Raw genomic sequence first — 57,671 nt, forward strand, 5'->3', positions numbered from 1 at the left:
ATGTTTTGATTATCTTCAAATGCAATTCGTTCAATGGCAATTGTTTTATCAATGGGTTCTTTATTTACACTTGCTTTTTCAATGATTATTGGAATGATAGCATTTAAAATTATTGTTAATGCTAAGTTTTTTACAAAAAATATAAAATTATTTGCTTTGGATACAAGTTTTTCAAAAGAAGGAAATTTTTTATTAACTTATAAAATTAGTAAAATAAAAAATAAAATTCAAAAATTAAATAGTAAAGATTTAAATAATAAAGTTAAACCTTTAGAAGAAAAACTTTTATCTTTAAATAATAAATTAGAAATTATTAAAGATAAAAAGTTAAAAAAACTTGAACTAAAAAATAATAAGATTCAACAAAAACTTACTTTAAAAATTGAGAAACTTAATAAAAAAATTTCAATATTAGATTCAGAAAAAAATGCAAATAAAATTCAAAAATTAAATTTTAGAATTAATGAAATAAATTATTTATTAACTGATCAAACACAAGAAATAATAGAAGCTGAAAGCATAATTGTTACTTCAAAACAAGAAAAAGTAAAAGTGAAAACAGTTGAAAAAAATATTTATCATGGTTTAAAAACTATTTCAATATTTGGAATAATTATGATTTTATTATCAGTTGGGATTTCATTTATATTTGGTATGAACTTTGATTATACTTTTGGTGGACGTACAGATTATACTTTTTGAGGGGAAACTGTAGATAATTTTTATAATGAAATGGATACATTTGCAGAGGATGAAGATGCAATAAATCAAAACCCTGATTTAAAACCTCTTTATGACTATGCAAATGTATTAATTGATGAAGTAAATAATTTGCCAATTGGTACAAGTGATACAGATAAAACTTTAAAAAGAACTGAATCTGTTTATAAATTTATTGATTTATCATTTTCAAATGATATATATTTAAACTATTTTGCAACAGCTTCAAATGTTAAATCATATCAAAAACATAAATTTTCTGTTTCATTTGGAGAAAACTATAATTTTAGTTCTTCTGCAAATCAATCATCAAATATTGCAAATTGAATTACATTAACAGTTTATACAACTGATAATAATCAATCAGCATTTGTAAAAAGATATTTTACAACCTTTGGTGTAAGTAAAGATACAGAAATAACTTCTGTTAATGGTTTTATTTCAAAAAGAATTAGACCAGCAACAATGCAATGAGCACTAATTGAAATTGGATATTCATTATTGGCAATTATTCTTGCTTTAATTATTTATATTTTAATTAGATTTAAATGAACATACTATATTGCAATGGTTGTTGCAATCGTTTTGGCACCAACAATAACAGCAGCAATCATAATTACATTACAAATTCCATTAGGAAATTCTGCAATTATTGGAATTGTTGCAACAATTGTATTTGCTTCAGTCTCTGCATTTGTAATTTTTGGAAAAGCAAGAAGTTTTATTTCTTCAAGAAATGAAAAATCATTAATTAATTTCTTTAAAAAAGAAATTGAAATATTAAATGATATTAAATTAGCTAAAAAAAGAATTAAGGATGAATTATTTTTTGCAAGATCAGATTTAAAATTATTATTTAAATCAAATGATTTTGATCTTGCAGAAAAAAGAAAAAAAATTCTTGATTTTAGAGAATTAAGACATCAAAAGAAATTAGAGTATAAAAATATTAAAAAAGAAAATAAAATAAAAATTAATAGAGTATCAAAAGAAAATAACTATCTATCTGAAGTTTTAGTAGAAACTTTTAGATTTGGAGTTAAAAGATCAATTTTATTATCAGTCTTTTATATAAGTATTGCATTATTAATTTCATTTGCTATTGCACCAATTATTTCTTTTGGTATTACAACAGCAGTTGGAGTTTTAATTGCAAACTTAGTAATTTTATTTGTAGCATTACCAATTTGAATTGTTTTTGAACAAATCAGAATTAGAAATCATTTAGCAAGAAAACGTTTTATAAATAGTTTAAAAGTAACAAATGAAGAACAAATCATTGAAGGAATAAATGATTAAAATTATTGAGGTAACTATATGGATTTAAAAAAATTTATTTGAGATGTAAAGGACTTTCCTATTAGTGGGGTTGTATTTAAAGATATAACACCACTTTTAAATGATAAAAATGCATTTAAATATGCTGTTAATAAATTAGTCGAATATGTAAAAACCAAAAAAGCACAAGTTATTGTTGCACCCGAAGCAAGAGGTTTCTTATTTGCAAGTGCAGTTGCTTATGCTGCAAATTGTAGATTTGTTTTGGTAAGAAAGCCTGGGAAATTACCAAGAGAAGTTTATGATGTTGAATATGAACTTGAATATGGAAAAGGACATATACAAATGCATATTGGTGATTTAAAAGAAAATGATCAAGTTGTTATTGTTGATGATGTATTGGCAACTGGGGGAACAATGAAAGCTATTGTTAAATTAGTTGAAGATTCAAAGGCAAATATTAATGGAATTGTTTTCGTAGCAGACCTTTCTTTTCTACATGACAGTGAGTTATTTGCAAAATATGATCCAAGTAGCTTAGTTACATACTAATATAAGAATTAAATTAAGCATCTATTATAAAAATTAATTTATAAGTAAAAACAAAAATTACTTATAATTATTTATAATAGATGTTTTTATTTTTTTAAAATGATAATGTTATATAATAGTATTAACTATTTTCTTAAATAAAAGGAGGATTTTTTATGCATAATCAGGAAAAAAATGATTTTCTTTTTGTTGAATGTCGTGATGTTGAAGTTCTTATAAATGAAATGAAAAAATATATTAAAAATAAAAAAATTATTGAAGAAGTTAAAAGAGCTTATTATTATGCTGAAGATAAACACAGAAATCAAAAAAGGAAAAGTGGAGATCCATTTATTATTCACCCACTTTCAACAGCATATTATTTAGCACAATGAAGAATGGGGCCAAAAACAATTATTGCAGGTCTTTTGCATGATGTAATTGAAGATTCACCAGTAACATTTTCAGAAATTGATGAACTTTGAGGAAATGAAGTTGCCGATATTGTTGAAGCAGTTACAAAAGTAAGTTATTTCACTAAAGAAAACCGAGAACAAATGAAAGCAAATTATTTAAGAAAGTTATTTTTATCAATGATTCGTGATATTAGAGTAATTATTGTTAAAATTGCAGATAGAATGCATAATTTATTAACTTTAGGTTTTATGACTCTTGAAAAACAAAAAATAATTGCAAAAGAAACATTAGAAATTTATTCAACAATTGCTCATAGAATTGGTATGAAATCTGCAAAAAATATCTTAGAGGATTATAGTTTTGAATTTTTAGATCCAACAGAGTATCAAAAAATTAAAAATTTATTAGAAGAAGATAAAGAATCAAGAAATGAAATAATTTATGACATGATTGAAGATATTAATAAAAGACTGAAAAATGAAGGATTAGCAAATAGTACATCAGTTTTTGGTAGATGTAAAACTATTTATTCAATTTACAGAAAAATATCACAATTTGGAAAATCATTTACAGATATAAATGATATCTTAGCAATAAGAATAATTACTTCCAGAGTAGAGGATTGTTATCGTGTTTTGGGATGAATTCACCAGATGTATACACCGCTTTCTGGAAGGTTTAAAGATTATATTGCAACTCCAAAAAATAATTTATATCAATCTTTACACACAACACTTGCAAATAAGGATGGTGTAATTTTTGAAGTACAAATTAGAACAAAAGAAATGGATGATGTTGCTGAACATGGTGCTGCTGCTCATTGAAAATATAAAGAAGGTGAGCATAATGTTGATATTGCAGAAAAACAAAAAGAAATTGATGAAAAAGTAGATATGTTCACAAGGTTAATGAATCTTGAAAAATTAGCATCAGAAGGTGTAGAAGTTGAATATGAAGAAAATCAACTTTTGGATTTTGAAAATGAAGTAGAAGAAACTTTTAAATCAGATTATCTTGCACCATTAATATATATATTAACTCCTGATGGAAATGTTGTAACACTTCCATTTGGTTCTACTGTTATAGATTTTGCATATAAAATTCATACAGAAGTTGGGAATAAAACAATTGGTGCAAAAATAAATGGAGTTTTCTCACCATATAATACAACTTTAAATTCAGGAGAAATGGTTGAGGTTCAAACTTCAAAAGAAGCAGTACCAAATGAAAAATGATTAAGATTTGCAAGAACTAGTGTTGCAAAAAAAGCGATTGAGCAATACTTATCTGAAGTAAGAAAAAAAGAACTTGAAAAGGAAAAAATTACAAATCAAAAAATTATACGAAATACAAAAAGAGAAATTGATAGATATATAATTGCAAATAATCTTAAGTGACAAGTAAAATCAATTGATGAAATTCAATTAAAGTTAAAAGTTTTAGATTATAAAAATGTTGATGAATTTTTATTATCAGTAGGAAATGGAGATTTTTCAATTCCTGAGGCTGTTGATGTTGTTTATGTTTCAAAAGAAGAATTAAAAGATATTGAAGTTATCAATGATATGAAAACTAGAAAATATAAATCAGTAAAAGGAAGAGATGATTTAAAAATAAATGGTATAGATAAAGTTAATTGTACATTAGCACAATGTTGTTTTCCAATTCCAACTGAGCCAGTAACTAGTTTTATGTCAAAAACTAAAGGTATTCAAGTTCATAGAAGTGAATGTTCAAATATATTAAATATTAGAAAAGTTAAAAACTTATTAAAAACAGAATGAATTGTCAAAAAAATTAAAAATAAAACTTATAATACAAAATTAAGAATAACAACATATGATAGACCAGGATTATTTTTAGATATTGTAACTGTTTTTGCTTCACAAAGAATAAATATTGTAGAAACAAAATTAATTTCAAATGAAGAAGATTATAGTGGTAAGGGAAGTATAATAGTTAGTATAACAAATTCAGAACAATTAAATTATGTTTTAAAAAATTTAAGTGAAATACCAGGAGTCATAAAAGTATCAAGAGCAACAACTTCTGGAGATGATTTTAATTAATTTACAATTATTTTACACCCATTGTTTAAGGCAAATATTATTTTAATTTTAAGTATGATATAATAATTAATATATTTGGGGGTTTTTATGAAAAAAGAGATGGTCAATCTATCTATTTTAGAATTTGTTGAAGCTAATTTAGATTTTAATATTGCTTCAAATAGAAAAGAATCAGAATATGATTTTAATTTTACTAGATGAAAAACAATGATTTTTTCAAGTCAAAAGTTAAAATTTATTTTAAAATATGTTCAGTCTGTTTTTCAATGATTAAGTAAAGTTGTAAATGTTCAAAACTTTACAGTTTCAATTGATACAACAACAGTAGATAGATTTAATTTATCAGTTTATGAATTCGAAACACATATTTTTAATTGTTCATTATTTACAAATTTTTATCTAATTCCAGAAGGTGATTGGTCTTCAAAAATTTTTGAAATGCATTTTTCCAAATATGATTTAATAAATGGCGATTTAATTATAAAAGAAGAAACAAACTTTTGAAAAGGTGAAGATGGTTTTGAAAAGTTTGTCAATATTCTTTATTTAATTATAAAAGAACCATATAAATTTGAAAAAAACTTACCAGTACAATGACAAATTGACTTTAAAGATAAAAAATTGTCAAGTTCTCAAATTAGAATGCAACTTGCATCATTGGTTCAAACAGGAATTCGTCCAGAGGATCCATATTTGACAATTGAACAAGCAATGAAAATTGAACAAGGTGCAAATCCTGAAACCATTGCACAAGAGCAAAAAGAGGTAAATTTATCAAAAGAAGTTATTAATCCAATTTGAGATGAAGCAATAGAACAAGAAAATAAATATAATGATTTGAATTTTGCAATGGCAAAATCTAGAGGTTTAATCCCTTTTGAAAATAAGAAAAGAAATAAAAAAAATAAATAATTTTATAAAAAGTAAAAAATATTTTTAAATTATTAGAAAATATTTTTTTTAAAGTATAATAAATTTACTTATTATTTAAAACTATATAATACTAACTAATTATAGGAGAGAAATTAGATGAAAAATTATTAACTTTATTGGCTAGTGCTACTTTAATAACAAGTACTAGTGTAACAGTTATTGCTTGTGGAGATAATGACCTGAGTAACCCAGAACCAGAAAAACCAGAATCTGGTTTTCAAGAATTAATTAACGATTTTAAAAAAGATCTTACTACAATTAAAGATGAGTATTGAAGAGAAAAAACAGATAATTTCTTTTCATTAGTTGAATTTAATGAAGAAATATTTTATTTCTTAACAAAAGAAAAATAACAACTTTAGTTGATAAAAATCAAAACCAACCCGTTACAAGTATTAACGAAGATGATAAATTTCTATTAAAAACTGATATTGAAAAAATAATTAAAATCGATGAGTTGAAAGAAAAAATAAATTCATCAATTGATAAGGAAAAATATGGAATTTTAATTAATGGAAATAATTTTTTTTCAGGAATAGATTTAAATTGATCAACATTAGAAATTAATTATTCTAATGATAATTTAGAAAATCAAAAAGCAGGAGAAAACTTCATTTCTTATGTAAAAGTTGATTTAAATTTACAGTTTAAATATAAAGATGAAAATCAAGAGGAAAAAAATTTAGATATAAATCAAAATTTTGTTTATATACTTACATCAAATCAAGCATTAATCGACGCAATTAAAGATTTAGAAAAAAATGTAAGTAGAAGTTTCTTTTTATCCGGAAGTGAATTTAGTTTTCTGGATAAAGAGGACTTTCAAATTGATTTAAATGAAACTTAAGAGTCAATATTTGGAGAAGATTTAAATTTTAAAAAAATTTATGAAAGTGAAGAATTTAGAGAATCAATTTTAGAGTTTATGTAGACTAAATATTTTTCAAGTTTTTCAAATTTACCATTAAAATTTAAAAACACTAACACATTTAGTGAAATTATTTTGCAAAAAACATTAGTTCAAAATGAGAAAAAATTGAAAAATGCTCTTGAAAATTATCAAGATGAATTATTATTTAATTCTATTTTTAACAAAATTACAGAAAATGATGAAGCTTTAATATTTGAGAAAAGTAATAAAAATATTAATTCTCCAATTTATAAAGAGATTAGTTCATCATTTATGAACGTTAATAATGAGTATGAAAAACAATTTGCAAGTGAAATAACTAATTTTGAAGCTTTGACAGGTGATAAACTTGATGATTCAGTAAAAGCAGTTGTAAATAATTCAATTAAATATTATGAAGTAAAATTAAAAAATCTTTCAATAAAAATTGGAACAGCTTATGAAAATCCAATTAATAATTTATCATTTTTTTCATCGTTGCAGTTACAAATGATGAAACTGCAGAAAATAGAGAAAATATTACAAAATCTAATTTATTTGGAGCAATGTATTACAACGTAATTTCAGGAATTAAATCATATCAAAATATTTTTGGAATTCTTGATAGTAATGAAAGCGAAGGAATACCAATCGCTAGTTTTACAGGTATGTCAGCAAACTCAGAAAATGAATTAGAAAATCTTTGAAATATGTTTAAAGATCCATGACCTAATAATACTGCAGAATTACTTAATGAAAACTTATCTTTAACATATGAAGGTTTAAACAAAAGTAGAAAAAGATTACTAAATGAAGGATTTCAAACTAAATTTAAATGAGGTTTATATAATGGAGGGCTTTCTGAAGAAGCACATAAAAATGTTATTTACATGATATCAAAAAAAGGATTAGAAGTTCTAGAATTACAAGATCCTCCTGGTCCTGTACTTCCTTCAATTGGTTTTTCACTTAACTTTATAGATATTAATTTTGAAATTAATAATAATGATTTAATAACAAAAAATACAACAATAATTAAAAGAGTTAATATTTAATTTTGTTAGTATAAATTTTTAAATAAGAATAAACAACCTTAAAGAGACTAAAGTTTTGTAAAAGGTTTTTTTTAGAAAAATAGAGGAAAAGTAATTAAAATAACAATTAAAAAGTATATAAAGGGCAAAAAGTTAAAAATATAGTAAAAGATTTAAATTTAAAATTTAGTTCTCAATTACTAAAATGGTGCAATCCTTTTTGTATAAAGATGAAAGAAAATTAGACTATTTTGAAAATAACATGAAAGTTAAAAAAAAGAGTACTTACTTTCATATACAAGATTAGAAGTTGCAAATTTCTTACATACCAATAAAAATGTTATGTTTTAAATATACCAAAACATTCATATTATAATGAATTAACTTATTTATAAAAAAAATTGTTACCTCTATTTATCTAATATTAATTAAAAAAATATTATTAGTTCAAAATGAATTATCTATTTTAAATAAAAATAAAATAATATTTAAAAATATGAAAAAATCGAAGTTCAATTTTATTGATTCTAATTAAGAATTAAACTTTAATTTAAACAGCAATATTTTTTAACCCTTTTTTTAAAGTATAGTAATTAATACTTATTCATTAAAAATATTAAACGTTCTATAAGGAGTATTAACATGAAAAAATTGTTATGTTTTTTAGGAAGTTTTACTATATTGACAAGCACATCAATTAGTGTTATTGCTTGTAATTCAGATTTAAAAGATTTAGATGAAAATAATCAATTTGATTTTCAAAAATTAGTAGAAGATTTTTTAAAAGATCTTACTACAATTAAAAATAAATTTTGAAATGAAAAAAATGATAGTTTTTTTGCTTTAACTGAATTTAATGAGCAAGAGTTTGCTTTTTTGGAAAAAGAAAATATAATAAAATTAGTTAATCAAAATAATAATAAACCTGTTGACAATTTAAGTGAATCGGATAAAACTTTGCTAATTCAAGATATCAAAAAGTTACTTTCGGAAGATGAATTAAAAAGTAAATTTGATTCCTTATTAAATAAGGAAAAATATTCGCTTTTAATTAGTAATTCAAATTATTTTTTGAGTTTTGATTTTGATTGAAGCACATTAGAAATTAATTATACAACTCAACAATTAGCAAATAAAAATTTTGAAAAAAATGAATCGTTTATTTCCTATGTAAAAATTGATACAATATTGCATTTTAAATATTATGATAATAATTTTGAGCAAAAATTTTTTGACTTAAATCAAAAATTTGTTTTTACATTGACAACAGATGGATCATTTATGGAATCAATAAAGAATTTTGAAAAAAATATCAAATATAATTATTTTTTAAGTGGTCAAAAATATAGTTTTCTGGATAAAGATAATTTTGGAATTGAACTAGATAAAAATTCTGATGATATATTTGATAAAAAAATAAATTTTAGAAATGTTTATGAAAATCAAGAATTTAAAAATAACATAATTAATTTTATTAAAAAAAAATATTTCCAAAATTTTGAAAATATTCCTTTAATTTTTAAAGAGAGTAATATTTTTGGAGAATTCATTTTATTAGAAGAATTTTAAACTTATCAAGATTCTATTTATGAAGTTCCAATTGAAATGGAGTCTGAAAAATTATATGATTCTATTTTTAATAGAATCACTTAAGAAGACTCAAAAATGATTTTTAATACTAATTCATCACAAATTAACTTATTTATATATAATGAATTAAATTCAATATATATAAAAAATTATGAAGTTTATACTGAAAAATTAAATAAACTTGTTATTGAATTACAAGAAGCTTCAAATATTTTTTTATCTGAAGCTGCAAAAGATTTTTTATAAAATTCAATTAAAATTAGTGAAGTTAAATTAAATAATCTTTCAATTAAAATTGGTTCTTTATATGAACACCCACTAAATAATTTGTCTTTTTATACGTCAATTGCAGTTACAAATGATGAAACAGAGGATAGTAGAGAAAATCCTGTTAGGTCTAATTTGTTTGGAGCAGTGTATTATAATACAATAACAGGAATTAAATCATTTCAAGATGTTTTTGGAATAGTGGATAGAAAAAAGAATGAAACATTCTCACCATTAGCAATTTTTACTGGTAAAACTAATGATTTCTCTGAAAACTTATGAAATAATATTTTTTTTGAATTATCTAATGCTGAAATAAATAAGTGATTGTCTTTAAATAAAGAAGAATGAATAAAGCCTAAAGAAATATTATTAGATAATGAAAGACAAAGTAAATTTTCATGAAATATTTTAAATAAAGTTGATTCTTTTTGAAATGAAAATAGAGCGGTTTATTGAAAACAAGATTCAACAGGAATTAGAATAAAACAAAGTTTTGAGCAAATAGAAAGTCAAGTAATATCTATAGAATTTAATTTTATTAAAATAAAATTTAAAATAGTAGATGTTTTTTGAAAACAAGAAGAAAAATTGATTTTTCAAAGAAAAATATAAAATATAAAAAATAAATTTCCTTTACACAACTCAATTCCTTTTATGATTTTATTACTATTTAATATTAAGTTCTTTAGCTTTTGGAATTATTACTAGTTTTACTAACTCTCAAGCTTCTGTTATTAAGTACTTTAATTTTTATGTTTTATTTTATATATCTTGCTTATTATTTATTTTAATTCTAAGAATGGTTCAATTCTTTTTTCATAATAAAATTAAAGATAAAACCATTTTTATTGCACTATCAAATCAAGTCTCAAGATTAAAATTATTTATAAGTATTTGAGTATTAATGTTAATTGTAGCAATTTCAAATTTCGTTATAACATTCTTGTTAATTAATTCTTTAAATTTTTTATCATCTAGTTTTATATTTAATGAACTTCTTTTTAAAATAACATTGACTTTTTTAATTTATGTGTTTTATCTAGTATATTTTTAGTAAATTTCATAATATTTTTAATTTTTGTTTTTTCTTTACAAACTACAACAGTAATTTGTACTTTATTATTATCTGTTTCTTTTATTGCAAATTTACCAATGAGTTTTCAACAAGCAAATGAAAAAAAATTAACTATTAATTTTAAAAAAAATGGAAGTGAAATTCAAATAAGACTTCCTGAACTTTATGATTCGTTTTATTTGCAAAAATATGTAAATGAGGAAAAAATGAAATATAAAAATATTTCAAAATGAATTAATGATATTTTTATTGAAAATCAATATTATTTAAATGATTTTTCTTCCGATAATTCATTTATTCACAACGAAAGAATTGATGCAGTTTTAAAAGAATTGGGTGCTATAAATACTTCTTCAAAAGTAATTAAAGCAAATAACTTAGAAATTAGAACTTTAACCTCAATAAATTCAAATATTCCAGTTAAATGATCAAAGGGCGATAAAGTAGATGTTGAATTAACTCTTAACAATACATTTATTTCTATTGAGCAACTTGAACAAAAAATTTTAAATGAATTAAATGAAGTTAAAAAGCAAATATTACAAGATCTATATGATTTTGCACTTTATATTAGAAAAGAATTTTTTGATTTTCAAAAAGAAAAAACTGATTTATTTGATAAATATATATTTTTAATAAATGAAAATAATGAAAGTAAAATGATAAATACATCAAAAGATTATTCCGAAATTACTTTTAAAAAAGAATATTTAAAATCAATTTATAATTATAGATTAGATGGAAGTTATAATGGTGATTACTTTACATTTACAGATAATAGTGTAACTAATTTAGTAAGAAACGACTTGAATTTTGAATTAATGATAGTAGCTCTAATACTTGAACAATATTTTATTAAATATACTAGCAATTATTTAAATGCTATAAATAACTCAGTTTCTATTTCTTCAGGAGACTTTGAAAATATATAAATTCAAGAAATAGTTTAAATATACTTTCATATATAAACTTATATAGTGGTATGTGATCTGCATATACACTATACTCTGGTTTTTCATATGAAGATTTCTGATTTTTATCTTCATCTGATTCTAAAATTGCTTTTGATGAACAAAAAAACATGTTTCTTGGCTATACAGAATTTTCTTTTAAAATTGATGATGGCAACAAAATTATTGGAGATTCCTACAATAATTATATTAATCCATTAATTTATGTTTTTATACTCATAATTTTTTCAATGATAATATTTATTTTTGAAATTATAAAATTTCAGAAAAAAGATTTAAGCTAAAGGGGGTGTATTAAAATTAATAATAAAAAAAAATGAATTAAATTATATAATTGAAGTTAAAAATTTTAATAAAAAATTTAAAAAGAATTTAGTTGGTAAATTTTCTTTCAAAATAAGAAAAGGCGAAATTACAGCTTTGCTTGGTGTTAGTGGTAGTGGAAAGTCAGTTTTAATTAATTCTATTGTAGGATGTTATAAAAAGTATTCAGAAGATATTAAAATAAATAAAAAATCCATTAAAAGTCAAGGTGGTTATAAACAAAATATAAATATTGGATTTTATACTCAAATTGATTTTTTCTTCAAACTCTTACTTTAAATAAATATTTAATGAATATGTCATTAATAATGGGAATTAGAAAAAAAGAAGTAAAAGCGAAAATTAAATATTGAATTGATTTTTTTGAATTAACAAATTCAAAAGATAAAAAAATTAGTAATTTTTCATGAGGAATGAAAAATAGAGTAAATCTAATTTTAGGCCTTTTAAAAGAACCAGAAATTTTAATACTTGATGAACCTGGTGCAAACTTGGATTCATATTGAAGAAATAAAATTAAAAATTTATTAATTCAATATAAAAATGAAGGTAAAACAATAATTTCAACTTCACATAATATTGATGAAGTTAGTGAAATTATAGATAATTTCTTAGTTATTGAAAATGGGAAATTATTATTTGATGGATCAACAACAGATTTAAATATTTATTCTAAATATAAGATATTTACTACTGAAAAATATGATGTTGACGAATTTAGAAAATTTTTAGAAAATAAGTCAATTAAATCTTTTAAATTCGATGAGCAAGAAAACTCTATTACAATTGCAATTGATTATTACAGAGAATTAAATTATATATTTCTATATTTAATTAAAAATAACTTACCTTTTAGCAATTTATTAAAATTACCAATAAATATGAAATCAATAAATAAAGTCCTAGAAAGTAAAGTAAAACCTGGTTATAAAGAAAATAAATAGAATTTTATTAACCAAAATATTAAAACATAATTATAAAAAACCTTAAAAATATTTTTAAGGTTTTTTACGTTATATAAAAATATTTTATATAACGTAAAAAAATGTTATATAATTAAAATAGATTTACAAATTTCAAATTTATTTGTATTATCTGATTAGTAAAGGTGAAAATAATATGAAAAAATTATTAAATTTATTGGCAACAACAAGTTTAGTTGCAAGCACATCATTAACAGTAATAGCATGTGGGAATAATTCAAATTCAAATGAAACTGTTCCAGATCCAAATGAAAAAGAACCAGAACCAGAAGTGGTATATGAAGACGTTTTAAGGGATTTTGAAAGTGATTTAACTTCATTTAAAGATACTTATTGAAATTCAAAAAAATCTAATTTTTTTGCATCAACAACAGGTTCAGAATCTAAACAATTTTTTATTGAAGAAGATATTAAAAAAATTGTTGATAAAGCAAAAGAACCTGGAGCTGAGACTAATATATATGATATATTAACTACTCCACAAAAAGGTGCATTAAAAACAGATATTGAAAATACATTAGCAGCTTCTGAATTAACATCTTATTTTAGTAATAATATCGATAAAGAGAAATATTCAATTTTATTAGATGGTAGTGATCTTGGTCCAACTTTGGATTATGATTGAAATACGCTTACAATGGACTATACAAATGATGCTCTTGGTGGTGAAACATCAAACTTTATTTCTTATACTTCAGTAGATGTAAAATTTGTTTTTAATTATAAAGATAAAATTGGAGAAACACAAAAATTTGAAATAACTCAAAAATACATTTTTACATTGACATCTGATAATTACTTAATTCAAGCAATTCAAGAGATGGAAAATAAAATTCAGACTGATTATTTTTTAGCAAATGAAAAATATAGTATTTTAGATAATTCAAATTTTGATTTAAAAGACGAAAACTTAGGAAATATTTTTGGAACATCAAATGATGATATGAAAACTGCATTTGAAAAAACTTATTCAAGTGATGATTTTAAAAATAATATTACTTCATTTATTACAACAAATTACTTTGAAAATTTACAAAATATTCCATTGGAATTTGCTCCTGGTTCACTTATCTTCCAAAGTTATAGTGAAACAGATTATTTAAAAACAGATACTTCTTATAACAAACAACTAAGCACACCTGCAGGATTAAATATTTATAATAATATTTTTAATAATATGAAAACAGAAGGAAGCACTACTTTAATGGGTGCAACTGTAAATAATGTAAATAATATAATTCATGCGGATTTAAGAAGTAATTATACAAATTATTTAAGTAGCTTTAATACTAAAATTAATAATTTTGTAGAAACTTTAAAAAATAGCAGTGAAATAGTACCAACAGAAACTTTTAGTGAAAACTTAAGTAATTCATTTTCATATGGAATAGTGAAATTAAAAGGATTAGAAATTATTTCAGGAGATTATCACCACCCAATTAATGAATTATCAATTTACACTTCATTAGCAGTTAAAAAAGATGAAACAAAAGAAAATAGAGAGGCAGCTACTGTATCTAATATTTTTGCTGCAATGTATTATAATACAATTGCTGGAATTAAAAAATTTCAAGAAATTTTTGGAATAGTTGATAGAACTGATACTGGAGAAGTATCCCCACTAGTTAGATTTACAGGTACAAGACAAGGAACAGAGTATGATTCAAATCAAAATATTTGGTCTCAAGGATTTACAGCTGATAATAATCAATATTTGAATAAATTAAAACAAAGTATGAGTTTAACTACTACAAACTTAAAAAAATTTAGAGATTATATACTTAATGAAAGTAATCAAAGAATATTTAATTGAGCTCTTTATAAAGAAAATTTTTCAACAACATCAAATATTGGTCTCTCAAAAAATACAAAAGGTATTTATATAAAATATAAATATTATAATGGTGAACCGTCATTAAATATTCATTTTGAACAAAATTTTGTTAACTATTACTTTAATGTAGCTGAAATTTGAACTTCAAGTGGAACAGTTGTAATAGAAACAATGCCCACAGTATAATTCGATAATTTAAATGAACAAAAAATTATTCTTATATAAATCAATTCCATTTAGAGTTTTGCTACTTTTTAATATCAAAAATATATTTCATGAATTAGTATTTTTAATATTGAATACATTATTAATTTTTAGCTCATTAGTCTTTGGAATTATTTCAAGATTTTTTGATACACAAGTTTCACTATTAGTTGCATTTAATTTTTATATATTATTTTTTATATCTTGTTTATTATTTATTTTAATTTTGAGAATGGTTCAATTCTTTTTTCATAATAAAATTGAAGATAAAACTACTTTTATTACACTTTCTAACCAAGTATCTAGAACAAAGTTATTTCTTAGTACTTGATTTTTAATGGTTATAGTTTGTATATTTAATTTCTTATTATCTTTTATATTTATAAATTTTTTAAACTTTTCATTAAATAAATTTAAATTAAATGAATTGCTATTAAATATTACTTTAGTATTTTTGATTTATGGAAGTATTTGCAGTATTTTATTAGTAAACTTTATAATATTTTTGATTTTTGTATTTTCTTTGCAAACAACAACAGTAATTTGTACTTTATTATTGTCACTAAATTTTCTTGCAAATTTGCCAACAAGTTTTCAAACTGCAAATGAAAAAGATATGACAATATATATTGAAAAAAATAGTACACCAATTGCAATTAAATTAACAGATATTCAGGATGCATTTTCATTACAAAAATATGTAAATGAAGGAAAAATTAAATATAGTCACTTATCAAAATGAATTAATGATAAGTTTCTTGAAGCTGAATATTATGAAAATAATTTTACTACAAATGAACAAAACAATAGAATTAGATTGGAAAATGTTTGACAACCATTAGGTATAATCAAGTCTAATCCAGATCTAATTGAAAGAAAAAATTTAAAACTTTATACAGTTCCTTCTACAGATTCAGCAATTGATACTTCTATTTGAAAAGCCGGAGATACTATCGATATTGATTTGCAATTAGACTATTCATTTGTAAATATTGATGAATTAAATAGAATGGCAAATGAGGAAAGTGACTTAGAAATAAAATTAATATTAGAAGATTTATTTAATTTTGCAAATTACATAAAAAAACAATTTGCATCTGATCTTCAAATTGAAAAATATAATTTATTTTCAGATTTTATTTTTGTAAATTCAAATAGTAAAATTATAAATAAGAGCAAAAACAATGTGACAATTCCAATTAAAAAAGATTATTTAAAAACAATTTTTGAATTTTATTTAAAAGGAAATTATTCTAGTGGATATTTAACATTAGATCCAACTACAGCAAGGCAATTTGTTACAAATGATTTAAATTTTGAATTACTGTTTATAACTAGAATATTGGAGAATTACTTTATAAAATATACAAGTCATTATTTAAATACAGTAAATTATAAATTACTATTAAATTCTGGAGATTGAACTAAATATGAAGAATCAAGAAAAAAATTAAATCTTTTTTCATATTTTAATGTTTTTAATGGTTTATGAACAAACTATACATTTAATTCAGGATTTTCATATGAGGATTTCTGATTTTTACCAAGTTCAGAATCAAAAATTAATTTTGCTGAACAAAAAAATTTATTTTTAGGATATTCTGACTTTACCCTTAAAAGAAATGAATATGATAAAATTGATCAATATTCATATAATAACTATATTAAGCCATACTATTATTTGATCGCTTTGTTAATTTTTTCATTAATTACTTTTATATTTGTAATATACAAATTTCAAAAAATAGATTTAAAATAAAAGTTAGGTGATGAATATGAGTACAATTATTGAGGTAAGTAAATATAATAAAAAGTTTAAAAAAAATTCAGTTGGAGAATTTTCTTTTATGATTAAAAAGGGAGAAATTACAGCTTTGCTTGGTGTTAGTGGTAGTGGAAAGTCAGTTTTAATTAATTCAATAGTTAGTTGTTATAAAAAATTCTCAGGTAATATTAAAATTAATGAAAAATCAATTAAAAAAGCTGGGGGCTTTAAGCAAAATATGCTTGTAGGTTTTTATACTCAGATTGATTTTTCATTACAAAGTTTTTCGCTTATTCAATTTCTTTTAAATATGTCTATGATAATGGGTTTGAAGAAGAAAGATGCGAAGGAAAGAATAAATTATTGAATTGATTTTTTTGAACTAACTGATTCTGCAACAAAAAAAGTTAAAAATTTTTCATGGGGAATGAAAAATAGAGTTAATTTAATTTTAGGTTTTTTAAAAGAACCAGAAATTTTAATACTTGATGAACCTGGAGCAAACTTAGATTCATATTGAAGAAATAAAATTAAAAATTTGTTAATTCAATATAAAAGTCAGGGTAAAACAATTATTATTACATCTCACAATATTGATGAAATTAGTGAAATTATTGATAATTATTTAGTTATTGAAAATGGTAAATTACTATTTGAAGGAACTACAAAACAATTAAATATTTATACTAAATATAAAATTTATGTAAAAGAAGAATACGAAGTAGAAAATTTTAGAGAGTTTTTAAATCAAAGAAATATTAAATCATTTAAATATGATAACATTGAAAATTCGTTAACTATTGCAATTGCAAATTATAAAGAGTTAAATTATATATTCTTATATTTAATTAAAAATAATTTACCAATGAAAAATTTAGTAAAATTGCCAACAAATATGGAATCAATTCATAAAGCTTTAGAGGATAGTGCTGCAAAGGAAAAAAATAATAAATAATTTATAATTATTTATTTAAAAATACAATTTTTATTAAATTACTATATAATAAATAAAGCGTTATTAAAACGCCTCTTTTGATGTAAGTTTTTTTACCTTATAAGAGTTTTAGAAAGGTGGAAATACTATGGCATTTGAAAATAATAGAGATAGAGACAGAAGTAGAGATAGAAATAGATCTGGTTTTTCAGGTAATAGAAGTCAAGGTTCACAAAATAATGGTAGAATCGAAAACTTTGAGAAACCTTTAATTCAATTATTAAAAGAAATTAATGAAAAGCTAGATATTTTAATTGAAAAAAAATAATAAAATAACTTATAAACTTTAAAATTATGTTTATAAGTTATTTTTTTTATTATTTTTTGGTTGTTTTTGGTTGTTTTTTATCATTTTTGGTTTATTATAATAATGAGGTGAAAAAATGCTACGTGAAGAAAGATTGAAATTAATTTTGGATTTTGTCAATGAAAGAGGATATTGTACAAATGAATTAATTTCAAAAGAACTTGCTATCCCATTCACCACTCTAAGAAGAGATTTGACAGATTTACATGACGATTCAAAATTAAAAAGAGTTCATGGTGGTGCAAAATCTATTAGAGAAAAATCTATTTTAGAGGCTAAATTAGATGAAAAACTTGTCTTAAATATAGAAGCAAAAAAAATAATTGCTAAAAAAGCATTTGATTGTATTAAACCATTCGAAACAATTTTTTTGGATGCAGGTTCAAGTACATATTTTTTAGCAGAATTAATTAAACCAGATTACAATAATAAAGTTTATACAAATTCAGTTATTAATGCCCAAGTTTTGGCAAATAACTCAATTTGCAATATTTATCTATTACCTGGTAAATTAAAATTATCTACTGGTGCAATATGTGGGGTTGAAACTATTCAAGCTCTTTCAAAATATAATTTTGATCTTGCATTTCTTGGAATTAACGCTGTAGATAATACATTTAATTTCTATACAACAGATGAAGATGAGGCTGAAGTAAAAAAAATGGCTATTGAATATTCACAATTTGCTTTTGGTTTAGCAGATAATTCAAAAATGAATTCTAAATCATTTGTAAAATTTAGTGATAAATCACAAATAGCACTTATAAATGAAGAGGTTTAAAAATGATTTATACATTAACATTAAACCCAGCAGTAGATCACATTATTTTAACTGATAAAAAAATTGAACTTTGCATTACCAATTATTACCATGATGAATATAAAGTAGTTGGTGGTAAAGGGATTAATGCTGGGATTATTTTAAAAAATCTCGATACTGAAATAATGGTTATTGGAATTTTGGGAGAACAAAATAAAGAAATTTTTACTAATAAATTTAGTGAAATAAATTTAAATAATAAATTTTTCTTAAATAATGGTTTGACAAGGGTTAACTATAAAATTAAAAATTTAAATTCAAAACAAGAAACAGAATTAAATGGTCTTGGTTTTGAAACACAAGATGAAGTTCTAAAAGAATTAATTTCTTTTTTAGAAGATAATCTTAAAAAAGAAGATATTGTTCTTTTAACAGGAAGTGTGGCAAGAGGAATATCAAAAAATATATATCAAAAAATAGGCCAAATTGTAAATGATAAGCAAGCAATCCTAATATGTGATGCAACTAATGAATTATTATTAAATGTTTTAAAAGAAAAACCATTTTTAATAAAACCTAACTTAGAAGAAATTTGTTCAACTCTGAATTTAGAATATAAAGAAAATATTAGTTTTGATGAAATTAAAAAATTAATTATTGAATTGCAAAAATTGGGAGCACAAAATATTCTTTTAAGTATGGGTTCAAATGGAAGTATTTATTTTGATTCAAAAAATAATATTTATAAAGTTGGAATTGCAAAAGGTAATCTTGTAAATTCAGTTGGAGCTGGAGATAGTATGCTGGCAGGTTTTATATATGGTTTATATAAAAAATTAAATATAGAAAAGACACTACAATATGCAGCAGCAAGTGGAGCTGCAACAGCATTTACTGAATGACTTGCTTCAAAAGAACAAATTGAAAATTTAGTAGAAAAAATAAGCATTGAAAAAATATAGGAGGTTCTAATGGAACTAAAAGATTTATTTAGTAAACAAATTAGTTTCTTTGAAGAAGATTTAAATTCAAAAGATGAAGTAATTGAATTTTTATCAAAAAAACTTCAAGAACAAAAATTTGTAAAATCTGCAGAAGACTTTAAAGCAGCAGTATATAAACGTGAATCTGAAGGTTCAACAGGTGTTGGAGACGGAATAGGTATTCCACATGTGTTAAACAAAACAGTTTTAAAATCAGCAATTGCTTTTGTAAAATTAAAAAATAAAATTGATTGACAATCACTTGATGATCAACCAGTTGACTTAGTTTTTATGATTATGACAAATGGAGTTGATAGTGATGAACATTTAACTGCTTTAGCTGAATTATCTGGTTTTTTAATGAAATCAGAAATTCAAACAAAATTAAGAAATGCAAAATCAATTAAAGATATTGAAACTGCATTTACTAAAAAAGAAGTTAAAGAAGTTAAAACTTCAAAAAATGGACATTTTGATGTTATTGGTATAACAGCTTGTCCTACAGGAATTGCACATACTTATATGGCAGCAGAAAAATTAGAAGAGTATGCAAAGTCATTAAATATGAGTGTAAAAATTGAAACTCAAGGTAGACGTGGAACTGAAAATAAACTTACTGATGAAGATATAAAAAATGCTAAAGTAATTATTTTAGCACATGATAAAGCACTTCAAGGTATGTCAAGATTCAATGGTGTTGAAGTAATTGATACACATACAAAAGAGGCAATTTTTAAAGGAAAAGAATTAATTTCGGGGTTTTCAAGAAATCCTGATAAAAAAGTTATTAATGTAGCAGATGATGGAAGTTCATCAAATGATGAATTTTCATTAAGAAAATTCTTAGACTTTAAAGGTAATTTATTAGCTGGAGTATCAAGAATGTTACCATTTGTTGTTGCTGGGGGAATCATATTGGGAATTGCATTCCTAATAGACTTTATAGCAGGAACTCCTGGTGGTAAAGATTTTGGTACAGTAAATGAAGCAGCTGGATGATTTGCTGCAATTGGTAAAACAGCAATGTCAATTATGGTACCAGTGTTAGCTGGATATATTGCATATACAATTGTAGGACCACAAGGATTAATGCCAGGATTTGTTGCTGGACTACTTGCTGATGGAAGTGGTTTTGCATATGGTGGAGTTGGTTCTTGAAGTGGACTATGAATAAAATTATTCCCAAATCAAGATATTCCAATGGTTTCTGGATTTATTGGAGGAATGGTTGGTGCATATGTTGCTGCCTTAATTATATTTGGATTGATGAAATTATTTAGTAAATTTACTAAATCATTCCATGGTGTTCGTGATATTGTTTTAGTACCAGTGTTATCACTATTATTAACAGCTTTAGCAATGTTTGTATTAAACATTCCTTTAGGATATACAATGTGAGGAATAAAAGAAGGTTTATTATTCCTAACAAAAACAAAAGAACTATTACCATTATTAGGAATGATTATTGCTCTAATGATGTGTGTTGATATGGGTGGTCCAATTAACAAAATTGCCTATACTTTAGGAACTTTAAGTGTTGGGGGAGGATTAGGAGATGATCCTAAACTAACAATTATTATGGCAGCTTCAATGGCTGGGGGAATGATTCCACCATTGGGAATTGCTTTATGTAATGTATTATTTTCAAAAGTTTGAACTTCAAAAGAACGTGATGCAGCAAAAGCCAACTGATTAATGGGAGCATTCTTTATTACAGAAGGTGCAATTCCATTTATGATTACTGATGCAAAAAGAATTTCAATTTCAGCATTAATTTCTGGAGCAATTACTGGTGTATTAGTTGGGCTATTTGGAATTACTTTAGGAGCTCCACATGGTGGGGTTGCAGTATTTCCATTACTTGAATTTACAGCATTTGATGTAGCTTCAGGAACAGCATTAGCTAAAGGACTTGGAGTAAGTTTATATATACTATCAATTATTATTGGTACTGTTATAATGGCTTTAATTTTAGGATTCTGAAAAACAGCAGATGTTAAAAAAGGAAAATTAGTTTTAGCTTCTTCAAATGGTGTTAAAGAAAATATTGAATTTAAAATTAAAAAAATTAATGAAAATAAAAACATTTCAAATGCAAAAAAAAAAAAAAATTATCAGTTTTAAATAATAAATTAGAAAAATATAAAAACTTTGAACTTGAATTAAATCAAAAACAAAATGCTTATCAACAAAAAATAGCAGAACATGCTAAAAGAAAAGCAACTTATTCTAAGTAAAAAATATAAAAAAATCTTATAATTATAAGATTTTTTTATATTTTTATGAAATTTTATAAAAAAATATTATATAATTATGCTAATTAATAGGAGGCTTAGTATGAATTTTACAAATTTTTTATGAAATACTTTTGAAATTCATTGTAAGCAAATTCGAAAACTTTAGCACTTAATACTCTATTTTCTGTTATTGAGTATTTTTTGTGCTTTTTTATCTAAAATAATTTTTTTAATAATAAAATATTATTTTTCTTTTTAACAGAAATAGAAATTAAAAGGAAATTTTAAATATGTCATCGAGAGTAAAATCGTTAACAAAATTCACGATTATCTTTATGAGTTTTGTTACAATTTTTGGTTTTAGAAACATTGTTAATAATCAAAATCAATTTGGTTTATTAGCGTGTATTTTATTTTTAATTGGGGGAGCAATTTATGCACTACCAATGGTGTTTATTTCTTCTGAATTAGGAAGTGTTAAAAAATTAAAAGATCAGGAAGCTGGTCTTGGTAGTTTTTGTGTATTTACATTAGGGCAAAAAAATGGTTTTATTGCAGCCTGAGCAAGCTATTTTGGAAATTTATTTTTCTTTGCAACTCTTGCACCATTTACTGTAATTGCACTTAGTTTTTTCTTTTATGGTGCAAATGGATTTGATAAAATGGCTGAAATATTTTCAGAACAAGGATTATCTGAAAATAATGCAACAAGAGCGAGTGCTTGTATTTTATCACTTTGTGCAATATTAATATTTTGAGGGGCTTCATTTGTATCAAAAAAAGGTCCAAAATGAATTGGAAAATTAACAACAATTGGGGGAGCTGCTAGTTTAATTTTGGGTTTAGGTTTTATAGTAATTGCATTAGTATTTACTTTACCTGTGCTTGGAGTACAATCTGACTTTAATTCTCAACAATTAGATCCATTAAATGATCCATCAATGTTTGATGGAGATTGATGAAGTTTTATTTCAGCTGTACCTTGATTAATTTTTGCATATGTTGGAATTGAAACAATGTGTGTTTTTATAAAAGATACAAAAGGTGGAGCAAAAACTTTTAAAGTTGCTACATTTATAGGAATGATTATTGTAATAGCGTTAATGGTTTTGGGAAGTTTATTACTAAGTTTAACTATTTCTCAAAATGCTATTAATAAATGAGGAATTTCTAATGCTTATTATTTAGTTTTTCCAAAATTAATGGGTCTTGAAATTGATTCAACAGCAGGAAAAGTGATTATTCATATAGTTGGTTTAGTTACAGCATTTAATGGATTAGGTTCATTATTCTTTTGAATAGCTGGACCTTCAAAAGTATTTTTTTCAGAAATACCCCCAAAAGCAATGGGAAAATGAATTGCAAAAACAGATAATAATGGTATGCCAGTAAATGCTTTATTTATACAAGCAGTTATTGTTTCAATTATTTTAATGATTGTTGGTGCAACAACAACAGGAACTCTTGGTCAAGGATCAAGTGTATTTTTAGAAAAAATAATGCAAGCAACAACTTCAACAGCAATTATTCAAATGCTATATTTATTTGTTGGTTATATTAAAATGAGAATAAAAGATAATGATGTTGAAAGAGATTATATTTGATTAAAAAATCATAGGAATATAGTTATAGCTATTTCTTCGGTTACTGTCATTTTACTTGGTGTTGCATTTATTTTTGGAACCATTCCAAGTCCAGAAAAATGAAAAACTGATTGATTAAATGCTTTAATTGATTTCTTATTTATATTTGGTGGGTTTATCTTCTTTATGGCTTTTGGATATATTATTTGATGAATTAACATTGAAAGACCATTGAAAAAAATAAATAAATCAGAAAATTTAGAAGTAAAAACTAAAAAAGTAGTAAAAGAAAATGAATAGATGTCAATGAGCAGAAGGCAATGAAATTTTAAAGCAATATCATGATATTGAATGAGGAGTTTGTGTATATGATGATGTTAAGTTATTTGAAATTTTAAATTTAGAGTGTATGCAAGCTGGTTTGAGTTGATTGATAGTTTTAAAAAAAAGAAATTCATATAAAATTGCTTTTGATCATTGAAATTATAAATTAATTGAAAAATATGATGAAAATAAGATTTCATTATTAATGAATAATGTTGAAATAATTAGAAGTTTAAATAAAATTAAAGCTATAATAATGAATGCAAAAGCATTCATAGAAATTCAAAATGAATTTGAAACATTTAGTAATTACATTTGACAATTTGTAAATAATAAACAAATTGTCAATAATTACGAAACAATAAATCAAGTTCCTGCATATAGTGATTTATCAAATAAAATTAGTTTAGATTTAAAAAAGAGAGGTTTTAAATATACAGGAAAAACTAGAATTTATTCTTTTTTACAAGCTTGTGGAATAATTAATGATCATATTGATAAATGTGATTTTAAAATAAAATAGAAAAAAGGATTTTGTCTTTTTTTTATTTTTACTAATTACTTTTTTCAAAGTCTACTTTAAAAAAAGTGTAAAATAATAAGGTTGGAGGTTTAAAAAATGATTCAAAAACCAAGAGGAACAGAGGATTTAATTGATTTAAAAGCAAAAGAATTTTTTGCATTAGAAATGATTATCAGAAATATTGTTGATTTATTTAATTTTAATGAAATTAAAACTCCAATTTTTGAGAGTTCGGATTTATTTAAAAGAGGAGTTGGAGAACAAACAGATATTGTTTCAAAAGAAATGTATTCTTTTTTAGATAAAAAAAACAGGGAGTTAACCTTACGTCCTGAAGGAACAGCACCAATTGTAAGAGCAGTAATAGAAAATAAATTATATATAAATGAAAATTTACCGTTAAAATTTTTTTATTTTGGTTCAATGTTTAGATATGAAAGACCACAAAATGGAAGAACCAGACAATTTAATCAATTTGGAGTTGAAGCATTTGGTCCAAAATCTGCTGAAATGGATAATGAAATTATTTGTTTAGCATCAACAATTTTAAATACTATTGGAATTGAAAAATATACAATTCACTTAAATTATTTAGTTAATGGAGAAGAAAGAAAAAAATACATTGAAGATTTAAAAAAATATTTAGCAACAAAAAAATTATGTGATGATTGTAATAGAAAATTAAATACAAACCCGTTACGAATTTTGGATTGTAAAATTGATTCACCAAATTTTAAAGATGTAATTGATATGAAAGACTATTTATCAAGCGATGATAAAAATTATTTTGAAGAATTAATTTTCAATTTAAAAAATATAGGAATCAATCCTGTTATTGATAAAATGCTTGTTAGAGGATTGGATTACTATACAGGATTTGTTTTTGAAATAAAAGATGCAAATAATTTAACTTTGTTGGGGGGAGGAAGATATGATAATCTTGTTAACCAATTGGGTGAAATAGATTTACCAGCAGTTGGTTTTGGATTTGGTCTTGAAAGAATTTTACTTTCTTTAAGCGATATAAATGCTTCTCTTTCTCAACCTACATATTTAGATGTATATATAATTGGTTTATCAAAAAAGGCAAAACAATTTTCAAGTATTCTGTTACTAATGATAAGAACAGCAGGTTTAAAAGCAGATTTTGATTTTATGAACAGAAGTATGAAATCTGCTTTTAAACAATCTGAGAAATTAAATTCAAAAAATATAATTATAATTGGAGATAACGAATTAAAAGAAAATGTTGTTATTATTAAAAAACAAGAAACTAAAAAAGAACAAAAAGTAACTTTTGAAAAAATTGTAGAAACTTTAATGAAAGGATAAAAAATATGAAAAGAACACATACATGTGGGCAATTAACTTTAAAAAATGTAAATCAAAATGTTATTCTTCAGGGTTGAGTTGCAAAAATTAGAAAAATGGGAGCAATGACTTTTGTTGATTTAAGAGATAGATATGGAATAACGCAACTTGTTCTTGATGATTCAATAAATTTAGAAAATATTAAAAGTGAATATGTAATTGAAGTAACTGGAATTGTAATTGAAAGAAAATCAAAGAATTTGGAAATTTCAACAGGAGAAATAGAAATTAAAGTTAGTGAAATTAACCTAATTAATAAATCAGAATTAACTCCTTTTGAAATTAAAAATAATATTGATTCACAAGAAGAAACAAGATTAACTTATAGATATTTAGATTTAAGAAGACCTGAGATTCAACAAAAAATAATTACAAGAAGCAAAATGAATCATGTAATTAGAAACTTTTTTATTGAAAATGATTTTATTGAAATAGAAACTCCAATATTTGGTAAATCAACTCCAGAAGGTGCTAGAGACTTTTTAGTTCCTTCAAGGTTAAATGAAAATAAATTTTATGCTTTACCTCAATCACCTCAACTTTATAAGCAATTATTTATGATTTCAGGATTTGATAGATATTTTCAAATTGTTAAATGTTTTAGAGATGAAGATTTAAGAATTGATAGACAACCTGAATTTACACAAATAGATATGGAAATGGCTTTTGCAGACAAAGAAGATGTTATGCAAATAATGGAAGATTTAATAAAAAAAGTAATTTTAGAAATTAAAAGAATAGAAATAAAGGATTCAATTCAAAGAATAACTTGAAAAGAATCAATTGATAAATATGGAAATGATAAACCAGATTTAAGATTTAATTTAGAAATTGAAACATTAAACCATTTATTTAAAAATACACAAATACCTTTATTTTCAAATTTAGAAAATAAAGCAATAAGAGCAATTTGTGTTAATTCTACTTTAAATAAAAAAGAATTAGAAGAATTAACACAAACTGCTTTTCAAAATAGTGTAAATATTTTAGGATTTGCAAAATATGATTTAAATGATTGAACAGGTTCAATTGGATCAAAATTAAGTGAATCAGAAAAAAAAGATTTAATTAAACATTTTTCAATAACTAATAATTCAACAATTTTATTTGTTGTAGAAGAATATTTTAAAGCAAGTCAAGCAATGGGAGCAATTAGAAATCATGTTGCAAAACTAGAAAATTTAATAAATAATGATGAAATGAAGTTACTTTGAGTAGTTGATTTTCCTTTATTTGAATTTTCAGAAGAAGAGAATAGATTTGTAGCAGCACACCATCCCTTTACAATGCCTTCAAAATCTTCATTACAAAATTTTGAAGAAGAAAAAGCTTCTGCATTAGCAGAAGCATATGATTTAGTTTTAAATGGTTTTGAAATTGGGGGAGGAAGTCAAAGAATAACAGATCCCATTATACAACAGAAAATGTTTGATGCAATTGGCTTAACTCAATCACAAGTTGAACAAAATTTTGGTTGATTTATAAATGCATATAAATATGGTGCTCCAAATCATGCAGGGTGTGCTTTGGGATTGGATAGAATTTGTATGATATTAACTTCAAGTAATAATATACGTGAAGTTATTGCCTTTCCAAAAAATTCATCAGGAGTTGATTCAATGACAAATGCACCTGATATTGTAACTCAAGAACAATTGGATGAATTATCAATTAAGTTAAAATAGTTTAAAGGAAATTTATTTCCTTTTTTGTTTTTGATTTTTTCCATATATTGGCATGAATGATGAAAATATGAATTGATTTTTTAGTTTTCACAATAATACAGATAATCCTCATATTCACTTAGCTTTTTTTGAAAAGAAAGCAACATATCCTAAAAAATATAGTAAGACTGAATTTAATTATCGCTATAAATATAATTTAGATAAAGGAACACAAGCTGAAATTAACAAAAATGGTTCTATAAATTTAGAATATGATAGAAAAAGTGATTTTAAATTAAATTTGGAAAAAGAAATTAAATTAAATTCTTTAAATTTAAAAATTAATAATGAAATTAGAGATAATCTTATTTTTCATTTTAAAGATAATATTAATTGACATGCAATGAAACAAAATATTAATTCTTGAAATACAGATCAATTAATATATAATGAAATTCGAAATAATTATCATGATATTGTTGATAAAATACTTGATTTTAATCAAAAAATAAAAATGAAAACAAATAAATTTCAAAATCGTCTTTTTTATAATTCCAAAGATAACAGTAAATCATTTAAAACAATGATTGATAAGTTAACTAATTTTTTAATAGAACAAAGTCCTGAATTAAAATATGTTTTTGATGAATATATTACCGAAATTAATCAATATCAAGAAGGATTAAATCAAATTAATGAAACTAATAGCGAAGATTATGTTCATAATGCACTATATGGAAATGACGGACTCTATTCAAGACTAGGAAATCATATATTAAAAACAATTTATAAACTAAAAAGTGCAGAAGAAAATTTGTCTTTATTTTCAGACCAGTTAGATAAACAAAAAATGTCAATTATTGAAAAATTACTTTATATGATTAAGGGATTTTTATATAAAGAATATCATTTAACTAAAAAAATGAGAGAAAGAACATGAATGATTGTCAATCAAAGAGAGAAAAAACGAAAGGAATAATAATATGGTTCAACAAATAATTAGTGTAATATACTATTGAAAATACAAGAAATAATTTAGCTAAATCAGTACTTACAAATTATAATTTAACAGCAGATGGAGACGTATTATTCTCAAAAATTGGTGCAACACCAATGATTGGAGTAAATGATACAGTTTGAGGTGTATTTACACTTGAAGATGCAAAAGAATTATATAACTATGCACATTCTGTAGGTCTTGCTTATTTATCAATGTGATCAATGAACGATGATAGAGGTAAAGATATTTACAGTGGTAAACCAATTAATAAATCATTATTAACTCATGGTTTAGGTTATTTAAGAGAGTATGACTTTGCAAGAGCATTTAATGGTCAATGAGATGATGGAGTTAAAAATCCAGAAAAATCAAATTAATTTATAATAAAATAAAAAGTAAAATTAAATATTGAAGTTAAACAATATTTTAATAAACTTATTTTATATTTCTATTTTTTAACTACTATAATGAACTTTCTAAAGATTTCTTGGATTAATTATTACAATCTAAAAAAGAAAATTTATTAATTCTCATTCAAAAACATTAAAAAGTAATTTTTTATTAAAGCTAATTTTAAAATAATTTTAACAATGTTTTATAAAGTACTGTTTTTTTTTACTTTAATTAAAGATATGAAAAAAATATTCATAATCTTTTAATATTTTCTTAAAAAATGTTAAAAAAGGCAGTATTTTTTTCAACATTTTTTAAGAATTTTATCTTTAAAAGCCAATATTTATTTCTTCTAAAAATAAACATTGGCTTTTTAAAAATAATCAAATTTAAAAAGACATTAATATCTATTTTTAATGAAAAAAAATTTTACAAAAAAAATTAAAAAACTAATACATATATTTGCTATTTTTTTAAATAAAAAAACACCATAAATAGTGTTTTTAATAAGATAAAAATAATTTAAAAAATATAAAATGTAAAAATAAATTTTGTATGTTTTTTTAGTTTTAGTACTATAATGAAAAAACTTAAATGTAAGTTTAAGTGGGATGGTGGGTGGGGAACTAATTTAATTTTTTAAATAAAATTAGTTAAATTTTATGTACTATGAAGTTTACATGTTTGTATATTTTTATTACTATTCCTTTAAAACAATACTATGTAAAGTTTATATATAATATTTATTTCAAATAATTTCACCAAATTCCTTATTTTTTTATAATTTGTATTCAGCTTAATAAAAAGTTTATATTTTCTATTTACTATTTTTAAAATAATTTTACGTGCTAATTTTTTGTTAACTTTTTATTTTTTTTCAAAGTTGAATAAAATTTAAATAAAATTTCTCTTATTTCAGGTGAGCATTATTTAAAAAATAATAACTCTAAATATTTAGTCCTATTTATGAGTTAAACTTTTATTTTTTAACAAAATTCTACTTTTAATAGAATTTTGTTTTTTTTTATTTTTAGTAGATACTTTCAAAAAATATTGATCCAAAATTTGAAAATGATAATGCAAATATTATTAATTCTATTGTACTTACACTTATGCCTATAAATTCATCTTCTGTAATTTTATTTTTTTTCTTTAAAATTTTTGCATATTTTAATATATTTCTACAAACGATATCAATTCTGAGAATAAAATTTTTTGGTATAAATACTCTTTCAAACAGTATTTTTATATAGTCATCTTCTTTTAAAATATTAAATATTTCTTTTTTATAAATTTCGAAATTTTTAAAAATAATACTATTAAGTAATAGAAGTGCGTACTCTTTTTTATTTGAAATTTCTTTTTTTTGAATGTCATTCAAAAAAGAACAAATAAACTCAATAAAATTAGTTCAACCCAATAATGAAACATAATCTCCGATTAATTTATAAAATTTTCTTAAAATTTTAATATTTGATTTTATTAAGTTAATTTTTTGATTATAAAAATGAATTCAATTATCAATTTCTTTAAATAATTGATTATATTGATCATAATTTACAGGAAAATTTATTTTAAAATCTTCAGGGTTTTTTTTAAATTTAATTAATCAATTTTTTAATTTTTTAATTAATTTATTAACATTTTTATTTCAGAAAGGATTAATATTTTTCAAGTTTTGAATATCTTCTTTTGAAATATTAAAAGACTTATAATTTCTTATCATTTTATCAATCTTTCTATGAAAAACTATTTTTATTATATATGATAAATATAGAAAAAAGGTAGTTAAAATGCTAGGTAAATATGATTTTAATGATAACGATATTAAAAAAATAATGAAATTCTTTGAACCATCATTACATACAATTAAAGTTTTATTAGAAGAAACTAAAATTGATTTACAAAAATTTAATCTTTTAAATGATAACTTTTTAAAAATTTATCATAATTTTGAAAATTTAGTTTTCTTTGATAACTTTTTAGAATTTAAGGATAGTTTCATTTATTTTTATGAATATATATTAAATACTTTAATTATTAAAAATAAAACAGAAATTATTGATCGACATATTGTAATGCCAAATATTGTTCAATTATTAGAAATAGTGCTATTAGTAGATTATTTAATTAAAAAGTCTTTTGAAAATGTAAGAAATAATAATAATGTACTTGATATTAAAGAAATAAAAATAATAATTTTAGAAAAAATTAATACTTATTATTTTCAATTAACTGAACTTAATAAAAATTATTCACAAATGTTTTGTCAACAAATAAAAGATTTACTTCTATTTTTAGAAAAAAAAGATGATTTTAAAATATGAGAACAATCTTGTGAATTAATGCTTGCACTACTTGAGGATATTAGTTTATTAAATGAGAAAATTCATGATATCTTTGAAGAAGGATCCAATATATATTGAAAAGTTTTTAATTATTTGAATAAAATTTTTATATTATCTAGTTTTTCTATTTTTCTAGAATAAAATTAATTTATAAAATATAGTTTTTGGCAAAAGTTTAATGGTAGATGGTTGTTGATTTTTAAAAAAATAAAATAAAATCTAACAAAATTTAATAATAAAAAAACTATGATATTATTAAGAAATGAGGAGTATTTGAAGGAGAAATAAGGTATGGAAAGTTTTTTAATTACTTTAGGAGCATTCTTTATGGTTTTACCTTTTTTTATTTGATCGGGAATGGCATTTTACTCAAGAAAAAATAGAAAACCTATTAATAATTTTACAAAAATAGTACTTCTATTAATTATTATTGGTTTTATTCTTGGAATTTGTTGCATTGTTATGGTAGTATTTTTATTTTAGAAAAGTGAGATTTATAATATGAAATATGATTTAAAAGATAAGGCTATTATTAGTGATGAAAATGAAATAAAAAATTTAAATAGTGAATTTGAAAAATTAAATGAAAAATTTAGAGAAAAAAACATGCTTCATTAACAGAAGAAATGCATAGAACAATTAGTACTAATCTTAAAGCAGTTTTAAATTATAATGTAGAAACTGTTTTTAATAAATTTTTACAATTAGCAGCAAAAGACATTAATAGAAATTTAACAAATGATGATTTAATTGAAGATGCGTATTTTTATTCAAAAAGGGGTGGAAAACAAATATTATTGTTAAGTGAATTAACAAAAAATGAGTCTATTACAATTGAATGATTTGCAAATGATCATAAATTTACAAGAAAAGTAGAATTTAGAAAAAAAGGAATTGAAAAGACAAAAATTAAATTTTTTGATTCTGCAAAAGGTATGGAAGCTGTTTGGGGATTTATGAGTAATTATAGAAAAGCCACTTATCAATTAGAAGTAAAAAAAACATTTAATATTCAAATTCTACAAATACGTATAAATCTTGAAGAAGATGAAAACAAAAAACAAAAATTTATAGGTCGCGTAAAATTTTTGGGGGGTAAGAAAAACAAGTAAATATGGTATTGAACTGCTGAAAAGCAGTTTTTATTTTGATTGGTTATAAAAATGAACATGGAGATGATAGATTATTTGCAAATCCGCAATTAAAATTTTAAATAAGCTAAGTGCTTAAATATTTACCCTTAAACAAAAAACAGTCATGACAAAATAAAACTTTAGATTTTAAAAATGTAGTAAAATTAACATTTATATTTTGTTATGAAAAAATCAAAAAAAAAAAAAAAACTGATGATTATAATCAGCGATTATTATCTAAAATTAACAAATTTATAAATTATATAAAAATAAAATCAATAGTCTCTATATTTTAAATTAACTCTATATCAATATAATCTAAGTTTATAATCTAGGACTATAAAGTTATCTATATTTTCCCCAGGGAAAACTCAAAATAGAAGGGATTTTCAAACTGATGGGAAAAAATCAAAAAGTATGACTTTTAAATGCATGATTTCATGGATGAAACGCTAATAAAACAGCATTTGCAATTAAAAGTCCATATAATACGAAGGGCTTAATTTGAATTCATAAAAATTATTATTTATCAAGCAAATATAAAGGTAGATTTGGAATAGAATTTAATATTCTAAATTACAAAACAAGCAAGCCGCATTATTATCAAGAAGTAATCTATACTTTGAATTCTAAAATTGTGAATCAAATTTCGGGTGAACAAATTGCAGAATGATTTGAAAATTACAATTCAAAAAATTCTGAAGAGTATAGATCATTGGTAAAAACTTTAAATGGAGAAAAAATATATGACTAAAAGTAATGTTAATATTGATCATGATTTAGAATATAAAAATTTTGAAAAATTGTATCCATATTTTATAAATAAAAACCTAAGCAATTTAAAAATTAAAGGTATTTATATTTATGGAATTTCAGGAGTTGGAAAGACTATGTTTTTGAATAAACTAAAAAAAATTTCAACAAAATCAATTGAATGAATAAATATGGTTGATTGGATTAAATCTCATCAACAAGCTTGAGGAAATTTAGGTTATGAAGGAATTCATGTGATTTCAGCAAATAGAGCTGCAATAAAAGAAATTTTATTTATAGATGATTTAGGAGCAGAATTTTTTCATCCATCAACAATGCATTATATTTATGAATTATTTGAAAAAAGATTTTCATATAAAAAACAAGTTCCAAATATAATTACTATTTTTACTTCAAATTATTCGCTATTACAATTAGAACAAAAATATACTAAACAACTTGGTAAAACAGACACAGAACGAATTATTTCAAGAATTAAAAGTTTAGTTGATTGTGAAATATTGTTTGAAGGAATAGATAAAAGATCAACTTCGACTATTAATACTAAATTTATTAATGAGATAGAATTTTAATTTTCCATGGGAAAATGAATAAAATAATATTTTTAGTAGGGGTCGGGGGAACTGGTGGATTATTAGCAGGAAAACTTGCAAAATTTTTAGCACAAGAAGATAAAATTTATCTAATTGATGGTGATAAAGTAGAATATAAAAATGTTGTACGTCAACCTTTTCAAATTCATGATATAGATGCTTTTAAAGCTGAAAGTTTGGCAAGAAAGATTAACAGCATAAGTCAATTTAAAAATTGTTATTCAGTCAATAAATTTTTAAATAAAGAAGATTCACTCTTTAAAATAGTAAAGTCAGTTCAAGAACAAACAAATAGTTTAGTAATTATAAGTTGTGTTGATAATCATAAAACAAGACTTTTAATTGAAAAATCTATTCAATTATTAAAAGAATTTTTAAAAAAAATGGATTATTCCTATGTAGGTTATCCTAAACCATCTGATTTATTTTATATTGACTCAGCTAATGAAGATGATTATGGAGATATTTTAATAAATGAGTTCAGAAGTAAAATTTATAAATTAAAAATTGAGAAAACTGATGAGTTATTACTAACAGAAGACTCATGTGAAAACTTAATAAATGATGGAGTCATTCAACAATTTGCTACAAATGATCAAGCAAGTAATTTAATTTTAAGATTTTTATTTGATATTGAATATTTTAAGAATAAAAAATGTCATATTAAGTTTGATAAATATAACTCTAAAATTGATATTTTGAAAGGAATTAACAAATAATGGAAATACATCATCTAGAATATTTTTTTCAAGGTTTAGAAATTATAAATAATGTTAATCTTGATAGAATTAAAACTTTAAGACGAGAAATTTTGACAAGCAATATTTATTTGTTACCTTATCAAAGAAACAGATTAATTAAAAGAATAGTGTGTTTTAATGAAATATTTCCAAAAAATGAGGATCGCTTTCATTTACATGAAACAATTTTATTAAATTTTTATAATTATCAATTTGAACCAAGATTTTTATTTAAAAATACTTTTGTTAGTTCAACACATCTTCAAAAATTACCTAAATATAAAAAAAGATATATATTAGAAAAATTTAAAAATACAAAAAATATTGTAATTCATAATATTGATAATGAAGTATATTTTGAGATTAATTATGTTTTAGAAATAACTAATAATAAAGATTTACTTTTTTTAAAGGAACTAGCAGTTAAATCAAAGGAAATTTTATTTTTAATCAATGAAGCTAAAAATATTAGAAGAACTTAATTTATTATCTGAGAATCCTTTAAAAAGTAAAAAAATTGATAAAAAAGAATATGATGTTTTTCTTGAAAAAAATAAAGAAAAACAATATTTGTCAGATCAAATTAAAAAAATAAGAAGTATTTCTAAAACTTGATATATATATGAAAAAATTAGTTCAGACTTAATGAGCTGATCAAAAGATGAAGTTGATTTTGCATGAATTATAGAAATAAAAGAATTGATTTCGAAAAATGGTGCTTTATTGAAAATAAAACCTATAGATTTTTATAAATTTTGAGAAGAAAAAAATAATATTGAGAAAAAATTGAAAATTACAAAAACACCAGAAAAAGAAATAAAATGTTCGAACTTAAAATTTGAAAGGACTGATAACTATGAAATCCTTTTCTAAACTAAAATTAAATTTTGATAAAAATGATAAAGGTTTTTGCCAAGTGGAAATTATTAATAAAAGTGGAATTAGTAAATCTGGTTGAATTAAATTCAATGAATTTCTAAATTGATTGTTCTTAAATACTAAAAATAATGAGAGTAATATAGGCTCAATAGATTTTTCCAAAAATCTATTGACTACTAAAACTAATGGAAAAATAACATCATATTATTTTTTGTATAATCCCTCAATTAGAGATATTTACGCCTATCAAAAGGGAAAGTATTCTCATAAATCAATTTTTTTACCACCATTAATAACTGAAGTTCAAATATCGAATGAAAATATTAATTTTTGAAATATTAAATTATTTGCATTTAATGGGGAATTAAATGCAAATACAAAATTTTATGCATTAAAATTACCTCATTTTTATAATGATGGAAGTTTATGCTTAGGGAATTTAACAAACTTAAAAAAAGTACAAACTATAAGTCAATTTGATAATTTACTAAACTATATTTTTTCAACAAAATTTAGTCATTAATGAACAAAAGAAAATGAAGAATTTACAAAACCCTTACATTACAATAATGGATTTGAAGGCTTGAAAAATTATACATTTATAAAAACTAAATTATTTTTTGAATAATTTTCCCCAGGGAAAATATAGATAACAAATAGAGGAGAAAACTATGAGTATTTTTAATCAAGAAGAAAATAATAAAAAAATAACATGACCTGAATTTAAGTTTAAAACAGGTAAACAAATCGAAGAAAAAATTGAACAAAAGTTAAAGAAAACAACTACAACTGATGAGCAAGTTTCTTCAATTGAAATGATTTCAACGCAAGAAAGCAAAGATAAAGTTTTAAAAGAAAATAAAGTAGAAAAAACTAAAATTGATGAAATTTTAAATATTCCAGCGGGAAGTATATTGAGAATTGATGGTGAAGAATATCAAATTCATATATCAATATCACCAGGTCAAGAAGTTACAAAAGATTATATTCATAAAAAAGTAATTGATCCAAATGGATTAATTAATAAATGGGAATATAAGAATGCAAGTCTTTCATATGATAAAGAGGATAATATTTTCTATTATGTAATTGAATCACCGAAGAAAGGATAAATTAATATGTTTAAAACAGAATTAATTGAAATTGCTAGAATACAACCTAATCCTTCTCAACCAAGAAAAACAATTAATAGAGATTCGATTATTGAATTAGCAAATTCTATTTTAAAAGTAGGTTTACTTCAACCAATTATAGTTAATATTAATACCAAAAATGAGGTAAGTTTAATTGCTGGGCAAAGAAGGTTAGAAGCTTATAAATATTTAAATAAAAAACATATTGAATGTATTTTAGTTCCAGGAGATGCCAGTCAGAAAGATTTTAAACAAGCATCCATAATAGAAAACGTTCAAAGAGAAGAAATGACTAATTATGATACTGCATTACCCTTAAAAGAACTTAGAAATGACGGTATGAATTTAGAAGAAATTTCAAGTCAATTGGGTAAATCAATAAGTTGAGTTTCAAAAATGTTATCGGTTTTAGAATTAAATAATGATGTTCAACAACAAGTTATAGATGGTAGTTTAGACATTTCAAAAGCAGTAATTATAGCTAGTCAACATGATTTATCCGATCAAGAAAAAACAATTTTAGCTAATGATGTAGTAGAAAATAAAATTACTAAAAAAACATTGGAAGATAAGGTTAAAAAAATCAAAAATTATATAGACCCTGAAATTATTCAAATGCAAAATCATATTCAACAGAAATTAGGAACTAAAATTGAAATTAAAGAAAAAAAACTAATAATGCATTATTTAGGAATTGAAGATTTGAACAAAATTCTTGAAGTTTTAAATTTGAATTATAAGGATTAGAAGTAATAATGAATAAAAAAGAAGGTGAAACTTATGGGATACAATTTGCTATCAAGAGAGCATTATTTGTGATTAGTAAATATTTCAAAAAATAATAATTATGATGATATACATGAAGCAATGAAAATTATAAAGTATCAAAAAAAAGAAGCTGAAACATTGAAAGAAAAATGGATTAATACATCAAAATTAAGTAGAAACCAATATTGAATATTATCTAGTTTATTGGAAAAATATAAATATAATGACATATTAAATGCTTTAACAAATATCTTTAGTAAATAAAGAAACTCAAAAATAATTAATAACATACTTTTTAAAGATATGTTATTATATTTATAAGGTAAATAGAGCACTAGTTTTGTAGCTAGACTCTATTTTTTTATATTTTGTGTAACTAGTTATAAGGCTAGTTTTTTATTTACCTGATATTTATTTTCTCATTAGAGATGAAAGGAAAACAACAATGAATTCAGTAAATTTAATAGGAAGAATAACAAAAGATCCTGAACTAAGAAAATCTTCAGGAGGTAAAGACTATGTAGCCTTTACTGTTGCAGTAAATGAATTTTCAGGAGGGAATCAATTTACACAATTTGTTCCATGTTTTGCTTGGGAAAAAACAGCAGAAAATATGGCAAAATATGTAAAAAAAGGTGCACAAATTGCAGTTGAAGGAAATTTAAATGTTAGACAAGATAACAACAATGGACAATTTTCTACAGTTATTTCTGTTAGAGCGAATAGAATCCAATTTTTAGCATCAAGACATAATGATGAGAATCAACCACATGATTATGAATTAGTTGAAGAAGATACTTGAACTAATGATGATTCTATTTTATGAGAGGACTAATTATGAAAAAACATTGGTTAAAATTTGTACAAAATGTCTTTTAAAAATTAAAGAAAATCAAAGAATTAATTCATTTAAAAATATTGATATTTTTGGGAATGACATTTATGAATATGTTCATGAAAGTTGTACTAGCATTATTGACTAAAAAACATTTAAAAAAGGAGGATTAACAAATGATCAACAAAATTATTAATAAAACTTTTATTAAACTTAATAAAAAAGCAAAACTTAAATTATTAAATGCTCATGGAAATTATAGAAAAACTTTAAAACATAAAGTACAAAATCAAAAGATGCATAAGATAAATTTTAAGGTAAAGAAAAATATTCAAAAGAGTTATGGTATTGCACGTCAAAACTGAACTTTCTTTTAACTATAAAAACTATTTAAATAAGTTAATTGTTAATATTTCTATGATTCTAAAAACAATTATATAAAAAATAACCTGAGAGGTTATTCTAAATCAGTTAAGTTTAAATTTATAATTTTTTCTCTATCTTGGAATACCGCCAGATTTGAATTATTTTTTCCACTAAATGTTCATATAGTTTCAATAGTTTGGTCTTCGTTTGTCTTATTAAATAATATCTGTGTAATTTTAAGAGTATCCTCATCAAAAATTGGTTCTAATTCTTTAAATTTTTGTAATACTTTTTTCTTAATATCTTTTTTTACTCTATTTAATAAATTTTCTTTTTCTGTAAACATTTTCTTTTTCCTTTATTTATTTAATTATACCTTATTAAGAAAGAAAGAGAGATAAGATGACTAAACTAGTTATATTGGAATCGCCAGGAAAAATTAAAAAAGTAAATCAATTTTTAAATGAAATTGATAAAAACAATAATTATATTGTAAAGGCTTCTGTAGGACACGTTAGAGAACTATCACAAGAGAATGAATACAATATGGGATTAAAACTTAACTCAATGGAACCTATTTTTAAAGTTTCTCTTGATAAAAAAACTATTGTAAATCAATTGATTGAATACTCTAAAAAAGCAGAACAAATAATAATTGCTACAGATCCTGATAGAGAAGGAGAGGCAATCGCTTGACATTTATATCAATTATTAAAACCATATAATCAAAATTTTAAAAGAATGAAACTTAATGCAATTACAAAAGAATGTGTACAAAAAGAAATTTTAAATTTGGGATCTATTGATCAAAACTATGTTAAAAGTGCATTAACAAGACAAATCATTGATAGAATAGTTGGCTTTAGAATTTCTCCTGTTTTGCAAAAAACTATTGGGGCAGCAAGTGCTGGTAGAGTTCAAAGTGCTGTTTTAAGAATTTTATGTGATAGACAAAATGAAATTGATAATTTTAGTAAAAAACAATATTTTTATTTGCAAGATGAAGTAATTGATCAATTAATATTTAAGAATTGCATTTATAATGAACATAATAAATTAGTTATTAATAAAATATATGATAAATCAAAGATATTAGAACTAAAAAATAATTTAGATATTAAATTTTTAATCCAAGATATAAAAGAAACTAAATTTGAAGAAAATCATTATAAACCTTTTTCAACAGCTGACATGTTAAAAGCTTCAAAATCTAAATTAAAGTTAAAAGCAAATGTAACAACGAATATAGCTCAGAGTTTGTATGAAAAGGGATTAATTACGTATATTAGAACAGATTCAAATAATTTGGATAAAGAAACAAAAAATAGTTTAATTAATTTTATAATTTCCTATTATGGAGAAAATAAATTAGGAAAATTAATTAAAACTCAGATAAAGGAAACCGATCAAGAAGGACATCCAGCAATTACTCCAACTCATTTTGAATGATTGCCAGGAGAAATTGAAAAATATTGTACTGAATCATTATCTAAAAATGAAAAGTTGTTATATTGATTAATATGGCAAAATACAATTAATTCAATTTATCAAAAACCATCTGGAATAAGAAAAGAAATATTTTTAGAAAATAGGAAAAATTTATTTTATACTACAATTAAAAGCTATAATGTTCTTGGATATTATGAAATTGATGAATCATTAAACGTGGAAGAAAATATTAAATTTAATTATTCAAAGAATAGTTTTATTAATGTAAATAATATAAAAATCGTTGAAGATTATGATAAACCACCAAGTAAATTAAATGAGATAACTTTGATTGAACAATTACAAAAACTAGAAATTGGCAGACCAAGTACATATAAAAATGCTATTGAAATAAATGTCTTAAGAGGTTATGTTGATGTAGAAAAAAATAAATCAGAATCAATGACTGTAAATGATTTAGGATTAAAGGTTAATGATTTTTTAGTAAAAAACTTTATTGATGTAATAAATTTAGACTTTACAAAAAATATGGAAAAGGATCTAGATTTAATTGCAACAGGCCAAATAAGTGATTTTAAGGGCTATTTAAAAACGTTTTATACTAAATTAGATAAAATAACTTCGGATTATAATTATGATGGAATGAAGTGCTTAAAATGTAATAAAGGCTATATGATTGAACGTTCGTATATAGATAAAAAAACTAAGAATACAAGAAAATTTTTAGGATGTAGTAATTATCCTGAGTGTAAAAATGCAGAATTTTAAAATACCTTTATTATAGGTATTTTTTTGTTATTATTAAATTATTAGTAAGGACAAATTGGTATGAGTTGATTAGATGTTTTACAATATATAATTTCTCCAATAATTGGTGGATTAATCGGTTTTTTAAGTACTTATTTTATTTTTTTGATAACCAAAAAATCTGAAAATAACTGAAAAGAAACTTTAAAACTAAATTTAGAGTCAAGACATAATAATGAACATTTACTAAAACTGTATTTTCAAAAATATTTTATTAACTTTGTAAATGAATGTACAATAAATCAAAATCATTTTTGAAAAAAAATAAATAAACTTTATATTAAATTATATAATTTGCAAATGGAAATATGGAATTTAAATCCTGAATATATTTATAAGGAATTTAAAATTCATTTACTTCTAGAACTTAGACCAAATTTTGTAGAATCATATAATTTATTTGAATATTCTATAAATAAAACCCAAAATTATAAATTGACACCTTCGATTTTTATTAAACAATTAGAAGTATTTAACTTAGAGTATAGTTTTGGAATTAGAAATGAAAATACAAATACTTATATAAAATATCCTGATTTATTTCATCTCAGCGCTATAAAGATTTTACAAAATAAAAATTGGAAATCTCCGAAAATTCTTATGAAATCAACTAAAAAGTATTTAACTAAAATAAATAAATTATTAAAGAACAATAAAGATATAAAACAAAACTATATAAAAATATGCATTGAATTTAAAAGTCCAATATAAATTATTGTGTTATTATATTTATAAGGTAAATAGAGCACTAGTTTTGTAACTAGCGACTCTATTTTTATATTTTGTGTAACTAGCTGCAAGGCTAGTTTTTTATTTGCCAAGATAATTTTCCCTGGGGAAATAGAAAGGTAAAAATATGAGTAAGTTTGAAAAATTAAAAAAAGTTATTTTAGATATGTGAGATGAAGATGAACTTAAGGAATATGAAGAACTTTGTCAAGATATTGAAAATGAAGTAGTTTTTTCATATGAAGAAAATGAAAGACACACTCAATTAGAAGAAAAATATTCAATTTTAAGCATTTTAAAATCAGAAATAAAAAGCATCGAAAATAAATTAGAAATGGAAATATAACATGATCAAAGATGCACCAGGAGTAATTTTTAAGGTTTTAAAATATAATAAATCAACAAATAGTAATCAATCTAAGAAGTCACGTGATCATTATTATAAAAATGGAAGTTATTTAGATTATATTTTAAGACCTGATGCAATTTTCAATTTGGATTTAACAGACGAAGAAGTAACTAAACTATATAATTTGAGAAATGGTAATAATTCTCAAAAAAATGAATATCGAAAAATATTAAAAGGAATTAATTCAAAATTTAAGTCAACGGGATTATACGGAAAAAACGGAATTATGAATGAAGATCAAGTAAAAGATTTAAGAAAAAACATGAAAAAATTAGATGATAATCAAATCATTTGAGATACTATAATTTCATTTTCAGAAAAATTTATCAAGAACAATAGTTTATACACTCCTGAAAAGATTGAAAAAGCTTTAAGTAAAGAAATTCCAAAATTTTTAAAAAATAATGGAATGAATCCAGAAAAAATGGAATGATTTTATACAATGCATACAAATACTGATAATAATCATATCCATTTAGGTTTTTATGAAAAGGAACCAACAGATTTTGATTGAATACGAGATAAGGATAAAAATCAAGTTTTAAATAAATATGGTAAGCCAATTGGTAAAAGAATTTATAAACGAACTGGAGTATTAAAAAGTAAAGCAGAGTTTAGAGCAGGAATAGATTTAGAAATTCAAAAGGAGTTTATTAATAGTCAAAAATTTAATAAAGATAAATCCCATTTAAGAACACAATTTAAAGAATCATGATTTGAAATAGATAAAATAGATAATAAAATATCGTGAAATGAGTGTAAACAAATTTATGTTGATATAAATAAATCTAAAGTTGAGTTATTAGATAAAATTGAAATGTTTTCATATTCTTTAAAAGAAAAATTACTCTTAAATTTTGAAACTTTTAAAGATATTCCTATAAAAAAAATAGGATATGGAAGTAAATTTTTAACAGAAACTGATAGAGAAATGATAGATGAAATTACAAAAGATTTTATTAATAGTGATTTAAATTTGAAAAATACATACGATTCTTTTATTAATGAGAATAATGAAAGGGCGGATAAAATTTCAAAAATATATGCAATGTATGAATTTGATGAACTCAAAATTGAAGAACAGCCAATATCATTAACAACTGAAGATTTACTAAAAAATGAAAAAGATTGAAATTTAAATGATCCTATTGATAAGTTAAAATTTCAAAGATTAAAATTTAGAAATCAACATATAAAATCAAAAAATATTGATGGATATTATCAAGGTGTACTTCCTGAATTTGGACAAAAGCTATTAAGAAAAATAATTAATAAATGAAAAGCTGATGAATGAAAACCAAAACCGTGACTTGAGTTTAACCCTAGCGGCTATAAACGTAATAAAAAATATTTCAGTAGTTTATTATATTTACCCAAAAATTTGTTCAAATTAATTCAAAAAGAAAAACAAAAAGCAATAAAAACTGCTAATAGAATTGAACATGACATTTAAATTTATAAAGAAAAACAAATTCAAAAAAATGAAAGGGAGCTGAAATAAAAATGTTTTTAACAATAATAGTATCAAGATACTTATCTGCCTTTGCAACATTATTTTTATTATTCATATTTTTCTTTAGTTGAAAACTAATCAGATTAAAATATAAATTAAAGAAAGATATAAATGTTGAAGCTGAATCCAAATTTAAAGTAAGAGCAATTAAAATAAAGAAAAAAATAATAATTGGGTTAATAATTTCTATTTGCTTATTTGTAATTTTTACTATAGCAACCTATTTAATGGTATATGCATAATGAAAGATACTAAATGATTTAATTCAAATAGAAAAATCTTATTATTTATTTTATTATTTGTTTCTGTAATATCAATTCCTTTAACTTTTATAATTTTTGTTTTTATAATTTTATTGTTCAAATATAGATTTGATTATAAAAAAATTATTGATGTAGTATTTAATTTGAATTTTGAAAATGAAAGCACGTTGCTGATTTTAGTGGCAATAATTATTATTGCAATCCACATTATTGCTATATTAGTATTAATTCATCTTAAAGGAAAAGTAAAGGATACAAGATTAATTAGAGAAGCCAAAGAAAAAAGTTTTGGTAAAGCTAGTTGAATTTTAAATGAGTTTGAAAAACCATTGTCTAAGTCAGAAAGGAGAGGAAAAAACTAATGAATCGATTATTGCAATTTGAAAATACATTTACAAGAAATTTCACTGAACCAAGTTTCATAACAAGAACTGAATTTGATCATAAAACTAAAAAAATATTATTTTGAGGAATACCTGTAAAAAAAGCAGTACATACTATTACGATTGGTTCAACGGGTAGTGGAAAATCCCAAAGAGTAATTATTCCATCAGCAGTTATTAATGCTCGCTTAGAATTCGAGAAAAAACCATGTATGGTATTTTCAGATCCAAAAGGTGAGTTACAAACAGAATTATCTTCAAAACTGATAACAGAAGGATATGAAGTGTTAATTCTAAATTTACGTGAACCAATGTATTCAAATTCTTGAAATCCCTTAAACAATGCTTATAATTTATTAATATCAAGTATTAATTATGTAAAAGAACATGTTAATGAAAAAACATTTAATACTAAAATTCTTTTCAATGATTATGTTAAAAACTCATTATGTAAAAAACATAAGAAAAATAATTGTGATACTTGTATTAAAGAAATATTAACTATCTCAGATAATATTGATAATGAACAAACAAACAAAAATAGTAATTTAAATAGTGTTAAATATCCATTGATATTAACTTTTAAACCAGTTACTATTTTTGAAATTGATGGTTTTTGATTGGTTGATCCAAATTTGGCTAAGGAACTTATATCTGGTGAAATTAACAAACTAAAAAATTTAGCTTATGGTGAAATTAATGATTTAGCCGCGACCTTATTGAATCCTGGAGCTGATGATAAAAATAAGCAATGATATGATGGTGCACAGGGAATATTTAAGGGCGTAATATTTGCAATGATGGAAATGATCGAAGAAGATATTGATTCAATTAAAGAAAATCAATTTAATATTGTAACTGTTACAACACATTTATCGAACAAAGATAATTTACAAAAATTTTTTAAAAGTTGAAGTGTAGGAAGAGAAACAAATCAATCAGTAATTGCTGCAAATAAAGTGCTTACCTCTTCTCCACAATCTATTGGTAATTTCTTTTCTATTGTATCTACTGCTTTATCTTTATTTGAGGGAAATGAATTAAGAAGTTTATTATGTAAAAATGATATTAATTTATTTGAATTTATTCAAGAAGAAAAACCAAAAGCAATATTTATGGTTGTTCCAGATGATCGAACAGAAAAACATCCTTTAGCAAGTTTATTTATTTCACAATTATATAAAGCGGGTGTTTTTTGTGCGAGTAAAAATTTAGTTAAAAGAGGTAAAGATGCATTAGATAGAGATGTAATATTTTATTTAGATGAATTTGGTAATTTTCCTCCAATTGTAAATTTTTCAACTATCTTGACTGTCTCTAGAGGAAGAAGAATGTTCTTCAATTTAGTTGTTCAAAGTTTTGAACAACTAGAAAAAAAGTATGGAAATAGCGATGCAGAAACAATCAAAGCTAACTGTTTATTGACAGTTTATTTAAGATCTGCAAGTTCAAAAACACATGCTACAATCAGCGAAATGTGTGGTCAAACTACAGTAGAAGTCAGAAATAGTGAACCATCTATTGGAAAAGATGGAAGAAAATATTATCCATATCATTTACAAAAAAAGCCTTTAATTGAACCAAGTGACATAAAGCATATATTTCCAGAGCCCAAACCAGGTGAAACAATATTTAATAAATATGCAATAATAATTTACCAAGATTCAAATCCAAGTATTGTAGAACTTGAATATGCTTTTAAAATGGATTTAACTTTAAAAGAAAATGAAGTTACAGATTTACCCATTAATAATGCTATTGATTTTGAAAATAATTATTATGTTAATTTATTTAAATTAACTATAAAACCTAAGATTCATGACATTGAACAAATAACAGATGATGTTAATTTAAATGAAGTTAATTTAGAAGAGGAAAATCATAATAAATTTAAAAATAGATTGTTTAAAGATTTATCAAATGCAACAGAAAAGGACATTGATGATTTACTTGAATTAAAAACTAAAGAACGTCAAATTAGAAATGATTTATATGTACTTCAGTCACGTAGTGAAGATTTATTAAGTACAGATGAAAAAGAACAAATTAAGAAGTTACAAAAAGAATTAAAATTATTGCTCAAAAAATTATAAACACTTATTAATAAGTGTTTTTTTGATATTATTTAATTAGATAGAAATAAAGGAGAAAATTAATAGTGAAAATTAAATTTTGGATTCAAGATTTTAGATCTATAGTTGAGTTAACAGAAATAGAATTTGATTTTAATAAACCTTCACATATTTTTGGATTAAATAACTCAGGAAAAAGTAATTTATTTAGTGCAATATCTTGATTTTTTGGAAAATTAGGTAATAAAGAAAATATATATACTTTTTTAACTGAAGATGGGATATTAAAATTTGAGGGGGATTATCTAAAATATAAACTTAATCATCTTCCAACTGTAAGGGCAAAATTACCAATGAATGGTTTTAAAATAAAAGGAAAATTTGAAAGAGTTAATAATATAATTAAAGATTATGAACTTAATATTTCTTTTAAAAATGGTTTTTCTTTTGAAGCGACAAAAAAAGAAACAAAAGGTTATATTGATATTTTTTATAATAATTTCGAAAATTACGAAACAGATATTTCAAAATTATTTAATGAAGGTTATAAGAAATTTGAATCATTTTGACCTCAAAATTTTTTTACTGAAGTAATAAGTAATGAAACATCTACTTTTATTCCTAATTTGAATAACTCAAATTGAATAGAAAAATTGAAAAATTACAAAAAGGAAAAATTAGTTAAGGAAATTAAAGAAAAAATGATAAATCTATATGATTTATTATATGAATTATATAATGTTTTAAAAAATGATCGAAAAGGGTTTATTGATATTGAATGAACATGCGACTACATTTCAAATTTAGAGACCGAGAATAAAGTGCTATCTAAGTTTTATTTAGATGATTTTTTCAATGGTACTCTTGATGAAAATTCTAAAACTTTAAAAAGAATTTTAAAATCATTAAATGACGATAATAATATAGAAGAATTACTAGAAAAATATTATAAAACTAATGTTGAAACAGTCAAAGATCAGACATTAAAAACTGGTTATAAATCAAGTTTTGTAAAATTATTTAATAAAAGTTATTCAAAAATATTTAGTAATATGGCAATGTCAAAAGTACCAATTTGTGATATAGATCAAAATACATTAACTATATTAATAAATGAAATTGAAAATAATGGGGATGAGATAATATATGGAACTCCTGAGCCTGAAGAACAAAGCTCTGGTTATAAGGCTATTATTTGATTTTTAATAATGTTTATTTCTTCAATTAAAAGTTCAGATTTTAATCTTATTTTGTTAGATGAACCAGATAAGAATTTACATTATAAACTCCAAAAAAAATTATCTCATTATATGCAAACAGTTTCACAGGATAAAAATGATTGGAAAACATTTATAGGTATAATTTCTCATTCGCCTTTTATGTTATTAAATTTTGATCATGAAATTATTTATGTAACAGACGTTAAAAAAGATGGTTCAACAACATTAACTAAACCTAACGGTAATTTTGATAATATTTTAGAAGAATCATTAACTCCAATTGTTACAGGGTCTATATATAGAGAGTGATTAAACCACTATCTAAAAGAGTACAATAATCCTGAATTATTTTATTTAATTTTAGAAAGTGATTTATATAGTAAAAATATTCAAGACATTGAAACAAATATTAAGAAACAATATAATGAATTGGGAATTAATATTAAAGTTGTTGAAAAAAATTATATATTAAATCCTTTAGAAATTATTGCAGTTAAAGTTGAGGATTCACTACAATTACATAATATTTTAACTACATCGTTTAAAGGAAATACTTCTAAAAAAATCTTAATTTCAACCAAGTTTATTGAAGATATACTAGATATAAAATAAAATTTTTATGTTATTATATTTATAAGGTAAATAGAGCACTAGTTTTGTAACTAGCGACTCTATTTTTATATTTTGTGTAACTAGCTGCAAGGCTAGTTTTTTATTTGCCAAGATAATTTTCCCTGGGGAAATAGAAAGGTAAATAAAAATGAATGGAATAATTCCAAAAAAATTAGGTAGTCAAAAATTAAAAGTTAAAGGAAATGTAACAATAATTGATCTAGTTTGTATATTAGTTTTTATTGTGATTGCTGTAGCTGTGGCCGCACCATTAACAATTATTGGATGATTAGGACAAACTATAATAGGAGTCGCAATTTTTCTAACATTAACAGTCTTATTAATTCCAAATAAGAAGACTGGAATGAGGCTTTATAATTTAATCTATTTTATGTTTAAATTTAAATCTTCAAAAAAAGAATTTTTAAAAGAATCAAGTGAGAATAATACTGCTTTATTAATGCCTTATAAAGAGTTAGTGGACAATAACGATGATTTGGGAATAATAAAAACTGACTTTTTATATGAGAATACTGCTTTTTATATTGCAGCAATTGAAATCGAAGGTTTTAATATATTAAATATGTCCTTTGAAGAACAAGAAAGAAAAATTAATGCAATTAAAAACTTATGAGCAAATCTTGAAATAAACTGTTCTTTGATAAAAATTGAAAAAACTTAAAATTGAAATTTATAGAACATCAATACAATGATCAAGAATGTATATTGATAAAGAATTTAAACAAGTATCTAAGATGCAATTAATTTTTATAGAAATTACTTTTCAGAACTAAAAAAAGCAAAAGTTAGATTAGTTGTAAATTTATTTCATTTTGATATTCCAATCGAATTTTTGAAACAAAAGGGTTTTGAAAATAAACAAATTATTGAAAAATATGTTGAATATGCTAAAGTTTGTTTTGATAATTTTAATGATCTAGTAGATGATTGAGCAACTTTTAATGAACCAATGGCAAATGTTGATTCACAATATTTAAATGGACATCATTATCCAAAAGAAAAAAATTTATATAAATCAGTTCAAGTATTTTACAATATGATGGTTGCTCATGCAAAAGTTGTTAATTTATTTAATAAAAATTATAAAAAACTAAATCAAAAAATAACAATAATTATTTCATTAAATCCAGCACAAGTAAGAGACAAAAATAATCCATTAGATGTTCTAGCTGCAAATAAATGTGATTTACTTGTAAATTTTTCTCAATTAGATCCTGTTTTAAATGGAAAATTTGATTCTCAATTAATTTCAATATTAAAGGAAGAAAATTTATTACCAATTTATAATCAAAATGAATTAAATGAGATTGCTAATGCAAAAATAGATTATATATCTTTAAATTATTACCAACCAATAAGAGTAAAGGAAATTAAAAAAAATTCAAATCACATTATGTCAAAATTTTTTGACTTTTATGATTGACCAGAAAAAAGAATTAATCCATCAAGGGGTTGAGAAATTTATCCAAAAGCAATTTATGATATTGCGATTATTATAAAAAATAAATATAACAATGTTGCTTGAATTATTTCAGAAAACGGAATAGGTGTTCAAAATGAAGATCAATTTAGAGACAAAAATAATGAAATAAATGATCAATATAGAATTGATTTTATTTCAGAACATCTTGAAGGATTACAAAAAGCAATTTCTGAGGGTGCAAATTGTTTTGGTTATTCACTTTGAACTTTTATTGATTGTTGAAGTTGAAGTAATGCATATAAAAATAGATATGGTTTAATTGAATACAATTTAGAGAATGATAAATTTATAAATAAAAAATCAAGTTATGAATTTAAAAAATTAATAGAAAGTAAGTAAAAATAAAATGAGAGTAGCAATTGATATTGGAGAAAAATCTACCAAAATTTGCATTTTAAAGGAACTAGAAATATTAGATAGAGAAGTTATTGAATATAAAGAATTGATTAGTGCTAAAAAATTATATGAAAAAATTTTGCCAATTCTTGAAAATAAATTAACTAAATTTGATATTTAATATATAGGATTTGGAATTCCTGGAATAATCAATCCAAAAACAGGAGAAGTTTCAGGAATTAGTGCAATACTTGAAAGAGAAAAAATTAACTTTAAATTTTTAATTGCTAGTAAATTTAATATCCCTGTATTTGTTGAAAATGATGCAAACTGTGCTGGAATAGCTGAAATGATCTATGGACATGGTAAAAATTATCAAAATGCGGCATTTTTAATTGTGGGTACAGGAATTGGTGGAACTATTTTTTTGAATAATAAAATTTTTAGAGGTCAAAATTTTCTTGCAGGGGAATTGGGGGTGCATGCTTAATTCTTCAATTGATAATGAGCAGTATTTAAATATGTCTTCATTTTGTGGAATGAATGCTCTTGAAAATAATTATTTTCAAAAAATAAATAACAAAAAAACTGGTAAGAAAATTTATGATTTGTATGAAATTGATAATGAAGCTAAAAAAGCAATTGACGAACAAATTTTTAATTTGGCAAAACTAATTATAAATACATCTTTTGTTATTGACCCACAAATATTTATAATTGGAGGAGCAGTTTCTAAAAATTCCTTATTTATTAATTTATTAAATGAAAAAATTACAAAATTGTATAAAATGTCAGCTATTGAACAAAAGTTTAATGTAGTTGTTTGTAAGTTTTATAATGACTCAAATATAATTGGAGCAAGTGTTTTGGATATGTAAAATATTTTCATTTAATCAAATAAAAATATTTTACAAAATTAATAAAATTAGTTTTATTTTAAAAGAATGAGATAATATTGAAAAGGAATTAAAGTAATGAAAAAAGCAATATATCAGATAGTTTTTATTTCAATTATGGCATTTCTTTATTATTTTTATAGTGCATGAATTAATGAACTAGAAAAAGATAAAGATAACAATACTTTGTATCAAATTTTTAGTCCATTTAAATTAATAATTTTGGGGATGATTTTTACAATTATTTATGCTTCAATAAAAAATTTAATGTTTTCACATTTTATTAATTTAAAAAAATACAGAGCAAGTTTAAGGGATAATATTTTATTTGAATTTGACAATACATTAAATTATTTATCAGCATTAAAAGTTTTTATTGAAAATAATGATAATAAAAATATTAAGCTTAAATTAAAAGAATTTTCATCAATTAAATATGCACCAGTTTACTTAAATGATTTTATGGAGCAATTAAGTAATAGTTTATTAAAAGAGGAAAAAATTAATTATTTAGTGCAGCCTTGTGAAATAATAATAAAAAATATTGAATATAATTTTGAATCAGAAAAAAGTAAAAAAATTTCAAATAAAAATGAAAGTTTTTATGAAATAAAAATGGTAAACAACTATTATTCTTTAAGTAGTTGACAATCAATTAATTATTTTTTATCTTTAGAAAATGAAAGAGAAAATAACAATAATAAATGAAAAATTACTGGTTTATATATTTCTAGATTTTCAACATCTTTATATTTATCAACATTATTTACAACAATTTTATTTGTAATTATTGGTTTGACATTAAATTTTAATAATATTTCATTAAATAATTTATTTTATGGAGTATATATTTTTGGAATGTATATTTTTTCAATGCTTTTCTATATTTTATTATTATTTAATTTTTCAAGAAAACATAAGATAAAAGTTTATTGATTACAAATATTAACATATTTTATATTTATATTTTTAATATTTTTGAATATATTTTTGAATATAATTTTATTTCCACATGTAAATGCAGGCCAACATTGATATGAATCTACTTTAATTAGATTTTTATTAGCGGGATTATATATAATTCTTTCAACAATGTTACTAGCATTTGTTTTATCAGGAATATTAGAATTATTTGAAACTAAAAAAGTAAATGTATGAAATATTATTAATACTTTTATATTACCTTTAATAATATACATTCTTTCATTTACAATGTATTTATTTTCAATTAAAGAAGGCAATTCAAATGAAATTTATCTAACAAATTTTACAATTATATTTATATATTGAACATTTTCTGCTATTTTTAATAAATTATTGTCTAAATAATAACTACCAATGATGATTTAATTTATCCTCTTTTTTTGATATAATTAATATAATAAAAATGTGGGAGAAATTATTTATGAAAATTAAAAAAATTATATTAAAAAATTTTATTGTCCCAGGAGAACAGATATTTGAATTTAATGATCAAAATATTTTAAAAAGCGGTATTTTTCATGATCAAAATGATCTAAAAATAGTAAATCAATTATTAAATGGTAATTGATTTGATTCTTCATTAAGTTTTGAAAAATACTATCCTAAATTTGCAAAAAAATTAGATAATGAGAAAATGAATTTTCAAATTGATGCGTTATTTTATATTTCTCAAGAAGAGTTAAAAATTTTAAATAGTTATGTAAAAAAACTAGAAATTTTAATACCACTAAAATCTCAAATTTATTATTATTCTATTAAATGTATATATCCCTATATTTTTCCAATAGTTTCTATTATTCCAGCTGAAAAAAATGGAGATAAACCATTTGGTTTAGGTATTCACTATGATAAATTTTTTAAATCAAATTTAACAAAAAAAGACATCTTAACAATTGCAGGAATTAGTGCAGTTGGTCAACTAAGAGATAAATATTTTAAATATAAAGATGCAGAAGTTAATGGAATGTCAAAAGAAATTTATAATCGTTATTTGGAACTTATTAAGTCAGTGTTTAGATATAGTGAACAATTTATTGCAAAATTAGGACAAACTATATTTAATATGGATGATGGGGACATAATTAATTATGGCGAACAAAAAGAATATTTTTTTAGAAATGAAAAATTCATTGAATTTTTAGATAATATTCCCTTATTAAGTGAAGATAAAGTTGTAAGAGAGGATTTTTGCAATTTACTTTATGAAATATATTTAAAGGACTTGCAATGAATTTACTCTGTTAAGTCTGCTAATGATATTATTGAAATTAGAGAAAATATATATAATAATTTTTGTGAAAAAGCCATCTATTCAAAAGAATTAATTAATTTTTTTAGAACAGAGTTAATTTTAGATAATAAAGTATTTGATTTTAATTCAGCAATTAATGAATTTAAAAAGAAAATTGATGAATCATTAGTTTTTAAAGGTGAATTAAAAGTTACTAAAGCTTTTGAAAAAGGATCTTCTGATGTTACTTCAACAGAAGAGGTAAAAGAAATTATATTAAATAAAAAAAGAAAGAAAAAGAAATTTAAATAAAATACTTTTTCTTTTTTATTTTATTTGAAATATTTTATAATTTAACTACTTTATTACTTAGTTTTTCCTTATAATTAATAAGAGGTAACATTATGGGCATCAAAAATAATCAAGAAACTAAAGATTTATTAGAACTTGTTGATAAACAAGCACTATATAAGGAAATTAAAAATAATAAATTATCTGATAGTGAAACACAAAAGTTTGTTGAAGCAATTTTTGAAAATTATTTTTTAGATAATGATAATATTAATTTTTTAGTTAATAATGGAATTAATTTTTTTAATTTTGAAGAAAATGAATTATGCTTTTGTCTAAGCGGAATTAAATATAGTGAATGTTGTTTTGCAAATTTATCAGATAAAATCGATGAACAATATATTCCGTTTTTAAAAGCAATTTTAAATAAAAAAGATTATGATAAGTATTTAAGTTTTTCAAATAAGACTTTTCAAAATGCATATAAAGATTTTGCTAAATTAGAAAAATGTAATTATTCAAATTGTATATCAAAAGCTGTAGAAAATAGATTGTATAATTTTGATTTTGAAAAAAATATGTATGTATCAACAAATAATACTAATCCATTTAACAATAATTATAAAATGGGGGATAATTTTTTTAATAAAGTAGATAATAATAATTTTAAATTTTTTGGTTTTTGTACTAAACATTATAATGAAATTAATAAAATTGTTATTAATAAAGAGAGCTCTGATAAAGATATTTTATTATCAAATTTTTCAATAATTTTATATAAATTATTTATAGCTAGAATTCAACTTTTTTGCTTAAGAGAAGAATATAGAAATTATTTTAATAGTATTAAAGATGAAAATATTAAACCATTATTTATTTATAATTTGAAAAGAATTTCGAATCATGTTTCTTCACTTGTGGATACTTATAATTTTATTAAAAAAAATATAAATCAAGAATTAAAAAATTATAAAATTCTTAAATTTAATTTACCGAAAACAGATATTTTTACTATTTCTGATTTGATTTATCCTCAAATTTGTCCTGAAGATTTTAAATTAGTAAATTCAATTAATAATATATTTATTACTGAAAATAGTGCATTCTTAAAAATGTGAGTGAATAAAGATAGTACACTTATTACAATTATTTTTAATAATGATAATAAAATTTTGAATAATTTTTTTAATCAATATAAAAAAATTATTCATGCAAAATCAAAATATGAGGCTGCATTCATTTCAAATTGTGCATTAATTTTAGCCGATAATATTTTATTTGATAAAATTTGATTTGATAAATTAGAAAATAATAATAAAGCATTATTTTCAGCTCTTAATAAATTTAGGTTTGAGCACCCAAATATGGGTCAAGAATATTTAAAAATGAAATTTTTTGCAGGTTTTAATAAGGGAAATAACTTTTTTTAAGAAAGAGTAAAATTAATGAATTTAAATATAAATTTTGAAAATACTGTTAAAAGTATTGAAAATTCACTAAATAATAAAGAAGTGAATTCAATTTTATTAAATGGGCCAACAAAATCTGGAAAAACATCAGTGTTAAATCAATTAAAATTAAAAACTGATTCAGAAGGGTGAAATACAATTTATTTTAATATTTCAGAGTTTGATCAATCAAAAGATTATTTGGAATATTTTTTAGCTAGACTTTTATCATATTTTAAGGATATTATTGGAAAAAAGGCAATTTCACTTTTTTTAAAACAAAGAGATATAAAAGGAATTATTAAGAAAAAGATTAAAACTAATAATAGAGCTTCAGAATTTAGATTTCAATTTAAGCAAAAATTTAAGAAAGATGAAGTAGATAAGAAAAAACTTAATAATATTCAAACTCTTATAGAATTAAATAAAACACTAGCAATTTCCCAATTTAAATGAATTATTATTTTTGATGAAATTGACAATTCAGAAATTTACAATATTAAACAATTTTATGATACTTTAACAATTGTACAAACATATTTAAAATCCTTTAAAATAATTATTTCCGCAAACTTATCTAAAATTGAAAATGAATATGAAAAAGCAAAAAGTATTAATACTTCATTTGATGCAAAAATGGATTTAGAATTTGCACTAGATAATGCTAAACATGAAAATATTCAAGTGAATTTGTTTATTAAGCAACAAAAGGTAACAAATTTATTTTTAATAAATTCAATTGATACTTCATTAATTGAATTTGAAAAATGGATTAATAAATACTACAATTTCAATTATAATGAAAAAGATAAGAGATATTATTATGATGAAATTTACTTCTTGGCTTGATTTTTATTTTATTTAAAGAATGAGAATAATTTATTATTTAATATTCTTAAAAATAATTTTAATTTATATATGCAAATTATAAATGAAATTGATGTAAGTTTAATTTTGGAAAATGATGAAAAAATTGCAAATTTAAGATATATTGAGTTATTGTTAAAAAATAAAGAATTTAAATTTCAAACAAAATTAAAATATTTAGAAATTATAAATTTAATAAAAGATCCTTTTAATTTAAAAATACCTATTTTTCTTACAACAGCTATAAAAAATGACTTTTTAAACATTATTAATGAATTATCATCACTAATACTTTTTAAATCTACATTACTATATTCTCAAAATTTAATTGAAAATTATGATTCATTAACTTTTCAAATTTCTGTTGAAGATTTTGAACCTGAATTAAAAAGCTTTATTAAGTATTTAAATCCAAGAAGTATAGAGCAATTAAAAAATTCAAAAGTTAAATCTTCATTTGATAAGAATTTAAATACTATTATTGAAAAAATTTTTTCATTAATTAATTAAATATAATAAAAAATGACATTTTAAATGTCATTTTTAACTTTTAAATTTATATCAAATAAGATTATTATTCATTTTCTTCATATACTGAGTGACTTCAATCAATATCATTTTCCTCTTTTTTTGCATTAGTATAACAATTATCGCAAACTGATAAAGGTATTTCATCTTCAATTTTATCGTCATAAACATAAATTCTTTTTGGATCAATTGAATTTAATTCTTTATTACAATTTTGCATTTCACAATATTTTTTCATTTTATTCATCTCCTAGAACTATTTTACTAAAAAATGATGTCATTATGATTAAAAATGCTTTTAAAAGTAAAATAGCTTAGCTAAAATAAAGTAGGATAAATAAATTTCAGACTTTAATAAATAAAATTATTTTTAATTGTATTTGATTGAAAATATATTATTCTATTGCAATTATCTATAATTAATTTTGATATTATTTTTTAATCGCATCACGTAATTTATATTTGTTATAAGTTTTTATAACAGGTATTTATTACTTAATATTTATTTCTTAGTGCTAAAATAATGAACTTTTTATTAAAAATTACTTGTTTTTAAAATTACATAATCTACTTTTTTAATATCTTGGATAGTTTTACCCCCAGAATATGAAATTGATGATTGTAAATCTTCTTGCATTTCTTTATATGTTTCTGCTAATTTTCCTCGTACTTTAATTAATTCTTTCTTTCCTTCCACATATCGCTTTTCGCCTTTATTATATTCACTTGCACTACCATAATATTCTTTAAATAAAACGCCATCTACTTCAACATTTTTACCTGGTGATTCTTCATGAGCTGCAAAAAGGCTTCCTATCATACAAATAGTTGCTCCAAATCTAATTGATTTGGCAATATCTCCATTAACTCTTAAACCACCATCTGCAATTATTGGTTTATTTGCTGCTTTACTACATCACTTAATTGCTCCCAATTGTCATCCACCAGTTCCAAAACCTGTTTTTAGTTTTGTTATGCAAACTTTTCCTGGACCAACTCCAACCTTAGTTGCATCTGCTCCTCATTGTTCTAAATCTCTTACTGCATGTGGTGTTCCTACATTCCCAGCAATTATAAAAGTATCATATTTCATAAATTTTCTAATATGTTCAATCATTTTTTTAACATTAATTGAGTGGCCATGTGCAATATCAATTGTAATAAAATCGGGAATTAATTTTTCTTTTTCAAGTTTTTCTATTAATTCATAATCCTCTTTTTTAACACCAACACTAATTGATGCAATTAATTTTTTTTCTTTCATTTTTTTTGTAAATTCTAGACTATCAACATTAAATCTATGCATTACATAAAAGTAATTTTCTTTTGCGAGTTTTTCACATAATTCTTCATTAATAACAGATGCCATATTTGCAGGTACAACAGGCATTTTAAATACATATTTTCCAAGTTTAACACTAGTATCACATTCACTTCGTGAATTAACTGTACATAAACTTGGAACAAGTTGTATATCATCATAATCAAAAGCGTACATTTATAAATTCTCCATTTCATAGGTGATTATAGCAAA

General features: G+C 22.4%; 63 protein-coding genes (1 of these 63 only partly in view). 59 read left to right on the top strand and 4 right to left on the bottom strand.

Annotated features, from left to right (window positions below; genetic code table 4):
* The 28 genes from STAIW_RS02025 to STAIW_RS02150 all read left to right on the top strand — a co-directional run.
* Window positions 1-2,019, top strand: partial view of a protein translocase SecDF, variant type gene (locus STAIW_RS02025; RefSeq protein WP_020834196.1) — the 3' portion only. The gene continues 1,740 nt to the left of window position 1, outside the view; only the last 2,019 of its 3,759 coding nucleotides appear in the window; the start codon falls outside the window, past its left edge; its stop codon occupies window positions 2,017-2,019.
* A gap of 18 nt (window positions 2,020-2,037) precedes the next feature.
* Window positions 2,038-2,550, top strand: coding sequence for an adenine phosphoribosyltransferase (locus STAIW_RS02030; RefSeq protein ID WP_020834197.1), 513 nt, complete (start codon window positions 2,038-2,040; stop codon window positions 2,548-2,550).
* A 155-nt stretch (window positions 2,551-2,705) separates the two neighbouring features.
* Window positions 2,706-5,015 (top strand): RelA/SpoT family protein, encoded by a 2,310-nt coding sequence (locus STAIW_RS02035; RefSeq protein WP_020834198.1) that lies wholly within the window; start codon window positions 2,706-2,708, stop codon window positions 5,013-5,015.
* A gap of 87 nt (window positions 5,016-5,102) precedes the next feature.
* On the top strand, window positions 5,103-5,927 hold the full coding sequence (locus STAIW_RS02040; protein WP_020834199.1) for a hypothetical protein: 825 nt from the start codon (window positions 5,103-5,105) through the stop codon (window positions 5,925-5,927).
* A 128-nt stretch (window positions 5,928-6,055) separates the two neighbouring features.
* A complete protein-coding gene (locus STAIW_RS02045; RefSeq protein ID WP_269077211.1) occupies window positions 6,056-6,301 on the top strand; it encodes a hypothetical protein in 246 nt (81 codons plus the stop codon).
* A 104-nt stretch (window positions 6,302-6,405) separates the two neighbouring features.
* A complete protein-coding gene (locus STAIW_RS02050; RefSeq protein ID WP_020834201.1) occupies window positions 6,406-6,795 on the top strand; it encodes a hypothetical protein in 390 nt (129 codons plus the stop codon).
* 156 nt (window positions 6,796-6,951) lie between these two features.
* Window positions 6,952-7,419, top strand: a complete 468-nt coding sequence (locus STAIW_RS02055) for a hypothetical protein (protein ID WP_041618823.1) — start codon at window positions 6,952-6,954, stop codon at window positions 7,417-7,419.
* Entirely contained in the window at window positions 7,404-7,892 is a 489-nt protein-coding gene (locus tag STAIW_RS02060; RefSeq protein ID WP_020834203.1) for a hypothetical protein, read from the top strand. The genes STAIW_RS02055 and STAIW_RS02060 overlap by 16 nt, the downstream gene beginning before the upstream one ends.
* Before the next feature lie 621 nt (window positions 7,893-8,513).
* On the top strand, window positions 8,514-9,440 hold the full coding sequence (locus STAIW_RS02065) for a lipoprotein (RefSeq protein WP_020834204.1): 927 nt from the start codon (window positions 8,514-8,516) through the stop codon (window positions 9,438-9,440).
* Between the two features lie 96 nt (window positions 9,441-9,536).
* On the top strand, window positions 9,537-9,707 hold the full coding sequence (locus STAIW_RS06180) for a hypothetical protein (RefSeq protein ID WP_020834205.1): 171 nt from the start codon (window positions 9,537-9,539) through the stop codon (window positions 9,705-9,707).
* Window positions 9,708-9,788: 81 nt separating this feature from the next.
* Window positions 9,789-10,343 (top strand): hypothetical protein, encoded by a 555-nt coding sequence (locus tag STAIW_RS02070; RefSeq protein WP_020834206.1) that lies wholly within the window; start codon window positions 9,789-9,791, stop codon window positions 10,341-10,343.
* 540 nt (window positions 10,344-10,883) lie between these two features.
* The gene (locus STAIW_RS02075; protein WP_041618824.1) at window positions 10,884-11,738 is read left to right on the top strand and encodes a hypothetical protein; all 855 of its coding nucleotides are present in this window, start codon (window positions 10,884-10,886) and stop codon (window positions 11,736-11,738) included.
* A gap of 50 nt (window positions 11,739-11,788) precedes the next feature.
* On the top strand, window positions 11,789-12,061 hold the full coding sequence (locus tag STAIW_RS02080) for a hypothetical protein (protein WP_041618825.1): 273 nt from the start codon (window positions 11,789-11,791) through the stop codon (window positions 12,059-12,061).
* 136 nt (window positions 12,062-12,197) lie between these two features.
* On the top strand, window positions 12,198-12,380 hold the full coding sequence (locus STAIW_RS06340; protein ID WP_063623132.1) for an ATP-binding cassette domain-containing protein: 183 nt from the start codon (window positions 12,198-12,200) through the stop codon (window positions 12,378-12,380).
* Between the two features lie 11 nt (window positions 12,381-12,391).
* Complete coding sequence (locus STAIW_RS05795; RefSeq protein WP_201764816.1) at window positions 12,392-13,045, top strand: ATP-binding cassette domain-containing protein; 654 nt, start codon at window positions 12,392-12,394, stop codon at window positions 13,043-13,045.
* A gap of 175 nt (window positions 13,046-13,220) precedes the next feature.
* Complete coding sequence (locus tag STAIW_RS02090) at window positions 13,221-15,104, top strand: lipoprotein (RefSeq protein ID WP_020834207.1); 1,884 nt, start codon at window positions 13,221-13,223, stop codon at window positions 15,102-15,104.
* Between the two features lie 13 nt (window positions 15,105-15,117).
* Window positions 15,118-16,881 carry an ABC transporter permease gene (locus STAIW_RS02095; protein WP_020834208.1) on the top strand — a complete coding sequence of 588 codons (1,764 nt, stop codon included), beginning with the start codon at window positions 15,118-15,120 and terminating at the stop codon, window positions 16,879-16,881.
* A 16-nt stretch (window positions 16,882-16,897) separates the two neighbouring features.
* Window positions 16,898-17,842: an ABC transporter ATP-binding protein gene (locus tag STAIW_RS05800; RefSeq protein ID WP_063623134.1), complete on the top strand. Its 945-nt coding sequence runs from the start codon at window positions 16,898-16,900 to the stop codon at window positions 17,840-17,842.
* 127 nt (window positions 17,843-17,969) lie between these two features.
* On the top strand, window positions 17,970-18,149 hold the full coding sequence (locus STAIW_RS02105) for a hypothetical protein (protein ID WP_020834209.1): 180 nt from the start codon (window positions 17,970-17,972) through the stop codon (window positions 18,147-18,149).
* A 115-nt stretch (window positions 18,150-18,264) separates the two neighbouring features.
* Window positions 18,265-18,969 carry a DeoR/GlpR family DNA-binding transcription regulator gene (locus STAIW_RS02110; protein ID WP_020834210.1) on the top strand — a complete coding sequence of 235 codons (705 nt, stop codon included), beginning with the start codon at window positions 18,265-18,267 and terminating at the stop codon, window positions 18,967-18,969.
* Between the two features lie 2 nt (window positions 18,970-18,971).
* The gene (locus tag STAIW_RS02115) at window positions 18,972-19,910 is read left to right on the top strand and encodes a 1-phosphofructokinase (protein ID WP_020834211.1); all 939 of its coding nucleotides are present in this window, start codon (window positions 18,972-18,974) and stop codon (window positions 19,908-19,910) included.
* Between the two features lie 9 nt (window positions 19,911-19,919).
* Complete coding sequence (locus STAIW_RS02120; RefSeq protein WP_020834212.1) at window positions 19,920-22,055, top strand: PTS fructose transporter subunit IIABC; 2,136 nt, start codon at window positions 19,920-19,922, stop codon at window positions 22,053-22,055.
* 403 nt (window positions 22,056-22,458) lie between these two features.
* Complete coding sequence (locus STAIW_RS02125) at window positions 22,459-24,051, top strand: APC family permease (protein ID WP_020834213.1); 1,593 nt, start codon at window positions 22,459-22,461, stop codon at window positions 24,049-24,051.
* Window positions 24,044-24,598 (top strand): DNA-3-methyladenine glycosylase I, encoded by a 555-nt coding sequence (locus STAIW_RS02130; protein WP_020834214.1) that lies wholly within the window; start codon window positions 24,044-24,046, stop codon window positions 24,596-24,598. The genes STAIW_RS02125 and STAIW_RS02130 overlap by 8 nt, the downstream gene beginning before the upstream one ends.
* A 96-nt stretch (window positions 24,599-24,694) precedes the next feature.
* Window positions 24,695-25,930, top strand: coding sequence for a histidine--tRNA ligase (gene hisS, locus STAIW_RS02135; RefSeq protein WP_020834215.1), 1,236 nt, complete (start codon window positions 24,695-24,697; stop codon window positions 25,928-25,930).
* Window positions 25,931-25,935: 5 nt separating this feature from the next.
* The gene (aspS, locus tag STAIW_RS02140; protein ID WP_020834216.1) at window positions 25,936-27,654 is read left to right on the top strand and encodes an aspartate--tRNA ligase; all 1,719 of its coding nucleotides are present in this window, start codon (window positions 25,936-25,938) and stop codon (window positions 27,652-27,654) included.
* A 67-nt stretch (window positions 27,655-27,721) separates the two neighbouring features.
* Window positions 27,722-28,612 carry a relaxase MobL gene (mobL, locus tag STAIW_RS02145; protein WP_041618827.1) on the top strand — a complete coding sequence of 297 codons (891 nt, stop codon included), beginning with the start codon at window positions 27,722-27,724 and terminating at the stop codon, window positions 28,610-28,612.
* Between the two features lie 134 nt (window positions 28,613-28,746).
* The gene (locus STAIW_RS02150; protein ID WP_020834218.1) at window positions 28,747-29,010 is read left to right on the top strand and encodes a glycoside hydrolase family 18 protein; all 264 of its coding nucleotides are present in this window, start codon (window positions 28,747-28,749) and stop codon (window positions 29,008-29,010) included.
* Between the two features lie 1,046 nt (window positions 29,011-30,056).
* On the opposite strand, the gene STAIW_RS02155 is transcribed toward STAIW_RS02150, so the two are convergent.
* The gene (locus STAIW_RS02155) at window positions 30,057-30,752 is read right to left on the bottom strand and encodes a hypothetical protein (protein WP_020834219.1); all 696 of its coding nucleotides are present in this window, start codon (window positions 30,750-30,752) and stop codon (window positions 30,057-30,059) included.
* A 67-nt stretch (window positions 30,753-30,819) separates the two neighbouring features.
* Between STAIW_RS02155 and STAIW_RS02160 the strand changes: the two genes are divergently transcribed.
* The 14 genes from STAIW_RS02160 to STAIW_RS02225 all read left to right on the top strand — a co-directional run bounded on the left by STAIW_RS02160 (window position 30,820) and on the right by STAIW_RS02225 (window position 38,606).
* Entirely contained in the window at window positions 30,820-31,515 is a 696-nt protein-coding gene (locus tag STAIW_RS02160; RefSeq protein ID WP_020834220.1) for a hypothetical protein, read from the top strand.
* 150 nt (window positions 31,516-31,665) lie between these two features.
* Window positions 31,666-31,857, top strand: coding sequence for a hypothetical protein (locus tag STAIW_RS02165; RefSeq protein WP_020834221.1), 192 nt, complete (start codon window positions 31,666-31,668; stop codon window positions 31,855-31,857).
* 143 nt (window positions 31,858-32,000) lie between these two features.
* Window positions 32,001-32,486, top strand: a complete 486-nt coding sequence (locus STAIW_RS02170) for a hypothetical protein (RefSeq protein ID WP_020834223.1) — start codon at window positions 32,001-32,003, stop codon at window positions 32,484-32,486.
* 418 nt (window positions 32,487-32,904) lie between these two features.
* Entirely contained in the window at window positions 32,905-33,261 is a 357-nt protein-coding gene (locus tag STAIW_RS02175; protein WP_020834224.1) for a hypothetical protein, read from the top strand.
* Window positions 33,254-33,853 (top strand): ATP-binding protein, encoded by a 600-nt coding sequence (locus STAIW_RS02180; RefSeq protein ID WP_020834225.1) that lies wholly within the window; start codon window positions 33,254-33,256, stop codon window positions 33,851-33,853. The genes STAIW_RS02175 and STAIW_RS02180 overlap by 8 nt, the downstream gene beginning before the upstream one ends.
* 14 nt (window positions 33,854-33,867) lie before the next feature.
* Window positions 33,868-34,593, top strand: coding sequence for a ThiF family adenylyltransferase (locus tag STAIW_RS05645; protein ID WP_020834226.1), 726 nt, complete (start codon window positions 33,868-33,870; stop codon window positions 34,591-34,593).
* Window positions 34,593-35,096 carry a hypothetical protein gene (locus STAIW_RS02190; protein ID WP_020834227.1) on the top strand — a complete coding sequence of 168 codons (504 nt, stop codon included), beginning with the start codon at window positions 34,593-34,595 and terminating at the stop codon, window positions 35,094-35,096. The genes STAIW_RS05645 and STAIW_RS02190 overlap by 1 nt, the downstream gene beginning before the upstream one ends.
* On the top strand, window positions 35,068-35,487 hold the full coding sequence (locus STAIW_RS02195; RefSeq protein ID WP_020834228.1) for a hypothetical protein: 420 nt from the start codon (window positions 35,068-35,070) through the stop codon (window positions 35,485-35,487). Before STAIW_RS02190 ends, STAIW_RS02195 begins: the two co-directional genes overlap by 29 nt.
* Window positions 35,471-36,016 carry a hypothetical protein gene (locus STAIW_RS02200; protein ID WP_020834229.1) on the top strand — a complete coding sequence of 182 codons (546 nt, stop codon included), beginning with the start codon at window positions 35,471-35,473 and terminating at the stop codon, window positions 36,014-36,016. Before STAIW_RS02195 ends, STAIW_RS02200 begins: the two co-directional genes overlap by 17 nt.
* A gap of 148 nt (window positions 36,017-36,164) precedes the next feature.
* Window positions 36,165-36,605, top strand: coding sequence for a hypothetical protein (locus STAIW_RS02205; RefSeq protein WP_020834230.1), 441 nt, complete (start codon window positions 36,165-36,167; stop codon window positions 36,603-36,605).
* Window positions 36,606-36,611: 6 nt separating this feature from the next.
* A complete protein-coding gene (locus STAIW_RS02210; protein ID WP_020834231.1) occupies window positions 36,612-37,373 on the top strand; it encodes a ParB/RepB/Spo0J family partition protein in 762 nt (253 codons plus the stop codon).
* 33 nt (window positions 37,374-37,406) lie between these two features.
* Window positions 37,407-37,658: a hypothetical protein gene (locus tag STAIW_RS02215; protein WP_020834232.1), complete on the top strand. Its 252-nt coding sequence runs from the start codon at window positions 37,407-37,409 to the stop codon at window positions 37,656-37,658.
* 181 nt (window positions 37,659-37,839) lie between these two features.
* Entirely contained in the window at window positions 37,840-38,229 is a 390-nt protein-coding gene (locus tag STAIW_RS02220) for a single-stranded DNA-binding protein (protein ID WP_020834233.1), read from the top strand.
* Window positions 38,230-38,405: 176 nt separating this feature from the next.
* Entirely contained in the window at window positions 38,406-38,606 is a 201-nt protein-coding gene (locus tag STAIW_RS02225) for a hypothetical protein (protein WP_020834235.1), read from the top strand.
* Between the two features lie 80 nt (window positions 38,607-38,686).
* On the opposite strand, the gene STAIW_RS02230 is transcribed toward STAIW_RS02225, so the two are convergent.
* Window positions 38,687-38,941: a hypothetical protein gene (locus STAIW_RS02230; RefSeq protein WP_020834236.1), complete on the bottom strand. Its 255-nt coding sequence runs from the start codon at window positions 38,939-38,941 to the stop codon at window positions 38,687-38,689.
* A 56-nt stretch (window positions 38,942-38,997) separates the two neighbouring features.
* Between STAIW_RS02230 and STAIW_RS02235 the strand changes: the two genes are divergently transcribed.
* The 17 genes from STAIW_RS02235 (at window position 38,998) to STAIW_RS02305 (ending at window position 56,119) form a co-directional block, all read left to right on the top strand.
* A complete protein-coding gene (locus tag STAIW_RS02235; protein ID WP_020834237.1) occupies window positions 38,998-40,812 on the top strand; it encodes a type IA DNA topoisomerase in 1,815 nt (604 codons plus the stop codon).
* Between the two features lie 60 nt (window positions 40,813-40,872).
* Window positions 40,873-41,562, top strand: coding sequence for a hypothetical protein (locus STAIW_RS02240; protein WP_020834238.1), 690 nt, complete (start codon window positions 40,873-40,875; stop codon window positions 41,560-41,562).
* Window positions 41,563-41,707: 145 nt separating this feature from the next.
* Window positions 41,708-41,926, top strand: a complete 219-nt coding sequence (locus STAIW_RS02245) for a hypothetical protein (protein WP_020834239.1) — start codon at window positions 41,708-41,710, stop codon at window positions 41,924-41,926.
* A gap of 1 nt (window position 41,927) precedes the next feature.
* Window positions 41,928-43,442, top strand: a complete 1,515-nt coding sequence (mobL, locus tag STAIW_RS02250) for a relaxase MobL (protein WP_020834240.1) — start codon at window positions 41,928-41,930, stop codon at window positions 43,440-43,442.
* Window positions 43,443-43,492: 50 nt separating this feature from the next.
* Entirely contained in the window at window positions 43,493-43,744 is a 252-nt protein-coding gene (locus tag STAIW_RS02255; RefSeq protein WP_020834241.1) for a hypothetical protein, read from the top strand.
* On the top strand, window positions 43,744-44,127 hold the full coding sequence (locus STAIW_RS02260; RefSeq protein ID WP_020834242.1) for a hypothetical protein: 384 nt from the start codon (window positions 43,744-43,746) through the stop codon (window positions 44,125-44,127). Before STAIW_RS02255 ends, STAIW_RS02260 begins: the two co-directional genes overlap by 1 nt.
* Window positions 44,127-46,241 carry a type IV secretory system conjugative DNA transfer family protein gene (locus tag STAIW_RS02265; protein ID WP_020834243.1) on the top strand — a complete coding sequence of 705 codons (2,115 nt, stop codon included), beginning with the start codon at window positions 44,127-44,129 and terminating at the stop codon, window positions 46,239-46,241. Before STAIW_RS02260 ends, STAIW_RS02265 begins: the two co-directional genes overlap by 1 nt.
* Window positions 46,242-46,306: 65 nt before the next feature.
* Window positions 46,307-48,052, top strand: a complete 1,746-nt coding sequence (locus STAIW_RS02270) for an AAA family ATPase (protein ID WP_020834244.1) — start codon at window positions 46,307-46,309, stop codon at window positions 48,050-48,052.
* A gap of 148 nt (window positions 48,053-48,200) precedes the next feature.
* On the top strand, window positions 48,201-48,734 hold the full coding sequence (locus STAIW_RS02275) for a hypothetical protein (RefSeq protein ID WP_020834245.1): 534 nt from the start codon (window positions 48,201-48,203) through the stop codon (window positions 48,732-48,734).
* Between the two features lie 78 nt (window positions 48,735-48,812).
* A complete protein-coding gene (locus STAIW_RS02280; RefSeq protein ID WP_201764825.1) occupies window positions 48,813-49,895 on the top strand; it encodes a glycoside hydrolase family 1 protein in 1,083 nt (360 codons plus the stop codon).
* A gap of 7 nt (window positions 49,896-49,902) precedes the next feature.
* The gene (locus STAIW_RS06185; protein WP_020834246.1) at window positions 49,903-50,073 is read left to right on the top strand and encodes a hypothetical protein; all 171 of its coding nucleotides are present in this window, start codon (window positions 49,903-49,905) and stop codon (window positions 50,071-50,073) included.
* A gap of 15 nt (window positions 50,074-50,088) precedes the next feature.
* Window positions 50,089-50,382: an ROK family protein gene (locus tag STAIW_RS06665; RefSeq protein WP_269077213.1), complete on the top strand. Its 294-nt coding sequence runs from the start codon at window positions 50,089-50,091 to the stop codon at window positions 50,380-50,382.
* Window positions 50,375-50,770: an ROK family protein gene (locus STAIW_RS06670; RefSeq protein WP_084676575.1), complete on the top strand. Its 396-nt coding sequence runs from the start codon at window positions 50,375-50,377 to the stop codon at window positions 50,768-50,770. The genes STAIW_RS06665 and STAIW_RS06670 overlap by 8 nt, the downstream gene beginning before the upstream one ends.
* Window positions 50,771-50,866: 96 nt before the next feature.
* On the top strand, window positions 50,867-52,117 hold the full coding sequence (locus tag STAIW_RS02290; RefSeq protein ID WP_020834247.1) for a hypothetical protein: 1,251 nt from the start codon (window positions 50,867-50,869) through the stop codon (window positions 52,115-52,117).
* Window positions 52,118-52,193: 76 nt separating this feature from the next.
* Complete coding sequence (locus tag STAIW_RS02295; RefSeq protein ID WP_020834248.1) at window positions 52,194-53,315, top strand: hypothetical protein; 1,122 nt, start codon at window positions 52,194-52,196, stop codon at window positions 53,313-53,315.
* A 92-nt stretch (window positions 53,316-53,407) separates the two neighbouring features.
* Window positions 53,408-54,724 carry an SEC-C metal-binding domain-containing protein gene (locus STAIW_RS02300; RefSeq protein ID WP_020834249.1) on the top strand — a complete coding sequence of 439 codons (1,317 nt, stop codon included), beginning with the start codon at window positions 53,408-53,410 and terminating at the stop codon, window positions 54,722-54,724.
* Window positions 54,725-54,739: 15 nt separating this feature from the next.
* On the top strand, window positions 54,740-56,119 hold the full coding sequence (locus STAIW_RS02305; protein WP_020834250.1) for a P-loop NTPase family protein: 1,380 nt from the start codon (window positions 54,740-54,742) through the stop codon (window positions 56,117-56,119).
* A gap of 64 nt (window positions 56,120-56,183) precedes the next feature.
* Here STAIW_RS02305 and STAIW_RS02310 read toward each other — a convergent pair whose 3' ends face one another.
* Together STAIW_RS02310 and STAIW_RS02315 are read right to left on the bottom strand one after the other, a co-directional pair.
* Window positions 56,184-56,375, bottom strand: a complete 192-nt coding sequence (locus STAIW_RS02310; protein WP_020834251.1) for a hypothetical protein — start codon at window positions 56,373-56,375, stop codon at window positions 56,184-56,186.
* Window positions 56,376-56,672: 297 nt separating this feature from the next.
* Window positions 56,673-57,635, bottom strand: coding sequence for a GMP reductase (locus STAIW_RS02315; protein ID WP_020834252.1), 963 nt, complete (start codon window positions 57,633-57,635; stop codon window positions 56,673-56,675).
* Window positions 57,636-57,671 lie beyond the last annotated feature (36 nt).

It is taken from the genome of Spiroplasma taiwanense CT-1 (assembly GCF_000439435.1).
GTDB classification, from domain to species: domain Bacteria; phylum Bacillota_I; class Bacilli_A; order Mycoplasmatales; family Mycoplasmataceae; genus Spiroplasma_A; species Spiroplasma_A taiwanense.